Annotated in this window: 47 protein-coding genes, 1 tRNA gene and 1 pseudogene (2 of these 49 running past the window's edge); 20 read left to right on the top strand and 29 right to left on the bottom strand. The window is 69.3% G+C overall.

The annotated features are described in order from the left end of the window. Nucleotides 1–204: the final stretch of a DUF1003 domain-containing protein gene (locus V6U86_RS13335; protein WP_334502660.1), read on the top strand. Its footprint begins 447 nt before the window's first position; 204 of the gene's 651 nt are visible here — the last part of the coding sequence; its start codon lies off the left edge, out of view; its stop codon occupies nt 202–204. 76 nt (nt 205–280) lie between these two features. After that, on the top strand, nt 281–1429 hold the full coding sequence (locus tag V6U86_RS13340) for an Mrp/NBP35 family ATP-binding protein (RefSeq protein ID WP_334502662.1): 1149 nt from the start codon (nt 281–283) through the stop codon (nt 1427–1429). 267 nt (nt 1430–1696) lie between these two features. Here V6U86_RS13340 and V6U86_RS13345 read toward each other — a convergent pair whose 3' ends face one another. Together V6U86_RS13345 and V6U86_RS13350 are read right to left on the bottom strand one after the other, a co-directional pair. Then, nucleotides 1697–2119, bottom strand: a complete 423-nt coding sequence (locus V6U86_RS13345) for a preprotein translocase subunit TatB (RefSeq protein ID WP_334502665.1) — start codon at nt 2117–2119, stop codon at nt 1697–1699. Nucleotides 2120–2195: 76 nt separating this feature from the next. Then, nucleotides 2196–3650 (bottom strand): S1C family serine protease, encoded by a 1455-nt coding sequence (locus V6U86_RS13350; RefSeq protein ID WP_334502667.1) that lies wholly within the window; start codon nt 3648–3650, stop codon nt 2196–2198. A 314-nt stretch (nt 3651–3964) separates the two neighbouring features. On the opposite strand from V6U86_RS13350, the gene V6U86_RS13355 reads away from it, so the two are divergent. Further along, nucleotides 3965–4534: an O-methyltransferase gene (locus V6U86_RS13355; protein ID WP_145786483.1), complete on the top strand. Its 570-nt coding sequence runs from the start codon at nt 3965–3967 to the stop codon at nt 4532–4534. A 48-nt stretch (nt 4535–4582) separates the two neighbouring features. Here the strand turns inward: V6U86_RS13355 and V6U86_RS13360 are convergent, their stop codons facing one another. Beyond that, the gene (locus tag V6U86_RS13360) at nt 4583–6058 is read right to left on the bottom strand and encodes a leucyl aminopeptidase family protein (RefSeq protein WP_334502669.1); all 1476 of its coding nucleotides are present in this window, start codon (nt 6056–6058) and stop codon (nt 4583–4585) included. A 146-nt stretch (nt 6059–6204) separates the two neighbouring features. Next, entirely contained in the window at nt 6205–6372 is a 168-nt protein-coding gene (locus V6U86_RS13365) for a DUF3117 domain-containing protein (RefSeq protein WP_007455245.1), read from the bottom strand. A gap of 190 nt (nt 6373–6562) precedes the next feature. Between V6U86_RS13365 and V6U86_RS13370 the strand changes: the two genes are divergently transcribed. Together V6U86_RS13370 and V6U86_RS13375 are read left to right on the top strand one after the other, a co-directional pair. Further along, entirely contained in the window at nt 6563–7381 is an 819-nt protein-coding gene (locus V6U86_RS13370; RefSeq protein ID WP_334502671.1) for a PaaX family transcriptional regulator, read from the top strand. Between the two features lie 4 nt (nt 7382–7385). Further along, on the top strand, nt 7386–8177 hold the full coding sequence (locus V6U86_RS13375) for an enoyl-CoA hydratase-related protein (protein WP_334502674.1): 792 nt from the start codon (nt 7386–7388) through the stop codon (nt 8175–8177). Nucleotides 8178–8186: 9 nt separating this feature from the next. Here V6U86_RS13375 and V6U86_RS13380 read toward each other — a convergent pair whose 3' ends face one another. Both V6U86_RS13380 and V6U86_RS13385 read right to left on the bottom strand, forming a co-directional pair. Beyond that, nucleotides 8187–8810, bottom strand: coding sequence for a hypothetical protein (locus V6U86_RS13380; RefSeq protein WP_334502677.1), 624 nt, complete (start codon nt 8808–8810; stop codon nt 8187–8189). A 13-nt stretch (nt 8811–8823) separates the two neighbouring features. Beyond that, nucleotides 8824–9405 (bottom strand): DNA-3-methyladenine glycosylase I, encoded by a 582-nt coding sequence (locus V6U86_RS13385; protein WP_334502679.1) that lies wholly within the window; start codon nt 9403–9405, stop codon nt 8824–8826. Nucleotides 9406–9539: 134 nt separating this feature from the next. Here V6U86_RS13385 and V6U86_RS13390 point away from each other — a divergent pair, with 134 nt between their 5' ends. Then, nucleotides 9540–10436 (top strand): sterol desaturase family protein, encoded by an 897-nt coding sequence (locus tag V6U86_RS13390; protein ID WP_334502681.1) that lies wholly within the window; start codon nt 9540–9542, stop codon nt 10434–10436. Here V6U86_RS13390 and V6U86_RS13395 read toward each other — a convergent pair. Then, nucleotides 10381–10878: an SRPBCC family protein gene (locus V6U86_RS13395; protein ID WP_334502683.1), complete on the bottom strand. Its 498-nt coding sequence runs from the start codon at nt 10876–10878 to the stop codon at nt 10381–10383. The two genes, V6U86_RS13390 and V6U86_RS13395, sit on opposite strands and share 56 nt — an antisense overlap. Further along, nucleotides 10875–11546 carry a DivIVA domain-containing protein gene (locus V6U86_RS13400; RefSeq protein WP_334502685.1) on the bottom strand — a complete coding sequence of 224 codons (672 nt, stop codon included), beginning with the start codon at nt 11544–11546 and terminating at the stop codon, nt 10875–10877. The genes V6U86_RS13395 and V6U86_RS13400 overlap by 4 nt, the downstream gene beginning before the upstream one ends. 155 nt (nt 11547–11701) lie before the next feature. On the opposite strand from V6U86_RS13400, the gene folP reads away from it, so the two are divergent. Beyond that, nucleotides 11702–12571, top strand: coding sequence for a dihydropteroate synthase (folP, locus tag V6U86_RS13405; RefSeq protein WP_334502687.1), 870 nt, complete (start codon nt 11702–11704; stop codon nt 12569–12571). A gap of 83 nt (nt 12572–12654) precedes the next feature. Here the strand turns inward: folP and ndhC are convergent, their stop codons facing one another. Then, nucleotides 12655–13032, bottom strand: coding sequence for an NADH-quinone oxidoreductase subunit A (ndhC, locus tag V6U86_RS13410; protein WP_334502689.1), 378 nt, complete (start codon nt 13030–13032; stop codon nt 12655–12657). 129 nt (nt 13033–13161) lie between these two features. On the opposite strand from ndhC, the gene V6U86_RS13415 reads away from it, so the two are divergent. The 3 genes from V6U86_RS13415 (at nt 13162) to V6U86_RS13425 (ending at nt 17807) form a co-directional block, all read left to right on the top strand. Next, nucleotides 13162–14652: a hypothetical protein gene (locus tag V6U86_RS13415; protein WP_334502692.1), complete on the top strand. Its 1491-nt coding sequence runs from the start codon at nt 13162–13164 to the stop codon at nt 14650–14652. 280 nt (nt 14653–14932) lie between these two features. After that, nucleotides 14933–16780, top strand: coding sequence for a 2-oxoacid:acceptor oxidoreductase subunit alpha (locus tag V6U86_RS13420; protein ID WP_124777423.1), 1848 nt, complete (start codon nt 14933–14935; stop codon nt 16778–16780). Next, entirely contained in the window at nt 16773–17807 is a 1035-nt protein-coding gene (locus V6U86_RS13425) for a 2-oxoacid:ferredoxin oxidoreductase subunit beta (RefSeq protein WP_334502696.1), read from the top strand. Before V6U86_RS13420 ends, V6U86_RS13425 begins: the two co-directional genes overlap by 8 nt. A 75-nt stretch (nt 17808–17882) precedes the next feature. Here V6U86_RS13425 and V6U86_RS13430 read toward each other — a convergent pair whose 3' ends face one another. Beyond that, nucleotides 17883–19643, bottom strand: coding sequence for a trypsin-like serine protease (locus tag V6U86_RS13430; RefSeq protein ID WP_334502698.1), 1761 nt, complete (start codon nt 19641–19643; stop codon nt 17883–17885). A 432-nt stretch (nt 19644–20075) separates the two neighbouring features. Next, nucleotides 20076–21089, bottom strand: coding sequence for a potassium channel family protein (locus tag V6U86_RS13435; RefSeq protein WP_334502700.1), 1014 nt, complete (start codon nt 21087–21089; stop codon nt 20076–20078). Nucleotides 21090–21256: 167 nt separating this feature from the next. Between V6U86_RS13435 and V6U86_RS13440 the strand changes: the two genes are divergently transcribed. The 4 genes from V6U86_RS13440 (at nt 21257) to V6U86_RS13455 (ending at nt 24244) form a co-directional block, all read left to right on the top strand. Next, the gene (locus tag V6U86_RS13440) at nt 21257–21766 is read left to right on the top strand and encodes a SigE family RNA polymerase sigma factor (protein ID WP_334502702.1); all 510 of its coding nucleotides are present in this window, start codon (nt 21257–21259) and stop codon (nt 21764–21766) included. A gap of 11 nt (nt 21767–21777) precedes the next feature. Next, a complete protein-coding gene (locus tag V6U86_RS13445; protein ID WP_334502704.1) occupies nt 21778–22896 on the top strand; it encodes a hypothetical protein in 1119 nt (372 codons plus the stop codon). A gap of 113 nt (nt 22897–23009) precedes the next feature. Continuing rightward, nucleotides 23010–23507 (top strand): helix-turn-helix domain-containing protein, encoded by a 498-nt coding sequence (locus V6U86_RS13450; RefSeq protein WP_334502707.1) that lies wholly within the window; start codon nt 23010–23012, stop codon nt 23505–23507. Between the two features lie 137 nt (nt 23508–23644). Beyond that, the gene (locus V6U86_RS13455; RefSeq protein ID WP_334502709.1) at nt 23645–24244 is read left to right on the top strand and encodes an ATP-dependent Clp protease proteolytic subunit; all 600 of its coding nucleotides are present in this window, start codon (nt 23645–23647) and stop codon (nt 24242–24244) included. A gap of 49 nt (nt 24245–24293) precedes the next feature. Here V6U86_RS13455 and V6U86_RS13460 read toward each other — a convergent pair whose 3' ends face one another. Beyond that, complete coding sequence (locus tag V6U86_RS13460; protein WP_334502712.1) at nt 24294–25622, bottom strand: esterase/lipase family protein; 1329 nt, start codon at nt 25620–25622, stop codon at nt 24294–24296. A gap of 336 nt (nt 25623–25958) precedes the next feature. Between V6U86_RS13460 and V6U86_RS13465 the strand changes: the two genes are divergently transcribed. Then, nucleotides 25959–29249 carry a hypothetical protein gene (locus V6U86_RS13465; protein ID WP_334502714.1) on the top strand — a complete coding sequence of 1097 codons (3291 nt, stop codon included), beginning with the start codon at nt 25959–25961 and terminating at the stop codon, nt 29247–29249. A 52-nt stretch (nt 29250–29301) separates the two neighbouring features. Here the strand turns inward: V6U86_RS13465 and V6U86_RS13470 are convergent. The 4 genes and pseudogenes from V6U86_RS13470 to V6U86_RS13485 form a co-directional block, all read right to left on the bottom strand. Beyond that, nucleotides 29302–29377 (bottom strand) — tRNA-Arg (locus V6U86_RS13470). Nucleotides 29378–29577: 200 nt separating this feature from the next. Next, nucleotides 29578–30712, bottom strand: a pseudogene (locus V6U86_RS13475) (IS110 family transposase). A gap of 356 nt (nt 30713–31068) precedes the next feature. After that, entirely contained in the window at nt 31069–32220 is a 1152-nt protein-coding gene (locus tag V6U86_RS13480) for a hypothetical protein (RefSeq protein ID WP_334502716.1), read from the bottom strand. Between the two features lie 6 nt (nt 32221–32226). Next, nucleotides 32227–32538, bottom strand: coding sequence for a hypothetical protein (locus V6U86_RS13485; protein WP_334502718.1), 312 nt, complete (start codon nt 32536–32538; stop codon nt 32227–32229). Nucleotides 32539–32599: 61 nt separating this feature from the next. Between V6U86_RS13485 and V6U86_RS13490 the strand changes: the two genes are divergently transcribed. The 4 genes from V6U86_RS13490 to V6U86_RS13505 all read left to right on the top strand — a co-directional run bounded on the left by V6U86_RS13490 (nt 32600) and on the right by V6U86_RS13505 (nt 38285). Beyond that, the gene (locus V6U86_RS13490) at nt 32600–34948 is read left to right on the top strand and encodes a TOTE conflict system archaeo-eukaryotic primase domain-containing protein (RefSeq protein WP_334502721.1); all 2349 of its coding nucleotides are present in this window, start codon (nt 32600–32602) and stop codon (nt 34946–34948) included. Between the two features lie 94 nt (nt 34949–35042). Further along, nucleotides 35043–35609: a hypothetical protein gene (locus tag V6U86_RS13495; RefSeq protein ID WP_088986564.1), complete on the top strand. Its 567-nt coding sequence runs from the start codon at nt 35043–35045 to the stop codon at nt 35607–35609. A gap of 141 nt (nt 35610–35750) precedes the next feature. Next, nucleotides 35751–37013, top strand: coding sequence for an ATP-binding protein (locus tag V6U86_RS13500; protein ID WP_088986565.1), 1263 nt, complete (start codon nt 35751–35753; stop codon nt 37011–37013). Nucleotides 37014–37562: 549 nt separating this feature from the next. Further along, nucleotides 37563–38285 (top strand): ElyC/SanA/YdcF family protein, encoded by a 723-nt coding sequence (locus tag V6U86_RS13505; RefSeq protein WP_334502731.1) that lies wholly within the window; start codon nt 37563–37565, stop codon nt 38283–38285. A 51-nt stretch (nt 38286–38336) separates the two neighbouring features. On the opposite strand, the gene V6U86_RS13510 is transcribed toward V6U86_RS13505, so the two are convergent. The 11 genes from V6U86_RS13510 to V6U86_RS13560 all read right to left on the bottom strand — a co-directional run bounded on the left by V6U86_RS13510 (nt 38337) and on the right by V6U86_RS13560 (nt 52978). Beyond that, entirely contained in the window at nt 38337–39101 is a 765-nt protein-coding gene (locus tag V6U86_RS13510) for a CGNR zinc finger domain-containing protein (protein WP_334502734.1), read from the bottom strand. A gap of 5 nt (nt 39102–39106) precedes the next feature. Next, nucleotides 39107–40114 carry an aldo/keto reductase gene (locus V6U86_RS13515; protein WP_334502736.1) on the bottom strand — a complete coding sequence of 336 codons (1008 nt, stop codon included), beginning with the start codon at nt 40112–40114 and terminating at the stop codon, nt 39107–39109. A gap of 312 nt (nt 40115–40426) precedes the next feature. Beyond that, on the bottom strand, nt 40427–41752 hold the full coding sequence (locus V6U86_RS13520) for a UDP-glucose dehydrogenase family protein (protein WP_334502738.1): 1326 nt from the start codon (nt 41750–41752) through the stop codon (nt 40427–40429). Nucleotides 41753–41760: 8 nt separating this feature from the next. Next, a complete protein-coding gene (locus V6U86_RS13525) occupies nt 41761–42720 on the bottom strand; it encodes a GDP-mannose 4,6-dehydratase (RefSeq protein ID WP_334502740.1) in 960 nt (319 codons plus the stop codon). Between the two features lie 195 nt (nt 42721–42915). Beyond that, nucleotides 42916–45894, bottom strand: coding sequence for an AfsR/SARP family transcriptional regulator (locus V6U86_RS13530; protein ID WP_334502742.1), 2979 nt, complete (start codon nt 45892–45894; stop codon nt 42916–42918). Nucleotides 45895–46429: 535 nt separating this feature from the next. After that, on the bottom strand, nt 46430–46894 hold the full coding sequence (locus tag V6U86_RS13535; RefSeq protein WP_334502744.1) for a hydroxyisourate hydrolase: 465 nt from the start codon (nt 46892–46894) through the stop codon (nt 46430–46432). A 183-nt stretch (nt 46895–47077) separates the two neighbouring features. Further along, complete coding sequence (locus tag V6U86_RS13540; protein WP_334502746.1) at nt 47078–47425, bottom strand: SRPBCC family protein; 348 nt, start codon at nt 47423–47425, stop codon at nt 47078–47080. Then, a complete protein-coding gene (locus V6U86_RS13545) occupies nt 47422–48975 on the bottom strand; it encodes an aldehyde dehydrogenase family protein (protein WP_334502749.1) in 1554 nt (517 codons plus the stop codon). The genes V6U86_RS13540 and V6U86_RS13545 overlap by 4 nt, the downstream gene beginning before the upstream one ends. Next, nucleotides 48972–50123 carry an acyl-CoA dehydrogenase family protein gene (locus V6U86_RS13550; RefSeq protein WP_334502751.1) on the bottom strand — a complete coding sequence of 384 codons (1152 nt, stop codon included), beginning with the start codon at nt 50121–50123 and terminating at the stop codon, nt 48972–48974. Before V6U86_RS13550 ends, V6U86_RS13545 begins: the two co-directional genes overlap by 4 nt. After that, the gene (locus V6U86_RS13555) at nt 50123–51763 is read right to left on the bottom strand and encodes an AMP-binding protein (RefSeq protein WP_334502753.1); all 1641 of its coding nucleotides are present in this window, start codon (nt 51761–51763) and stop codon (nt 50123–50125) included. Before V6U86_RS13555 ends, V6U86_RS13550 begins: the two co-directional genes overlap by 1 nt. Nucleotides 51764–51778: 15 nt before the next feature. Continuing rightward, on the bottom strand, nt 51779–52978 hold the full coding sequence (locus tag V6U86_RS13560) for a glycosyltransferase (RefSeq protein ID WP_334502755.1): 1200 nt from the start codon (nt 52976–52978) through the stop codon (nt 51779–51781). A 255-nt stretch (nt 52979–53233) separates the two neighbouring features. Between V6U86_RS13560 and V6U86_RS13565 the strand changes: the two genes are divergently transcribed. Continuing rightward, a complete protein-coding gene (locus tag V6U86_RS13565) occupies nt 53234–55852 on the top strand; it encodes a helix-turn-helix transcriptional regulator (protein WP_334502757.1) in 2619 nt (872 codons plus the stop codon). A 103-nt stretch (nt 55853–55955) separates the two neighbouring features. Here the strand turns inward: V6U86_RS13565 and V6U86_RS13570 are convergent, their stop codons facing one another. Further along, on the bottom strand, nt 55956–57197 hold the full coding sequence (locus V6U86_RS13570) for a sulfate adenylyltransferase subunit 1 (RefSeq protein WP_334502759.1): 1242 nt from the start codon (nt 57195–57197) through the stop codon (nt 55956–55958). A 2-nt stretch (nt 57198–57199) separates the two neighbouring features. Next, nucleotides 57200–57671 carry the 3' portion of a sulfate adenylyltransferase subunit CysD gene (gene cysD, locus V6U86_RS13575; protein WP_334502761.1) on the bottom strand. Its footprint extends 419 nt past the window's final position, so 472 of the gene's 891 nt are visible here — the last part of the coding sequence; its start codon lies off the right edge, out of view; it ends in the stop codon at nt 57200–57202.

Consider the following 57671-nt stretch of genomic DNA (forward strand, 5'->3'; position numbering starts at 1 on the left):
CGGTTGGCCGAGGAGCTGGACGAGATGGGGCAACGCCGGCAGCGGCTGGAGCGCCGCCAGCAGGAGAAGGACAGCCGCCAGGAGCAACGAGGCCAGCGTCCGACCGATGGCGTCGGCCTGGACGAACCCCGCGACGACCTGGACGGTGACCACACCCGGGAGGCCCGACCGGACGGCACCGCCCCGCGTCGGTCAGACAGCTGACCGACGGGTCATCGATTGGCTCACACCGCCCCGGGCAGCGGCGGCAGCGGATGCCCCGCGACGTAGCATTGCGGGCATGTCAGCACCCGTGAGCACCGTCGAGGACGCGATCCAGGCCGCCCTGGCCACCGTCAACGACCCGGAGATCCGCCGGCCTATCACCGAGCTGGGCATGGTCCGCTCCGCCACGATCGGTGCCAGCGGTGTCGTCCGCGTCGAGCTGCTGCTCACCGTCGCCGGCTGCCCGCTGAAGGACAAGCTGCGGACGGACATCACCGCCGCGGTCGCCGCGGTGCCCGGCGTCACCGGCGTGGAGATCGACTTCGGTGTGATGACTCCGGAGCAGCGGCAGTCGTTGCAGTCGCAGCTGCGCGGTGGCGGCGCCACCGAAGAGCCGGTCATCCCGTTCGCCCAGCCCGGCTCGCGCACCCGGGTGTACGCGGTGGCCAGCGGCAAGGGCGGCGTCGGCAAGTCCAGCGTGACCGTCAACCTGGCGGCGGCGCTCGCCGCCCGGGGGCTCTCCGTCGGAGTGGTCGACGCGGACATCTACGGCCACTCGGTCCCCCGGATGCTCGGTGCGGACGGCCGACCCACCCGGGTCGAAGACATGATCATGCCGCCGCAGTCGCACGGCGTGAAGGTGATCTCCATCGGCATGTTCACGTCTGGCAACGCGGCCGTCGTGTGGCGCGGCCCGATGCTGCACCGGGCGTTGCAGCAGTTCCTGGCGGACGTCTACTGGGGCGACCTGGACGTGCTCCTGCTCGACCTGCCTCCGGGCACCGGTGACGTGGCCATCTCGCTGGCCCAACTGCTGCCCAACTCGGAGATCCTGATCGTCACCACCCCGCAGACCGCCGCCGCCGAGGTGGCGGAACGGGCGGGGGCGATCGCCCTGCAGACCCACCAGCGGGTGGTCGGCGTCATCGAGAACATGTCCTGGCTGGAGCTGCCGGACGGCTCCCGGATGGAGATCTTCGGCGCTGGCGGTGGTGTCGCGGTGGCCGAGTCGCTGAGCCGGACCATCGGCGCGCAGGTGCCGCTGCTCGGGCAGATTCCACTGGACACCCGGGTCCGCGAGGCCGGCGACGCCGGCAATCCCGTCGTGCTGGCCGAGCCGGAGTCGCCGGCCGCGCAGGCACTCGGCACCATCGCCGACCGGCTCGCCCTGCGCCGCGAGTCGCTGCTCGGCAAGCCACTCGGCCTCAAGCCCGCCGGCCGCTGACCAATCACGAACACCATCAGCCCGTCGGCCACTGTTGGCCGGCGGGCTGAGTCGTGTCGGTGGTGGGCCAGCCAGGCCGCCACGACGCGGCTGGCATGGCGCGGCGTGGCGTGGCGCGGCGTGGCGTGGCGCGGCGTGGCGTGGCGCGGCGTGGCGTGGCGTGGGCAACTCGGGTTTCCGGAAGTCGCGGCATTCCACGCCGGTTGAAGGGCCGACTTCCTGAAAACCGGGCCGGGCGGGCACCGGCCGGGTCAGGGTGCGGGTCGGTCAGGTGGCGTCGTCGTAGCTGACGCGGGGGGCCGGAGCTGGAGGGCTGCTGGTGGCCGTGCCGGAGCGGGCCTCATTCGACCGCAGGTCGGCGGCGTTGGCCACGTCCTTCAGGTCGTTGTGCACGCCGCCGACGTCCGCCCGCAGGTCGTCGTAGACGCCCTTCAACGGCTTGCGGATCGCCGCCTCGTCCTCCTCGCTGAGGAGGTGCTTGCGGATGAACGCCTTCGGGTGCAGGTCTTCCAGCTGAATGTCGGTGCCCAGCTCGCGGCTCAGGTCACCGGTGGCGTTGCGGGCCATGTTGCGCAGGTTGCGCACCAACCGCATCCCGTCGGTGATCACGGCGGGGAGCCGGTCACCGAAGATCAGCAGCGCCAGGAGCAGCAGCCCACCGATCTCCCACGCGTTCAGGTTGTCGAGCATCCCGCAGGCCTCCTCACGGCGTCAGCAGCAAGACTACGCACGCCGGACGGCTTTCGGGCAAGGGGTGAGCCGCTGTTCACTTCGCGTCCGCGGCGAGAGTTACCGAGGTGTTCTGCCGGGCGGAACCCCGCCGATACTCGACGGTCACGACCGAGCCCGGCGCGTACTTGCGGACCAGCGCGGTCAGGTCCGTCGGCTCGGTCATCGGCCGTCCGTTGATCTTGAGGATCACGTCGCCGACCTTCAAACCGGCACCGTCCGCGGGGCCGGACGGCTCCACCTCGGCCAGCCGCAGGCCACCCCCGACAACCCCGGTCGGGCCGTCCGCCCGGGCGCCGATCACCGTACGCCGAGCCTTGCCGGTGCCGATGATGTCCTGGGTCACCCGTTTGGCCTGGTTGATCGGGATGGCGAAGGCGAGCCCGATGTTGCCCGCCTCCTGCCCCTCGGCGACGAGCGACTTGATCGTGGAGTTCACCCCGACCACCCGGCCGGCGCCGTCGACAAGTGGGCCACCCGAGTTGCCGTGGTTGACCGCCGCATCGGTCTGGATAGCGGCGTAGTAACGCACCGGGCCGCCCGGCTCGCCGGCCTGCATCGTCCGGTCCAGAGCACTCACGATGCCGGCGGTCACCGTGTTGGCCAGCGACAACGGCGACCCGATGGCGAGCACGGGGTCGCCGACGGCCAGCGCGTCGGAGTCGCCGAACTCCACCGGTCGCAACCCGGGACGACTCACCTTGATCACCGCGATGTCCGACTCCGCGTCCTGCCCGACGATTGTCGCCGGCGCGGTGCTGCCGTCGTTGAAGACCACCGAGGCCTTGCCGCTGCCGCCGGCCACCACGTGGTCGTTCGTGATCACATGACCGTCGGCGGTGGCGATGAAACCGGAGCCCTCACTGGTGCCGCCGAGGCTGCTCACCCGTACGGTGACCACGCTGGGCAGGACCCGTTCGGCGACCCCGGCCAACGACTCTGGCTTTCGCTGGGCCAGCGCCGGCACCTCGGCAGGCGCACCACCGAGGACCGCAGCACCAGCTCCGCCGCGCACCGCGAACGCGTAGCCCAGCGCACCGCCGAGGGTGCCGGCCAGGAGCGCGGTGATCACGGGGATGAGCAGCAGCTGGCGCAGTGTCGGCCGGCCTGGCGCGTCGGGGTCGGTGACCGGCTCGGGCTCGGTGCCGGGGGCCACCACCCCGGGCACCACCACCGCGGTCGGTGCCGCCGGGTCGCGCCACGGGTCGGCGAGTGCGTCCGACCACCAGGGCGACCCGTCGGCCGAGTTGGGCCCAACCGCGGCCGGCGCCGGCCAGCTCGACGCCGATCCAACGGGCGACGCCGATGCAACGGGATGCCCCGGCCCAACGGGATGCCCCGGCCAACTCGATGCCGGCCCGCCACCCGGCGAGGCGAAGGGCGCGCGGTCAGCCCCCGGCATGGTCGGCCCCACCGACGGGGCTCCTGCCCCGGGCGGTCGCGCCGGATCCGGAGTCTCACCGCCCCGGCGCCAGTCCCAGCCGTCGGTCACGTCGGTGCCTCCCAGTCCGTCCCCGGATCCCGCGCCGCGTCGCCCGGCCACGGGCCGGTCTGGTCGCGGCTGACGGGATACCGCCTCCAGGATTGCACGGATGTACGCGGTGCAGTCAGCGGTTGCCCCGGTGATCGCTTCCGGCGGAGGCGCGGCTGCGTCCCACGACGGTCGCCTCTACGCTCACAGTGCCAACCCGCCCCCGCACCACGCACCGCCCCCGGAGGTGCCCCATCGCCACGGTCGCCGGTTCCGGCAGTTCGACGACGCAGGCTCAGCAGTTCGCCGAGTCGTACGTCACCGAGGATCTCGTCCTGCGTACCGCCCGTAGCCTGGCCCGGGAGGTCGGCCTCGACGCGGTCACTCCCGGCGCCGGAGCGGCGCTGCGGCTGCTGGCCGCCGCCGGTAATGCCCGTGCGGTGGTGGAGATCGGCACCGGCACCGGGGTGAGCGGCGTCTGGTTGCTGCGCGGCATGCGCGCCGACGGCGTGCTCACCACCATCGACGTGGAGGTGGAGCACCAGCGGATCGCCCGGCGGATCTTCGCCGAGGCGGGCTTCGCGGCCGGGCGCACGCGGATCATCACCGGCCGGGCGCTCGACGTGCTGCCCCGGCTCGCCGACGGTGCGTACGACCTGGTCTTCGTGGACGCGGAGGCGACCGGCTTCCATGCCTGCGTGGAGGCGGCGCTGCGGCTGTTGCGGCCGGGCGGCGTGCTGGCCCTCAACGGCGTGCTGGCCAGTGGCCGGATCGGCGACCCGGCCGCCCGGGACGCGGAGACGGTGACGGTTCGCGAGACGATCAAGGCGGTCCGGGAGTCGGAACACTGGATCCCCGCGCTGCTTCCGGTCGGGCACGGGCTGCTCGCCGCGGTGAAGTGCTGAGCCGGGCCCAGGACGGGTCAAAGCCCCGGTCGAGCCGGGGCTTTGACCCTAGTTGACGTCGGCCAGCCAGCGGAGCAACGACCGGACGCCCCAGCCGGTGGCGCCGCGGCTGACCTCGGCCTGGTCGCCGTCGGCCCAGGACGGGGCCGACATGTCCAGGTGCAGCCAGCGGTCGCGTAGGTCGCCGGTGAACTCGCGCAGGTAGAGCGCGGCCAGCACCGAGCCGGCACCCTGGGTCGGTGCGCTGTAGAGGTCGGCTATCTCGCTGCCGAGGTACTCGACGTAGTCGGTGTGCAGCGGCATCCGCCACGCCGACTCGCCGGCCGCCGCGACCGCCGCCAGCACGCCGGCGGCCAGTTCGTCGTTCTCGCTGTACAGGGCGGCGGTGCGCTTGCCCAACGCCACCGAGTTCGCGCCGGTGAGCGTTGCCAGGTCGAGCAGCAGGTCCGGTTTGAGCTGCTGCACCGCGTACGCCAGCGCGTCGGCGAGGACCAGCCGGCCCTCGGCGTCGGAGTTGGTCGTCTCGCTGGTGGTGCCGCCGTAGTGCCGGATGACGTCGCCGGGGCGGAACGCCGAGCCGCTGACCATGTTCTCGGCGAGCGGGGCCAACGTGGTGATCCGCACCGGCAGCCGCAGCGCGGCGGCGCCCAGGGTGGCGGCGACGACCGCGGCAGCGCCGGCCATGTCCTTGCGCATCAGCTTCATCGACGCCACCGGCTTGATCGATATGCCGCCGGTGTCGAAGGTGATGCCCTTGCCGATCAACACCACGTGGGTACGCGCGTCGGCGGGGTGCCAGTCCAGTTCGACGAGCCGAGGTCCGCTGGCGGAGCCACCGCCGACGGCGAGGATCCCGCCGAAGCCCTCGGTGGTCAACTCGGCCGGGCCACGGACCCGCAGCCGCAGGTCGGGAAGATCGGCTGCGGCGGAGGCCACCTGATCGGCGAACCACTGCGGGGTCTTCACCGAGGAGGGGGTGTTGGTCAGGTCCCGGGCGAGGTGGGTCATCGCGGCCGTGGTCCGGGCCGTGGCGACGGTGTCCTCGTACCCGGTTGGGTCGGCGAGCAGCAGGTCGACGTCGGTGAGCGCCGGTCGGTCGCCGGCCTCGGTGAGTCGGAACCGGTACGGAGCCAGCAGCAGACCCTCGGTCAGGCCGCGAACCTCGGCCGGGGTCACCTCGGCCGGCAGCGAGATGGTGATATGCGTCTCAGTCGCGGCGGAGCGGGCCAGGGCCGCGCCGGCCGTCCGCCAGGCCGCCTCGTCGCCGTCACCGATGCCGAGCAGCAGCAGCCGGCCGGGGGTACGCCCGGGGCGCAACTGGGTGTGGACCTCGCCGGCTCGGCCCGTCAGCCGGGCCGCTGACGCCAGCGCGGCTGCCTCGTCGGCAGTGCCGTCCGGGGGCGCCACGGCGGTCGACACGGCTTCGGCCGAGGTGTCACCGTCCGCCGTCGAGTCGGCAGGACGGACAGGCAGGACGAGGACGTCGAGCCGGTCGGGCTCGGCGATCAGACGGATGGCGAGCACGCGGAACCGTACCTCCAGGAAAGTGTCGCGGACGGAGGCGAACCCACCTGCCCGCAGCGTTGAAGACCCTGAGCCACCGGCGATTCCGGTGGCTCAGGGTCTGAAGAACGGTCCGGGCGGCTCACACCGCCCGGAGCACTCCTTACTCAGCCGGCCGCTGCCTTCAGTGCGTCACCGAGCGCGTTGGCCTCGTCGGGAGTCATCTCGACGACGAGCCGGCCACCGCCCTCCAGCGGGACCCGCATGACGATGCCCCGCCCCTCCTTGGTGACTTCCAGCGGACCGTCGCCCGTCCGCGGCTTCATCGCCGCCATGTTGTCTCCCCTCAGACCTACACCAGGGTCGGTGGGTTGCCCCACAGCCACTTCGTCACAACCACCCGCAACGGTCACGGGGGTGTCGACCAACGATTTTCCCTGATGAACACCGCCGGACCCAAACCGGAGCAGCATTGATGTAACAGCATCTAGCTTATCTTGAGAAGGCCTGTCACAATGTGCGGTCATGCAGGCACGGTCGGCACTCTTCGACCTGTACGGCGACCACCTCCGTCCCAGGGGTGGCCGGGCACCGGTTGCTGCCCTGGTCAAGCTGCTGGCGCCGCTGGGAATCGCGCCGCCGGCAGTTCGCACCGCCGTGTCCCGGATGGTGCGCCAAGGCTGGCTCGAGCCACTCCGGTTGGTCTCCGGACCGGGATATTCGATCACACCGAAAGCCGCCCGAAGACTCGACGAGGCAGCCGCCCGAATCTACCGGACCGGCCGGGTCACCTGGGACGGCCGGTTCGATCTGCTGGTGTTGGAGGCCCCCGGCTCCCGACGGGACCGCCAGCGGCTCGCCGCCAACCTGAGCTTCCTCGGCTACGGGACGCTCGACGAGCAGACCTGGGTCGCCACCCGCCCCGCCGAGGATGTCGATCTGCTCCTCGCCGAGACCGGCATCCGGTTCGAACGGTTCACCGCCTCGCACTTCTCCGGCACCCCCGGCGCGATGGGCGTGGTCCGACGAGCCTGGAACCTGACCGAGATCGGCCACGCCTACGAACGGTTCGTCGCGGACCAGCGCCCGCTGCTCGCCGCGGTCACCGTTCGCAGCACCGACGAGGAGGCGTACGCGGCGCGGTTCCGCCTCGTGCACGCGTGGCGTACGTTCCTCTTCCAGGATCCGCAGCTGCCCCCGGCGCTGCTGCCCGAGCGGTGGCCTGGCACCGCCGCGGCCAGTTTCTTCGACCGGCACGCGGCCCGGCTGCGTCCGGCCGCCGACCGGTACGTCGAACAGTGCCTCGACGCCGGCAACCGCATCGTCCGACAGAAGGGTCGTTAGACACGTGACCGAGCCGCTGCTGGTCGACCGGACCGATGCCGTCGTCACCCTCACGCTGAACCGGCCGAACGCGATGAACGCGTTCGACGTGGCGCTCAAGGAGGCGCTGCGGGACGCCCTGGCGGAGTTGGAGACCGACCGGTCCTGCCGTGCGGTCGTCCTGGCCGGGGCGGGCGGGTCGTTCAGCGCCGGTCAGGACCTGCGCGAGCACGTGTCCACCCTGGAAAACTCCGCCAGTGACCCGCTGGGCACCGTGCGGGCGCACTACAACCCGATCGCCGCCCGGCTCGCCAACCTGCCCAAGCCGGTGATCGCCGCGGTTCGTGGGATGGCCGCCGGGGCGGGCGCGTCGCTGGCGTTCCTGGCCGACATCCGCATCGGTGGTCCGACCACCAGCTTCCTGATGGCCTTCGCCAAGGTCGGTCTGGCCGCCGACACCGGCGCCTCCTGGACGTTGCCCCGACTGGTCGGCCACGCCAAGGCTGTGGAGTTGCTGATGCTGGCCGAGCCGGTCCGCGCCGAGGAGGCCTGCCGGTTGGGCCTGCTCAACCGGTTGACGGACGACGACGAGCAGGTGTTGCCCGTCGCCCAGGAACTGGCCGCCCGCCTCGCCGCCGGCCCGACTGTCGCGTACGGGGCGATCAAGCGGCAGCTCTCCATCGCCGATGCCGGCACCCTCGCCGACGCCCTCGCGGCCGAGGCGCAGGCCCAGTCGATCTGCGGCGCCACCGCCGACCACCGAGCGGCCACGCTCGCCTTCGTCGCCAAGCAGAAGCCGGTCTTCGAGGGGCGCTGACCCGCCTCGCTAGTCGTCCTCTTCTGGGTCCTGGTTGGCCTGCTCGCCCAGCACGAACGCCTGCATGGCCAGTTCGTCACCGGCCGGCGAGACGAAGGCGGGCAGTTCACGAGGCCCCAGCTCCTGCACGTAGGACCAGAACAGTCGAACCGCCTCGGCGGGCGTCCCTGCTTCGATCGGCAGGTCGAGGCTGACCAGCCAGGTGCGCCGTGCCGGGGCCGGGCCGAGCTGGTCGGCCAGCGCCCGGAAGGCCGCTGGCTCCAGTGCGGTGACCGGCCCGTCGAGGGTCAGCAGGTCGGCCGGCACCGGCTCGTCGAAGGCCCGTCGGGTGTACGCGACGACGAGCGTCCCCGGCTCGGTCGGGGACTGCGGGTCGTCCGGGTCTTCGCGGTGGCGTTGGCCCGGGGCGGTGACCCGGCCGAGGGCCACCAGCCGTGGCGGCGCGTCGACCAGCACCGCCACCTGGTCTTCCGGCCCCGGCCGGGCGACGTCGGTCAGCCCGGTCAGCTCCAGCGTGTCGTGGTGCACGAGCCGCTCGGCCTCGTACCGCTCGGCGGGCAGCAGCACGGCCCAGGTGCCCACCCTGTCGGCGTTGCCGGCCGCACCGGCCCGGTGCGCGGTCTCGGTCGTCATGTCTGCCATCTCATCACGCCGCCGGTGGCAGGGTGACGTGACAGCCGACGATGTGATCGTCGACCATCCCGGTGGCCTGCATCAGCGCGTACGCGGTGGTGGGGCCGACGAACCGGAAGCCGCGCTTCTTGAGTGCCTTGGCCATCGCCGTCGACTCCGGGGTGATCGGCGCGAGCTCGGCGAACGACGCGGGGCGGGCCGGCCGCTGCTCCGGCGCGAAGGACCAGAGCAGCGCGGACAGGCCCTCCGGCAGCTCCAGTGCGGCGCGGGCGTTGGCGATCGCCGCCTCGATCTTGGCCCGGTTGCGGACGATGCCGGCGTCGGCGAGCAGCCGGGTCACGTCGGTGTCGTCGTAGCGGGCGACGGTCGGGAGGTGGAACTCGTCGAAGGCCAGCCGGAACGCCGGCCGCTTGCGCAGGATGGTCAACCAGGACAACCCGGACTGGAACGCCTCCAGGGTCATCCGCTCGTAGAGCGCGTCGTCGCCGTGCAGCGGCCGCCCCCACTCGGTGTCGTGGTAGATGGCGTAGTCGGGGGTGCTCGACCCCCAGGCGCAGCGAGCCAGCCCATCAGCGCCGATCACCAGGTCAGTCACCTCGTACACGCTAGGGCATCGCACCGACACCCCATTGCCACCGGTCGCCCGGCTGCCTATGGTGCTTGTTACCGACCGGTAAGTCGGGGTCACCCAGCGGTGCACCCCGCCGGCGACGGCGAGCGGAGGCCACGGTGAAGGAGTTCCCGGACGTCATCGCCTGGTCGATCCCGGCCTTCGTGCTGCTCATCGTGCTGGAGCGGGTCTCCTACCTGCTGCACCGCGACGACGACGAGGTCGGTTACGGCGGCGCCGACACCGCGACCAGCCTCGCGATGGGGCTGGGCAGCATCTTCACCGACCTGCTCTGGAAGGTGCCGATCGCGGCCGCGTACGCGCTGCTCTACGCGCTCACCCCGCTGCGGGTGGCCGAGCTCTGGTGGACCTGGCCGCTGATCCTGCTCGCGCAGGACTTCTGTTACTACTGGTCGCACCGCAGCCACCACGTGATCCGCATCCTCTGGGCGTCGCACGTGGTGCACCACTCGTCGCAGCGGTTCAACCTCTCCACCGCACTGCGCCAGCCGTGGACCGGCCTGACCAGTTGGGTGTTCTACGTCCCGCTGATCGTGGCCGGCGTACACCCGGCGGTTGTCGCGTTCTGCGGCTCGGTCAACCTGCTCTACCAGTTCTGGATCCACACCGAGCGGATCGAGAAGATGCCGCGCTGGTACGAGGCGGTCTTCAACACCCCGTCGCACCACCGGGTGCACCACGCGTCGCAGGGCAGCTACCTGGACCGCAACTTCGGCGGCATCCTGATCGTCTGGGACCGGCTCTTCAGGTCGTTCGCGCCGGAACGGGAGCGCTGCGTGTACGGCCTGACCAAGAACGTCGGCAGCTACAACCCCGTCCGGGTGGCCTTCCACGAGTACGCCTCGATCGCTCGGGACCTGCGCGCCGCCGTGACCTGGCGGCATCGCGCCGGGCATCTCTTCCGCGCACCGGGCTGGCAGCCGGCACCGGATCACACAGTCAGGGCAGCCGGCCCTGCTCGACCAGACGGGCAAACCTCTTCAGTGCCTGGGTGAGGCCGAGCTTGGAGCCGGGCCAGAGCACCGGCCACGCCAGTCGACCAGCCCGGCCGCCCGGCAGGTGGAACCACTCGTGCCAGACAACCTGGGTGCGCGCCCGGCCCAGCTGGGTGCAGCGCAGCACCCCCGGGCCGCGCAGCAGCTGGCCGTGGTGCACAACGCCGATCTCGTACGGCTCGTCGACCCGGACCACCCGCATCTCGTCGCGCAGCGTCGCCCGGCCGAGCGCGGTCACCGCCTCGATCCGGCTGCCCTCGCGCCCATCGCCCTCGACCACCCGGACGCGGGTGAACGGGATCCAGTCCGACTGACGTTCCCAGGCGAGCAGCGCGGCGAAGACCCGCTCCGCCGGGGCGTCGACGATCACTGTGGCGGTCACCTCACCGGCACCGGGTCGGGCCGCCTCCCGAAGATCGTCGGCGCCCTCCGGCTCGGTCACGCCGACTCCGACCGAACCACCGCGTCGCGCTGCTCGGTGCCGTCGGCGGGTGCCGCGGCGGTCTGCTCAGCATCGGCCGAGTCGCCCAGGGCGGGCGCCACGCCATCGGAGTCCGCCGCGGACGAGGTGGCGACGGGCACCTGGCCGGGGGCCGTCGAGCCGACCGGGGCCGAGCCGGCCTCGTCGGTCAGCGGCGCGTCCTTACCCGGCTCCACTGCGTTGTCCGACTCGGCTGCCTCGTCCGACCCGGCTGCGTTGTCCGACTCGGCTGCGTCGTCCGGCTTCGCCGCGTCCGCAGTCGTCGCCTTGCTGGCCGACTGCTCACGGGCCTGGCGCAGCACGTCCGCGTCGTCGGTGCGCCCCTCACGCAACGCGATGACCTCCGACTCCAGTACGCCGATCAGCTCGGACTTGTAACCGATGTCGTAGGCGGCACGGCGCATCGCCTGATCGACCTGGTCCATCCGGTACCCGCGCAGCCCGGTGTCGAAACGGACCGCCCCCACATCGGATTCGCGTAACGGGCGGGTGCCCGGCAACGCCACGGCCTGCGAATCCGGCTCGGCCGGCACCAGGCCGGGATCACGGCCGCTGACCAGCACCGTCACGCCGAATATCACCGCCGCGACGGTCAACGCCACGACCAGGAGGAGCAGAAGCTGACCCATGTACTGATCGTGGCATGGCAGCCGGTTCGGAGCGACCCCGCCACCCACCCCGATCACGATCGGCGCGACGCCCGCCCGGAATCACGGACGGGCGACCGACTAGCGTCGGGACCGGCCGACGCGGCGGCGACGGCGCGAACTTCCAGGAGGCGGGCATGGCCGGGGCGCTTCGACTGGGTGGGCACACGTTCGCCCCCGGCGAGCTGGTGGTGATGGCGATCATCAACCGCACACCGGATTCGTTCTTCGACCGGGGTGCCACCTACGCCGCCGACAGCGCGCTGCGCGCTGTGGAACGGGCGGTGGACGAGGGCGCGGCCATCATCGACATCGGCGGGGTCAAGGCCGGCCCCGGCGCGGAGGTGGGCGTCGCCGAGGAGATCCGACGCACGGTGGACACCATCGCCGCCGTCCGGGCCGCGTTTCCGCAGGTGGTGATCTCCATCGACACCTGGCGTGCCGAGGTGGCGACGGAGGCCGTGGCGGCCGGCGCCGACCTCCTCAACGACACCTGGTCGGGCGCCGACCCGACCTTGATGGCGGTGGCCGCGCAGACCGGCGCCGGGCTGGTCTGTTCGCACGCCGGCGGCCTGACGCCGCGGACCAGGCCGCACCGGGCCGCCTTCACCGACGTGGTCGCCGACGTGGTCGCGACGGTGACCGGGCTCGCCGAGCGCGCGGTGGCGGCAGGGGTACGCCCCGACGGCATCCTCATCGACCCGGCGCACGACTTCGGTAAGAACACCCGGCACTCGTTGGAGATCACCCGCCGACTGGACGAGCTGACCGGAACTGGCTGGCCGGTGCTGGTGGCGCTCTCCAACAAGGACTTCATCGGCGAGACGTTGGGTCTGCCGGTGGCCGAACGGCTGGAGGGGACGCTCGCCGCCACGGCGGTCTCGGCCTGGTTGGGTGCCCGGGTCTTCCGGGCCCACCAGGTCGGCCCGACCCGCCGGGTGCTGGACATGGTGGCCTCGATCCGAGGCGACCGCCCGCCCACGGCGACCCGCCGAGGGCTCGCCTGACCAGTTGGTGCGGTAACCGGTTGTTGCCGTAACCGACCTCGATCGGCCGGACAGACCGACACGATCGCCGGAGGCCGGAGCGCTCAGGTCCAGCGGAGGATGTTCCTACGCCAGGCGTAGAGGATGCCGAGGGCGAGCACCGCCACGAAAACCGCCATCTCCACCACCGTCACCAGACCGAAGCCCGGCCGGTCGAAGACCACCGCCCAGGGGAAGAGGAACACCGCCTCGACCGCGAAGAGCACATACAGGTACGCGTACACGTAGTAGCGGATCTGCATCTGCGCCCAGTCGGCACCGACCGGATCGAGCCCGCACTCGTAGCTGGCCCGCTTGCCCGGCGGGTCGGCCGGACGCGCCGGGCGTAACACCCGGTTGGCGGAGAACGCCGTAACGAAGAAGAGAACGCTGACGAGCAGCAGGAGCCCAAGCGTCGCGTACGAGCCCAGGTATCCGGTCACAGTCGGCAGCCTACCGTCCGCCCGGACGGGCCGGTCCCAACACGTTACGGATTTGTTTCCAGATGGGACTAGTGCACCGAGGCAACTGTTACCGAATATGGGACACCCACCCATGGCACCGGAGGACAGATGGCCCGCGTGAAGGCATCGCCCGGTAACCGGGCGGAGGGGCGGCGTTCCGCGCCCCTGCTGGCGCTCACGCTCGGCCTGCTCGCGGCGCTCGCCCTGGCACCGGCCGGGGCCGGTGCGGCCACACCGGTCGCGGATCCGGTCGCGACCTCGGCCGACCCGATCAACGAGCCGGGAGGCGAGGGCCCCCCGACCACCCCGGCGGAGGAGCCCACCCCGACCGAGGTGCCGGGCGGCGAACCGGAGCCGACCGAGCCGGCACCGGAGACCACCGCTCCACCACCGGAAACGACGCCACCGGCACCGGTGACCACCGCCCCGGAGGTCCCGCCGGTGCCGACCACCGTCGCCCCCGCGCCGGGCGGCACCACCCGACCGCCCAGCCCGGCTCCCCCGACGCCGTCGACGGTCCCCCCGGCCCCGTCCACACCTCCGGCTCCCCCCACACCGCCGGCTCCGCCGGTGCGCCCGTCCGCGCCGGGTTCAGCGGCACCGCCGCAGAGCCCGCTGGGCGTGCAGGTGACCACCGGCGACGTCACCCTCACCGAGGCGTACTGGAATCTGCCGAGCACGGCGGCCACCCTGCAGGTCACTGTGCACAACACGGGTACCGCCACCCAACGGATCCGCCTCTCGTACACGCTGCCCGTCGGGCTGACCGACGACGGCACGAAGGGCTGCGCCGCAGCCGGTGGTGGTGCGTACCGCTGTGGGGCCTGGACCGCGGCGGCGGGCGTCCGGTTCAGCACCGTCCTGCGCCTACAGGTCGCTGGCACGGCGTGGAAGCAGATGCCGCTCAGCGGCTCCGTCCAGGTCATCGCGGACGCGCCGGGAGTGGCCGGGGAGGCCACCGACGACCAGGGCTTCGCGGTGCTCTTCCCACCCGGACCGCCGGTGCCCGGGGTCGCGCTCGCCGCCGACGAGGTGGCCTTCGACATCAGTGGCAGCCCAGGCACCCTCACGCTCCGGCTGGGCAACACCGGCTCGGTGGACGCCGCCGGCCGGGTCGAGGTCGCCCTGCCGGCCGGGGTGACCGTGCCGAGCCCACCGCTCGGCTGCGTGGCGGTCGACGCGACACGTACCCGCTGTGACGCCGGCCTGGTGCTGGCGGGTACGACCGCCGAGTTGCGGCTGCCGGTGGAGGCGACGCCGCAGGCCCAGCGGGAAGCGCCGTTGTCCGGTGCCGTGATCGGTCAACTCGATCCACGCAGCGGACCGACCCGTCGGGTGCAGATGAGCTTCCGGATCACCGCGGCGGCCGCCCTGGCCACGCCGGTGGTCTCGCCGCCCGCGCCGACCGGCTCGCAGGGCGTACTCCCTGCCGGTGCCGCGACCGGAGACGGCGGGTTGACCTCGGTGCAGCGCACCGCGGTCATCCTGATCGTGGTCTCCACGCTGCTGGTGGTGCTGGCCCTCACGCTGGCCACGACCTCGCTGCGCCGCCGGTTCGCCGGCCCGCCGCCCGAGCCCGCGCCCAGTCCCGCCGATTGATCGACGGACGACCCCGGCACCGCCCGGCCGGGGTCGTCGGTGCGACCGGGTGGTGATCTGAATTACGGCGGGCGGGGCGTAGTATCGCAAACGTGGGCATTTTTCACCGTTGCCTGGTCCCAGTCGGCGGACCTCCGGGGATAGTTAGGGCTCCCTTAGACGTAGGCTCTCAGGTGAGGAACGACAGCGGCCGGACCAGCCTGGAGCGGTGCGGTGAAGCGTTGCGTCAAGGAGGTTCCGTGGCCGGGCAAGCCCCGCAGTCGCGAACGAAGGTGGCACAGTGACCAAGCAGATCCGTCAACTCGACCGGGTCGTCATCCGGTTCGCCGGTGACTCCGGCGACGGCATGCAGCTGACCGGCGACCGGTTCACCTCGGAGACGGCGCAGCTCGGCAACGACATCTCCACATTGCCAAACTTCCCCGCCGAGATCCGGGCGCCCGCCGGCACCCTGCCCGGCGTGTCGAGCTTCCAGGTGCACTTCGCCGACTACGACATCCTCACGCCGGGCGACGCGCCCAACGTGCTGGTGGCGATGAACCCGGCGGCGCTCAAGGCCAACCTGGCCGACCTGCCGCGCGGCGCGGACATCATCGTCAACACCGACGAGTTCACCAAGCGCAACCTCGCCAAGGTCGGTTACCAGACCAGCCCACTGGACGACGACTCGCTGGCCGGCTACGTCGTGCACCCGGTGGCGCTGACCTCGATGACGGTCGGCGCGCTCGCCGCCCACCAGGTGTCCAAGAAGGACGCCGAGCGGTCGAAGAACATGTTCGCGCTCGGCCTGCTCTCGTGGATGTACTCCCGGCCGTTCGAGTCGACGCTGCGCTTCCTGGAGCGCAAGTTCGCGGCCCGCCCGGAGCTGGTCGCCGCGAACGTCGCCGCCTTCAAGGCCGGCTGGAACTTCGGCGAGACCACCGAGGACTTCGCGGTCCGCTACGAGGTCAAGCCGGCGAAGATGCAGCCGGGCACGTACCGCAACATCACCGGCAACGCGGCGCTCTCGCTGGGGCTGGTCGCGGCTGGGGTCCGCTCCGGGCTGCCGGTCTTCCTCGGCGCGTACCCGATCACACCCGCGTCGGACATCCTGCACGAGCTGAGCAAGCACAAGCGCTTCGGCGTGCTCACCGTGCAGGCCGAGGACGAGATCGCCGCCGTCGGCGCCGCGCTGGGCGCCTCCTACGGCGGGTCGCTCGGTGTGACAACCACCAGCGGGCCCGGCGTGGCGCTCAAGAGCGAGACGATCTCGCTCGCTGTGGCGCTGGAGCTGCCGCTGGTGATCGTGGACGTGCAGCGCGCCGGTCCGTCGACCGGCATGCCGACCAAGACCGAGCAGGCCGACCTCAACATGGCGCTCTACGGTCGGCACGGCGAGGCGCCGGTCGCGGTGATCGCGCCCCGGTCACCGTCGGACTGCTTCTTCGCGGCGCTGGAGGCGGCCCGGATCGCGCTGACCTACCGCACCCCGGTGATCCTGCTGTCCGACAACTACGTCGCCAACGGCTCGGAGCCGTGGCTGCTGCCCGACGTGGAGTCGCTGCCCGACCTGCGGGTCGAGTTCGCCACCAAGCCCAACGGTGAGGACGGCACCACCTTCCTGCCCTACCTGCGTGACCCGGAGACCCTGGCCCGACCGTGGGCGATCCCCGGCACGGCGGGCCTGGAGCACCGGATCGGCGGTCTGGAGAAGGCCGACAAGACCGGCGACATCTCCTACGACCCGGCCAACCACGACTTCATGGTCCGCACCCGCGCGGCCCGGATCGAGACGATCCCGGTGCCGGACATCGAGGTGGAGGACCCGGACGGCGACGCTCGGGTGCTGGTCCTCGGCTGGGGCTCGACGTACGGGCCGATCGGCGCGGCGTGCCGCGGCGTCCGTCAGCGCGGCCTCTCCATCGCCCAGGCGCACCTGCGGCACCTGGCGCCGATGCCGGCCAACCTCGGTGAGGTGCTGCGCTCGTACGACAAGGTGGTCATCCCGGAGATGAACCTGGGCCAGCTCGCCCATGTCATCCGGGCCCGCTACCTGGTCGACGCGATCAGCTACAACCAGGTCCGCGGCCTTCCGTTCACGGCCGCCGAGCTGGAGACGACGCTGGAAGAGGTGCTGAAGAATGTCTGAGCCCGTGGCCGTCAAGCTCACCGCGAAGGACTTCAAATCCGACCAGGAGGTGCGCTGGTGCCCCGGCTGCGGTGACTACGCGATCCTGGCGGCCATCCAGCAGTTCATGCCGGAGCTGAACATCCCCCGGGAACGCACCGTCTTCGTCTCCGGAATCGGCTGCTCGTCCCGCTTCCCGTACTACATGAACACGTACGGGATGCACTCGATCCACGGTCGGGCCCCGGCGATCGCGACCGGCCTGTCGGTGTCCCGGCCGGACCTGTCGGTCTGGGTGGTCACCGGCGACGGCGACGCGCTCTCCATCGGTGGCAACCACCTGATCCACGCGCTGCGGCGCAACGTCAACCTCAAGATCCTGCTGTTCAACAACCGGATCTACGGCCTGACCAAGGGCCAGTATTCTCCGACGTCCGAGGTCGGCAAGATCACCAAGTCGACGCCGGCCGGCTCGGCGGACGCCCCGTTCAACCCGCTCTCGCTCGCTCTCGGCGCGGAGGCCAGCTTCGTCGGGCGGACCATCGACTCCGACCGCAAGCACCTGCAGTCGGTGCTGCGGGCCGCCGCGGAGCACGAGGGTTCGGCGTTCGTGGAGATCTACCAGAACTGCAACATCTTCAACGATGGGGCGTTCGACCAGCTCAAGGACCCGTCCACCCGGGACGACTACCTGATCCGCCTGGAGCACGGGCAGCCGATCACCTTCGGTGCCGACGGGCGGTTCTGCGTGGTGCACCCGCCGGGCGGCTTCGGCCTGGAGGTCCGGGACACCAGTTCGGTCCGCCCGGAGGAGATCGTCGTGCACGACGCGACGGTGACCGACCCGGCGTACGCCTTCGCGCTGTCCCGGCTGCCCGGTCTGGACCTGCGCAACACGCCGATCGGGGTGTTCCGCTCGGTGGACCGACCGTCCTACGACAGCGTGGTGCAGGCTCAGCTCGCGGCCGCCAAGGCGACCGTCACCGAGACCCCCGAGCAGCAGCTCGCCGGCCTGCTGAACAGCGGCGACACCTGGACGATCATCTGACCGTACGACAACGGGAAGGGCCCGCAACCGGTTGGTTGCGGGCCCTTCCGTTTCGTTACCGCTGGAACAACCGGATCAGAAGACCAGGTTGAAGCCGCCCCAGCCGGTGCCGACGACCTTGCCGCTCGAGTCGATCCACTGGCCGTAGCCGTTGGTCGTGTAGAGCCGCATGTCGCCCTTGCTGTTGACGCCCAGCATGTCGACCATGTTGTCGCCGCTCCAGTCGCCCGGAACGATGATGTTCTTGAAGCCCTGCCAGCCGCTACCGATCTTGGTGCCGAGCGGGTTGGTCCAGCCGCCCTTGCTGTCGGACTGGTACAGCTTCAGGTCGCCGGTCGAGGTGCGACCGATCAGCACCTCACGCCCGTCGCCCTTCCAGGCCCCAGGGGTGAGGAACAGGTTGAAGCCGTTCCAGCCGTTGCCGATCTTGGTGCCGAGCGGGTTCTCCCAGCCACCAGCACCATTGCTGGTGTAGCGGATCAGGTCGCCGTTGGACTTGCGCACCAGAAGGCTCGGCCGGTTGTTGCCCAGCCAGTTGTTCGTCACCATGAGCGCGGTGAAGCCCTGCCACCCGGTGCCGATCTTCTTTGCCCCCCCGACGAATTCGCCCTTGCCATCGGTGTCGTAGATGAACAGATCACCGTTGGGCTTCATCGCCATGATGGACGGCTTCTTGTCGCCCTTCCAGTTGTAGACCCGGAAGACCCGGCTGTAGATGCCCCAACCGTTGCCGATCTTCTTGCTCAGGTAGAAGCCACCGATCCCGTTGTTGGCGAACCCACTGCCCATGTACAGCTTCAGGTTGCCGGCGCTGTCACGCGTCAACAGGTCCGAGTGACCATCGCCGGTCCAGTCCGCGTTGATCAGCGGCGGACGGGTCAGGTCCGCCTTGATCGAGTTGGCGTAGTAGCTCAGCCGCTCGTAGTAGCCGGCGGACGAGCCACACGGCTGGAAGCCCCAGTCGGTGATGCCGACCTGGACCCCGTTGACGAGCAGCGGACCACCCGAGTCGCCCGGGCAGGTGTCACTGCTCGGCAGGGAGGGCGTGCCCGACCCCGCGCAGATCATCCGGTTGGCGTCGTAGAGCCCCGGCGCGGCGCAGTCGGCGTTCGACCGCATCGCCACAGTGGCCTTGCGCAGCCGACTGTCGGGGAGTTGTTCATCCGACGAGGTGATGCCGAAGCCGGCGATCTGGGCCGAGGTGCCGGCCGCGTACGGCTTCTGGTCGCCCTGGGCGCTCAGCGACACCGGGGTGTATTCGGTGGGCAGCGCCTGCTTGAGCGTGAGGACCGAGACGTCGTCCAGGATCGGCGGGTCCGGTTCCGCGTACTGCTGGGCGATGTTCCAGCCCGGGTGGGTCCAGGTCGAGCCGACCTCGGCGACGAAACCGCTGCCGCCAACGATCTGGCCGTTGTTGTCGACCAGCCGGTCGTTGCCGGCGATGACCCGGGTGGTGCCGGGACCGTCGGCGGTGCAGTGTGCGGCCGTCAGCACCTTGTTGCGAGCGATGATCGTGCCGGTGCACCAGTACCAGTAGAAGACGCCGTCGAACTCGAGCGTGGTGACGACGCCAACGATGTACGGGAACTCCGAGGCGCTCGCGAGGTTACCCCCGAAGATCTTCGGAGTGGCGCCGGTGCCGGACTGGAACCGTCGGCCCTTGGCACCCGGCTCGGGAAGCGTGAGCTTTCCCTTGTGGAGGTTGCGCAGCTTGCTCTTTTGGCCGGTGGGTGAATCACCGGTCACCGCGTTGAACACGCCGTCCCCCGCGGGGGCGGCCTGAGCTGCCGTCGCGGGCACGAACGCCGCCACGCCGAGGAGAGCGAGGCTCGCCACGGCCCCGGCGGCCCATCGCCGTCGGGCTCCTGCGGATGTTGCCACTTCAGCCACTGATTGTTTCCCGTCGTTCGACTACGAGGCGCTCGGGGCTGCCCGGGATGACCTGCGGGGGACGCGACGGGTGAACGACAAGCCACACAAGGGCGGATCCGCCCGGATCTGAAGATTTCCCCGTCGTGCCTGCGCCAACGACGCTGCGCCGACAAGCCCCGGCAGCGACACCCATTGACAGCTCTAAGCGGGGACACCGTAGCAAGGGTTCGTTCAGGAAGCTGCCCGGTAACGAGTTTTCTCCATGATCCGCAACCGGACCGCGACGAACCGATGGGGTCAGTGCAGCCACGACCCATCCGGACGGGTTGGGACCTCCAACCGCCCGGCGGTCAAAACTGGATGTCCGGCAACGTCAGCGGCGGAGCGGTCACCCAGTCAGGCGGTGGTGGCCGACTGGGGACGATCGTCGCGTACGTGCACCAACATGTCGCCGGTCTCGATCACCGCGCCGGCCCGGTCGGCCAGGGTGACCACCTTGCCCCGCCGCACCAGGGCGATCACCAACGAGTCCAGCTCACGCGGCGAGCGACCCACCTCGTGCCGCTCCGCAGACCGCATCGCCAGCGCCATGCCCTGGCCGGGAGTGAGCAGATCCTCCACGACGTCGATCAGCGGCGGCGCGGAGGTGGACAGGCCGAGCAGCCGGCCCGCCGTGGCCGAGGAGACGATCACATGATGGGCGCCGCTCTGCTTGAGTAGCGGGGCGTTCTCCGCCTCCCGCGCCGCCGCGATGATCCGGACCTGCCCAGCGGTGAGCTGCCGGACGGTCAACGCGACCAGCACCGACGCGTCGTCGCTGTCGGTCGCGATGATCACGGCCTTCGCGTTCTTGACGTGCGCCTCGTTCAGCACCGACGACCGGGTCGCCGAGCCCTCGATGGCCACCAGCCCGGCGGAGGTGGCCTGCCGCAGGGCGGCGGCGCTGCGCTCCACGACCACGATCCGCGAGCGGTCCAGACCGTTCTCCATCAGAGCGGAGACCGCGCTGCGCCCCTTGGTGCCGTAGCCGCAGATGATGACGTGGTCCTTCACGGCTCTCCTCCACCGCGACAGGCGACGGCCGGTCCGGTACTGCTCGGTCAAGACTTCCAGGGTGGTGCCGACCAGGATGATCAGGAAGATCACCCGGGCCGGGGTGATGAAGAGGACGTTGACCAGCCGGGCCGACGGCGTGGCCGGCGTGATGTCCCCGTAGCCGGTGGTCGAGAGCGACACCACCGCGTAGTAGAAGCAGTCGAGCAGGGTGAGGCCGTCCTCGTTGACATCGCGGTAGCCGTCCCGGCCCAGGTAGACCGCGGCTACCACGGCGAAGACCAGGCCCAGGGCGGCGGCGAGCCGTAGGCTCAGCGCGCTCAGTGGGCCCCGACGCTGCGCGGGGAAATGGATCACTGTCGAACCTGCTCCCCCGCCGTCGCCTGCACGACCACAACATAGCGGGTACACCGGGCATCGCACCTCCGGGCCGCCCGCGGGCAACCGGCACCGGTCTCGGACCCGACTACTGGACGACAACAACGAACCGGTGCGGGCCGGCAGACGGAGGGGGTACCACCCTCGTGACGACGAGCGGCAGACGACGAGCCGAGGCGGACGAATACACCGAGTACGTCCGGTCCCGGATGGTCCAGTGGCGGCGCACCGCCTACCTGATGTGCGGGGACTGGGACCGGGGCGACGACATCCTGCAACGGGTGCTCACCGAGCTGTACCGAAACTGGGCACGGGCGCGGCAGGCCGACAACCCGGACGCGCTGGTACGCACCATGCTGCTGCGGCGGCTGATCGACGAGCGGCGGTTGCGCTGGACCGGGGTCCGCCTCGGCACCGCACTGCCCGACGTGCCGACGGCCGCGACCGACCCGACCGACCGGATCACCCTGGTCGGGGCGCTGCGTCAGGTGCCGCCGCGGCAGCGGGCGGCGTTGGTGCTGCGCTACTTCCAGGACCTCAGCGTCGAGGAGACCGCCCAGGCCATGGGCTGCTCGGCCGGGACCGTCAAGAGCCAGACCGCCAAGGGCCTGGCCACGTTGCGCACCCTGCTCACCCCCAGTCTGACCGGCAACTGAGAGGAGCGACGATGCTGGACGAACGCCAGATCGGCGACCTGATGCTGATCGAGATCGAAGCCGCCGAGCGACCCTCCGCCGTGCTGGACGTGGAGCGCGCGATGAGCACCGCACGGCGGCAACGCCGCCGCGCCCACGGAGCCGGTGCCGCGTTGCTGGCGGTGGCGCTGACCGTCGGCGGGCTCACCGTCCCCGAGCTGCTGACCTCGGATCGCCCGCCGACCCCCGCCCCGATCGACGCGGCGCCCGCCGATGGCCCGACCGGCCTGCCGGTCGCGCTCACCACGGTCGACCCGCAGCGGGTGTACGTCCGGTTCGGCTGGCTGCCGGACGGGCTGCGCAATCTGCAGTACCAGGCCGGACTGCTCCTCTCCGGTCCGGGCGTGTACCTCAGCGCGTCCAACGCCCCCGGCGGTGACCGGTGGAAGGGAGTCGCGGTCACCCTCTATCCGAAGGGGGTGCAACCTCCGGCCCCACAGCGGGACAGCGGCGAACCGGCCCGGCCCGGCAAGATCACACCCGGCCCGGAACTGAACGGCGGCACCAGCAGCTTCGCCTCCTACAGCGGGGCCGAGCAGCCGGAGGCAATCCTGCGCTGGCGGTACGCCCCGGACGGCTGGGCACAGCTCAAGGTGGTTGGCGGCGAAGCCGACGTCCGGAGCACCGCGGCCCGGGTGGCCAGGGCGCTGCGGTTCGGCGACGAGCCGACCCCGATGCCGGCCACGGTGGCGGGTGTACCGGCATCGCTACGCGTGATCACCGTCGACGTGCAGGAGTCGCTGGACGAGCCGCACGACTGGTACGCGTCGACCACCTGGTCACCGCAGTCGATCACCGGCGATCCTGGTCAGCGGCGGGCTCGCACGATGACGGTGAGCATCTCCCGCTACCGGAACATCACCGATCCCACCGACAACAAGTACGTCGAACCCAACACCACTGTCGCCGGACACCCGGCACGGTTCGGCGGGCAGAACGGCAACGAGTCGCTGACCGTCTACGACGTGAACGGGGCGGACGTGACGATCGACGACAGCGCCCTCCTCCCCGCCGGTGGCACCCGGGCGCTGTTCCCGAGGGTCACGCTGGTGCCCCAACCGACCGCCTGGCACACCCACCTGTACCGGTGAGAGCCCCGGGCCTGCGCCGTCGGAGCGGCGCGGGCCCGGGCGGGTCTGCCCGAACGGCCGGGGACGGGCATGATGAGGGTGTTCCCGACGACGACCGCGAAAGTGAGGCCGGCATGTCGTTGCTGCGACGAGTCATCGGCGGAGTGCTCCGCCGCCACCGCCAGCGTCAGGGCCGCACGCTGCGCGAGGTGGCCGCGTCGGCCGACGTCTCCGTGCCCTACCTCTCAGAGGTCGAGCGGGGCCGCAAGGAGGCCTCGTCGGAGGTGCTGGCGGCGATCTGCCGAGCGCTCGGCATCAGCCTCGCCGACCTGCTCGGCGAGGCCCGCGACGACATGCGCCGGGTCGAGCCGCGCCTTCCGGCCGCGCCGCGCGCCGCGCTCACCCACCTTGAGCGGGTCGATGCGACTCGGCGGGAGATCGGCAACGCCACCCTGCTGGTGGGTCCACGTGTCAGTGGGTTCGTGCTGCATCGCGGGTCGATCGCGAGCGATCCGACCCTCAGCGTTCACGAAAAAGCCTCCGCTGGTGGCTCCCGCCCCGGTCCGCGTACCGTCGCCCTGGCTGAATGCGCACAGACCCGGCTGGGCCTGCGGCGGCTGACCGTCGCGTAGGCCGCGCGGGTTCTGCCGTCGGCGGATCTGCCGGCGGCAGAATTACTGGGCTCGCCACCGTCGTGCCCCGCACGCTGGAAGGGCCGGTCCACCGGGCGGTCCCCGCCGCCCGCCGGCGCGGCGGAAGGCGGCGGCACATGGTCGGGTACGGCGCACGAATGCTGGACGGCGGGCAGCCATCCTTCGGTGATCATGTTTTCGAGCGGCTGCTGCGCGAACGGATCGTCTTCCTCGGCACCGAGGTGACCGAGGAGTCGGCCAACCAGATCTGCGCGCAGATCCTGCTGCTCACCGCCGAGGACGCCGACCGGGACATCTACCTGTACATCAACTCGCCGGGCGGTTCGGTGAGCGCGGGGATGGCGGTCTACGACACGATGCGCTACGTCCGCAACGACGTGGCGACGCTGGCGCTCGGCTTCGCCGGCTCGATGGGGCAGTTCCTGCTCTGTGCGGGTGCGGCCGGCAAACGGTACGCGCTGCCGCACTCGCGGATCATGATGCACCAGCCGTCCGGTGGGATGGGCGGAACCGCCTCGGACATCACCATCCAGGCGGAGAACATGCTGCACGTGAAGCGGACGATGCAGGAGTTGACTGCCCAACACAGTGGACGGACGCTCGACGAGATTCAGCGGGACTGGGATCGGGACCGTTGGTTCACGGCAGAGCAGGCCCGCGAGTACGGCCTCATCGACCAGGTTGTCACCCGAGCCGAACAGCTGCCGACGCTCTGATCAGTGTCTGGCGGCTGCCGCATCCCCACCTCCTTCCGGCTGCGACACCTCAACGCACCCGGTTCAACTCGTAGACCCGGGACTCGACGCTCTCACCGTTGAAGAAGACGTTCGCACTGTCCCGGAATGCCCGCACCGACCCGTCCGTGCTGCGGTCAAGGGCCTCCGCGGCCGGCAGATACGCCGATCCGATGGCGTGATTCTGCCCGATGGAGCCGAACTGGCTGTCGAACGTGACGGTTGTGTGGTTGGGCCGGTCCGGGTTGTCGCTGGCATCAAGGTGCGGCACGATGTCGTGCGCGTTCTCCAACGCCAGGACCTGCACACCCGGCGGAATATCGGTGTTCCCGATCGGGGAGCCGAGAGCAACGACGTGGGTGACGTTGTACGGAAAGACGCCGCCGGTGGTGTCGTGCGCGGCCTGCGCGGCGACCATCCCACCCTGGCTGTGCCCGACCAGCATCACCGGATCGGACGCGCCCGCCCCGGCCAGCTCCAGTGCCCGGCCGATCGCGTGCTGCCGGGCCGTGGTGTCTCCGCCAAGCACGTGCACGCTGGTACCCATGTCGTTGAGAAACGGGCTGAACTGACCGCCGGGGATGTTCATCTCCTTGGTCCCCGGAATGTCGGCGACATAGACCTTGGTGCCGTCCGGGGTCGTGATCACCCGGACGTCGATCTCGTCGGGCTTACCCTGGTTCGCCTCACCGTTGCGGTAGTCGAGGCCGCTGATCAGGTCGCCAAACCCGCGCGGCGGTACGGTCATCGACCCGTCCGAGGTGTCGATGTTGTTCCCGGTGCCGTTGACGTCGGGCGCGGTGGTGGTGAAGGTGCCGTCCTCGTACCAGTCGCCGAGCAGGTCAGCCGCCCCTGGCACGTCCCCGACCATCGGTGCCCCCGGCACGCTGCTGATCAGACCCGGCGCCATTCCGACCAGGAAGTCGATGATGCCGGGATGCTCGGTGATCAGCTGCTCCCAGTCGACGTGATCGCCGACGAGCGCCCCGGTGGCCACGATGGTCGACGCGAGGGCCAGCACCATGAGCGGGTTCGGGGCCGCCGCCCGGAGCCCGATGCCGAGTCCGAAGCCCAGGCTCCAGCGAAGGGTGTCCATCGTCCGGGCCTGCGTCTCGTCGACCGCCTGGTGGCAGGCGACGATCCCGCCCCCCTGGACGCTCATCACCGCCGGGGCGATGTGCGACGAGCTTGCCCCGCACGCCATGGGTAGGACCAGCACGCTCGTGGCAACGAACGCGGCGGCCACCTTCCGCCCCCGCTTGCTCATCAGACGCGCCTGAGACCGTCGCCCCTTCTGCTCCTGGGAACGCTGACGGTCCTCAACCGTACGAATAAATTGGGCGCATCGGTTCCCGGACATGATTCGGCCCTCCTTGTCATCGCGCAGGCGACGGGGTTGAATTGCGACGCAGGGCAATTCGCTGCGTCGTAATTCAAAATAGGTGGGCCGATGTTCGAGTGACAGAAGCTAGTTCCAGAGTTCGTTACAAATGACCCCGCCTCTCGGCGTTGCCAACTCCGTAACGAACTTCTTGACAGTTTTTCCTCGGTGCGGCTACGTGTGCGCGCGCGACAGGAAATGGTGACGAATCAAGAATGACGGACGCCTGGGGGCTCCACAGCAATTGATTTCGGCTGGTTGATCCGCGCCGTCTGGGCGATGCCGCCGGAGGAAAGGTGCCGCATACTGTGGGACGTGAACGCCGCGCGAGGCTCGGCCCAGGCAAGACCGGTTGAAGATCAAATCGCCGATGAGCTGGGCGCTGTCGCCCAACGACTCGTCGGGGGGGTCTTCACTCCAGGCGACGAGCGGTCGGTGCCCGCACTTAGCGCACTGGCCCAGCGCCACTTCTCGGATCGATGGCCCGAAGCTGTGGGGCCCGAGGACGAACGCGCCGTCGAGGTCGCGCAGGCAAAGAGTGCAGTGCTGGCCGACATGCTGCGCATAGCGGCGGACCGGCTGGAAAAGCACTTCGGCAACATCACGGCAGAGGAAGCTGCGCTTCGTCTGTTCAACCTGGACGGCGGCGGGACGTCCCGACCCGACATCACGCCCGTGGTGGTCTATGGAATCTCTGGACGGCGTTTCTCGGAGGTACGGGATGATTTGCTGGCGCGAGCAGGGTTCACCGAGAAGCGGCACCGCCCTTCCGACAAGATCAGGGCACTGAGGCAGAGTCTTGCCCGAGTTCTGACCGACCCGGCGTTCCCGTTCAAGCCGGTAGACAATATTCGAACGGCGACCGCCTTGGCAGTACGGTCGACGCTCGAGGACAAGTACGTGCCCCGCTCCGAATACGAGGAGTTGATCCGGCGGCATCGTGATTCGGGTTCGACGTGCATTTGGCTGTGGGGAGACGCTGGTACCGGAAAGACCAGGCTGGCCCGGGCCGTCAACCGGGATCGACTGGTTGAGCGGGCAGTCCCGGTCCTGACGCCCGCAGATCAGAAAAGCTTCGACGACCAGATGGCGCAGCTCGTTCTTCAGTCGGGCGTCAACGGTGGCGAAATAAATGCAGTCACCGTGAAAGGGCTGTTCATCGCCCAACTCGGCAAGGGAAAGCTGCCGAAAGCCCTTGTCTTCGATGAGATGCCCGACGATGGCCTCGCCGACACCCTCGGGTCCGTGGCACACGGATCCTTTCTGATCTTCACGAGTATCAGACGACCAGCGCGGTTCAAGGGGTCAACCCTCGAGCTGCGGAGCATGGCGATCGCGGAGTCAGAGCAGATGGTCCGGTCCCGGCTGCCAGGCGCACAGGACAGCGACGTCGAGCGTCTCGTGGCCATGCTCGCGGGGCGACCGCTGGCGATCGAACACTCCTGTTCCTTCCTGCGCTCAACCGGGATGTCCGTCCCGGAGTACTGCCTCGCGCTGACTGACCAGCCGGCGCGCATCCTCGACCTCGCCGGCAACCCCACCGGTCGAACCCTCACCAAGGTCTACGAGCTGACTCTCAGTGGGCTCGCTGGCTCACCCGACACGCTTCGCGCCCTCGACTACATCCTGTTCACCGAGCCAGGCGTCCTTACCGTCGACATGCTGGCCTTCCTCTGGGCAGACAGCGTCACGATCCGCTCGCCTGAGATGGCGCAGGCAGCGTTGCGCTCGATGAACAGCCATGTCAGGTCGACGCTCGACGCGCACCACTGGCCGGGGGTCGAGCTCCAGAAACCCGCGCAGATCGCCTACGTCGACCCTGCCTCGACGGCGATCCTGCGCGGCGCGCTCCTTGAACTCGCCGATTTCGGAATAATCCGGTCGGAGCGCGACCAGATCGTCGTGCATCAGCTCACCCGGACGATCCTGCGCGAGTTGCGGCGTGATCAGGCAACGAACGTGTACGAACGGATACGCAGCACGGTGGACGAACTACTCAGCATCGACCAGTGGGAGCCGGGCGAGCCGCTCATGGCCGACATGCTGCCCTGGGCACCCCACGTTGTTCGTGCTGTCTCACCGTTCGACGTCGAGGCCGCAAACGCGGTCGAATCAATGTCCGTCAACGAGGTCAAGCGCGTGGCTCGGCTCGGGGCAATGCTCGTTCGCGCCTACTGGCAGACCGGCATCTCAATCAACGTGGCCATGAACTCCGTCAAGCACCTGTACGCCATCGTCGCGACTCGCACCCTCTGGACGGGGTACAACGATGAGGAACGCAAGCAACTGTTCTCGCGGTTCTTCGGGTTCTACAACGAGATGATGACCGTGGCCATCATCGATGCCGGTTTCAGCCGCAAGATGGACGGCGCCTTCACCCTGACCGAGGTATCAGCCGAGCAGCGGCGGCAGGCTAGCGGCATCCGTCTGAGGTACGACACCGAATGGGAGTTGTCACACAGCCTCGTCCGCTTCGAGGACAGCGACAAGCCGTACCGGGCTCCAGCCCTCGACGGCTTCGACCTGGAGCGCACCAAGGGCAGCGCGGACAACGCCATGTTGAGGTCACGGGCCTACTACGACCAGTGTCGGTGGCGGGACACTATCGCCGCCCTTGAGCACGCCTTCACCTGCTACATCCGTATTGGCGGAGACCTCGGGGCAGTCCGGGGTGCGATCGATGCCGCGCGTCGGCTCGCTCGTACTCACCTGCGGGCAGGGCCGGCAGCAGTTGAATCGGCAGCCACGCGAATGGCACATCTTGACCAGGCTGACAAGTGGTTGGACGAAGGGCTGGAGGTGATGCGCCGGCGGTCGTTGGCGCTGGTGAACGACAAGCCCTCACGCTTCCTCTTGTACGACAAGTTGCTCGAGGCGCAGTTCGTGCAGGTGAGAACGGAAATCGCACTCACCCGGCAGCTCATGGCCTGGGACGACGACCCCGACCTCGACGAAGAGCGCCTGCCCGAGACGGTAGCGGCGTTCGTGACCGAGCCGTACCGTCTCGCAAACGGCAATCTCAGCGACTATTCACGCTTGCAGGAGGCGGAGCAGGCATTCGAGCTGTTGCAGCGGATTCGCGGGCTGCGCCTGGTTCCTGAGCTTCGGATGCACCTCGTCCGACTGCATATGATGGCGGCGGACCCGCGCGCCGAGCAACACATCGGCAACCTCCGAGACTGGTTCGCGCGCGACCAGCTAAATTATCAAGCTGACCTACTTGCCACGCAGGTGTTGACTCTCTCGACGTCAGCGACAGCTCTTCTGCTCATGCCCGACGGCCTGGACCTTCTGTCACAGACCGAACATCTGAGCGACCAGGCACACGAAGAGATTCGAGCGGTACGCGAAAACTCCGCCGCAGTCGCAGATCACTACTATGCGGCCGCCCACGGGATGCGCACTCACCGGAACCCGTATTGGCATGCCCGCGGTCTGGCCGCGGCGCTCATCATCGGCATGGTGTCCGGGCGTGAACGAACCTGGATCGACGGCGTGCGCGCCGAGCTGGAACGGGCCGCGACAGCTATCGGGCGAACTGACTGGGTTGAGCGAGCCAATGCCTACGGCGAGGCCAATGGCGGGCTGTGGCTGCTCGGCTACTGACGCCACGAACCTACGCACCGGACGTGACTGGAGAGATCTCAGAGCCTTGCGCTGGTGCCCCCGGCAGGATTCGAACCTGCGACACACGGTTTAGGAAACCGATGCTCTATCCCCTGAGCTACGGGGGCGCGAGGGCCCAGTCTAGCGACCTGAGGGTTCACCTGGGGTGGCAGGGAGTGGCCCACGTTCACCCGCGTCACCCTGACCTGGGTTCACCCAGCCCAGGACCACAACCGGAGCACACGAACCCCGGGTTGCGACCGGCGGTCGGCCGGGGTGACCCGCGTTGGCACCGGTTCACCCAGGTTGGCATCCGCTAGAGGAGTCTCTACGCGAGTTCGCATGGCGCCAGCTCTGCTGATCTTGGTCGTTTGGGCTGGTAAGGGGTCTTGTCGCGGATACAGGCCCAGAGGACGTTGAGGCGTTGTCTGGACAGGGCGGCGGTGGCTTGGCGGTGGGTCTTTCCTTCGGCTCGTTTCTTGTCGTAGTAGGCGCGGGATCGTGGGCAGTGGGTCAGGGCGGTGAAGCTGGACATGCTGAACACCCGGCGTAGGCCCCGGTGGTAGCGGTGCGGCCGAACCTGATGACCCTGCCTGCGGCCTGAGTCGCGGGAGATCGGCGCGAGTCCGGCGTGGGCGGCGAGGGCGGCGGCGCTGGGGTAGGTGGTGAGAGTGCCGGCGTGGGCGAGGAACTCGGCGGCGAGGGTGGTGCCGATGCCGGGGAGGCTGGTGACGATCTCTCCCAGCTCGTGCTCGGCGACGATGCCGGCGATGGTTTCCTCGATGGCGGTGATCCGGTCGTTGACCGCTTCCAGGTCGGTGGCCATCTGCGCCACGATCCCGGCCGCGGTGGCCTCTCCGGCGACCGCGACGGTCTGCGTCCGTGCGGCGGTGAGGACGTTGGCGGTGAGTGCCCTGGCGGCCCGCACGCCGTGCTGGCGCAGGTAGTCCAGGATGCGGGCCTCACCGGCATGGCGCAGCCCGCCAGGGGTCTGCCACTGCGTGAGGAGCTGGAGCGCACCCTTGCTGCGCAGGTTGAGCGCCTTCTCCAGGGCGGGGCTGATCATGGCCAGGAGGTCCTGGATGCGGGCGGTGATGCGGACTCGGTCGGCGACTAGGTCGAGGCGGCGGGAGACAAGCAGCTTCAACTGCTGCTGCACCCCGTCCGCGAGGGTGAGGGTCGGTAGATCGCCGCGCATGCGCAGGGTCTGAGCGATGGCGTAGGCGTCGTGAGCGTCGGTCTTGCGTTCGCCGTGGAACGCCTCCGCCATCCGCGAGGCGACCGCGCAGGTCGACCGCCCAGCGGATCGGCTTGCGGCGTTTACCGAGCCGCCCGACGATGCCGGAGATCGCGTGCTGGTCGTTGGGGATCTTCTCGGACATCACCACGGTGCCGTCGTCGTCGATGACGTACATGTGGTGGTGGGTCTTGCCGACGTCGACGCCGGCCCACAGGCTGCCCATCGGGCATCACCCTTTTCGCTCGTGCTGGTCAAGGGGCGTGGACCCGCCGCGGTTCAGTAGCCACAACTTCGGAAAGGGCGATCGGTCGCAAGTCTCCATCCAGTGCTGATACAGCGGTCATCAGCGAGGGTCGGGGCGTCCTACTCCAAGCTGGCCATGACTTCGGCAGCACACACCCAGACAGTCACCCGGCCCTCCGGGTCCACCCTTTAAACGAAGCTGTTCGATTTCCGGTTGCGGGTCCCAACGGACACCAGAAGCCCAAGCCGCCGCTATCAGGGGCGTCGCGCCGGGGACGCCGGGCTGTCCACGATCTTGCGCGCCACGGTGATGGTCACTGGGCGGCGAACCACGCCTTAGGTGTGGAGGCCTGCGACGTCGAGGCGTTCGAGCAGGCTGGGCTTGCGGGCGTGCGCCGCCCGTAGCTCGGCCAGCCGGTGCTGGAACGACGAACTGTCCTCGTCGCGTTCGCTGAGTTCGCGCAGGTCGACGAGGAGTTGTACGGCGGTGTCGTACTCGCGGGGTTTCTTCGTGGCGATGAGTTCATCGACCTGCTGCCAGGCGGCGGGTTGGTCGACCGCGAGGGTGTCGAGGTGCCGTTGCCGGGCGGCTGCGGCGGACCATTCGCGGCGAATCCGGTCGCGTTCGCGCTGCTCGGCGTCCCGTCGTTCCCGCACGGCGCGCAACTCCGCGGCGGTGGCGAGCAGTTCCCCGGCAGTGCGGGTGGCCGTCGGGGTGGACACGTCGGCGGAATGTGCATCGCGGTAGCGGCGCAGCAGTCGGCTGCGCAGGTGGCTTTCGCCGCCGGTGATCAGGTCGGTCATGATGGCGTCCTTGTCCGGGGCGGGTAGACCGACGACCCAGGTGCGTAGTTGCGCAGCGGTCGGTTCGCCGGAGGTGGCCGGCGCCGACCCGGCCGCCGCAGCCGCGATCAGGTCGGGGTCGATGCGCAAGAACTCGGCGATGGCGGTGAGAGGCGCGTCGAGGGTGCCCAGTCCGGCGGGGACGGGCGGCTCGGGCTCGTCGTCGGCGATGTCCTCGGACTGTACGCAGCGCAGCCACGCCAGATAGAGCAGGCGCAGGTCGCCGGCGGCGAGGCCGGCCCGGACCGGGATGATGGAGGTGAGCAGACCGCGGCCGTCGAGGTCCCACTCGTCGGTGCCGTCCTCGTCCTCGTCGTGGAGGTCGATGATGACGTGCTCGCCGGCGGTCCACGTGGACGCGCTGTCACCCCGGCAATACTGGGCCACCGCGCCGGGGTCGAGCACGTGTTTCGGCAGCCGCAGCATGAGCCGCCGGGTGCCCCAGTTCGCCAGGTACAGGTGCGCGTCGAAGTACCGCTCCATCAGCGTGCGCGGGTCGCCCTTGAAATCGCCCCACTCGTAGGTGTTGACGAAGCTGGTGGCGGTGATGTCGGCCCGGGTGGACAGCGACCGCAGCTCGGCCCGCTCGCGGCCGGTGAGGGGTCGGTCGACGGCGGTGAATTCGTAGTACTGGTACTCGCTCATCGTGGCCTACCTTCCGGCCCAGTGCCGGTAGGCGTCGATCCACGCGGCACCGTCCGGCATAGGGGTGGGTAGCGGCAGGTCGAGAAGGCCGACCCGTTGCCGGTGGCGGCCTCGGGCGCAGACCGCGACGATGCTGTCCGCGGTCAGCTCGACCTTCCGCACGGTGACCTCGACGCCGAGGACGGTGGTGGTGAACGGCACCGCCAGATGCTCCTTGATCATGGCGAATAGGCCGGCGCGCTCGTCCTCGTGACCGTCCGTGTCGACGGTGGCTTCCTCGATCATCGTCTCCAGTGCGGCGGTCCCCTTCGATGCCATCGGCGGAGGATAGCGGACCGGTGCCGGGTTGTTCGGAGCCCGATGCGCGAGGATGGTCGGCATGGGTTCGGTGGCCGAGTTCGTCGATCTTCGGCGGGAGGTGGAGCGGTTACGGGCGGAGAACGCCCGGCTGGGGCGTCTGCTGGAGCTGCGCGGCCAGGACACGACTGCGGCGCCGGAGCAGTTGTCCGCTCCGGTTGAGCCGCCAGGGCTGGTCACCATGGCTTCGCCGACCCGGGACAAGCTGACATTGTTCACCGACCGGTTCCGGGCCCGAGCCGACGTGTACGCCGTGCGGTGGGACAACGCCCGTACCGGCGCTGCCGGGTGGATGCCCGCGGTCGCCGGCGGTTGGCGTAAGGGTATGGACCGGCGGGGTGCCACCTACCTGCCCCGCACGACGGAGGTCGTCGCGGCGCATCTGGTCGGCGACGTGTTCATGGGCCTGTACCCGCTGATGCCCGGCAACACCTGCCACTTCGTGGTGGCCGACTTCGACGGGCCGACGGCGATGCTCGACGCCCTCGCGTACGTGAAGGCGGCACGGGCCAGCGCGGTGCCCGCCGCGTTGGAGATCTCCCAGTCGGGCCGCGGCGCCCACGTGTGGGTCTTCTTCACCGGCGCTGTTGCCGCCGCCACCGCACGGGCCGTCGGCACCGTTCTTCTCCGTGAGGCGATGGTGCTGCGTGGGTCGATGGACCTGCGGTCGTACGACCGGCTGTTCCCCAACCAGGACGTCCTGCCCGAGGGTGGCTTCGGCAACCTCATCGCCGCGCCCCTGCAGGGACGCCGCCGCAAGGACGGGCTGACCACCTTCCTCGACCTCGGCACCCTCGAGCCGTACGCCGACCAGTGGGCGTTCCTGTCGACGCTGGACCGGCTCAGCCCCGGCGACGCCGAACAGGTCGCCCGGCAGGCCAAGCAAGCCGCAACCGGTGCCGACATCGCCACGATGAGCCGGTCCGCCGCGACCCAGGTTCATCCACCGCTACCTCCGGTGGTCCACGCGGAGGCAGGTGCCGGGCTGAACATCGACGCCAGACAGCTCACCCCCGCCGCACTGGCGACGTTCAAGCACGCCGCCGCCATGGCCAACCCGAAGTTCTACGAGCTGCAGCGACTCCGCAAGTCCACCTGGGACACCCCACGCTTCATCCAGGGCTACGACCTCACCCTTGATGACCGCCTGGTCCTCCCGCGGGGCCTGCGGCACACCATCACCACGATCGTCGAGCGCGTCGGATCCCGGCTGGCAGTCACGGACGCACGAAACTCCGGGACGGAGATCGACACCGCGTTCACCGCCGAACTCACCAGCAGGCAGGCCACTGCGGTCGGCGCACTTCTTGCCCACGACGACGGGATCCTGGTCGCCCCACCCGGCTCCGGCAAGACCGTCATGGCCTGCGCCGTGATCGCCGAACGCAACACCTCCACCCTCGTCCTCGTCGACCGTAAAGCCCTCGCCGACCAGTGGCGCACCCGCATCCAACAGTTCCTCGACATCAAGCCCGGCCAACTCGGCGGCGGCCGACGCAAGCTCACCGGCACCGTGGACATCGCGCTGCTGCCCTCCCTCGCCCGGCGCGACGACGTCGCCACCCTGACCCAGGGGTACGGGCACGTCATCGTCGACGAATGCCACCACCTCGGCGCCGCAGCCTACGAGCACTCGGTCAAACGGATCGCCGCGCAGTTCTGGCTCGGCCTCACCGCCACACCCACCCGACGTGACGGCCTCGGCCAACTCGTCACCTGGCAACTCGGACCCGTCCGCCACACCCTGACCGACGAGGAACAAGGCACCCTCGCAGCCGCGATGCACGCCGACGCCGGACCCCGTCGAGCGCTGTTCATCCACGAGACCACCTTCCAGCCCGGCGACGTCGACCTGGACGCGCCCGGCGCACTCGCCGAGGTGCACCGACGGCTGGCCCTCGACGAGCCCCGCAACACTCAAATCGCCGATGACGTCGCTGCGGCCCTGGCGCGCGGCCGCAACTGTCTCGTCCTGACCCGACGGGTCGCCCAGGTCGAGGCACTCACCGCTCTACTCGCCGCACGCGGACACCAGTCGCTGGTGCTCCAAGGCGCGATGAGCACACGCGAACGACGGGCCGTCGTTGACCGGCTCGACGGCGCCAAGGCCGGTGAGGGCCTGCTCGTCGTCGGCACCACACCGTTCATCGGTGAAGGTTTCGACGCCCCCGCCCTCGACACCCTCTTCCTCGCCGGCCCGATCTCCTACGACGGCCTACTCGTCCAATGCGCCGGCCGCGTCATCCGCGCCGCACCCAGCAAGGACCTCGCCGAGGTTCACGACTACCACGACCCGGCCGCACCCATCCTCGCCGCCTCACTCCCCCGCCGCATGCCCGGATACCGGGCCCTCGGCTTCACCAGAACATGAGTGCATCCCATCGCGATCACCATGACTGGTCCGCCGGCTCCAGAGATATGACGAAAGCCAAGCGTGCTGGGCCAAGCCTAGTAGGCTAACGACCGTGGGCCGGTTCTCCGAGGATGAGCTGCACGCGGTTGTCTCCCGGTACGAGGCGACGCGGGCGCAGGCGTTGACCGAGCGGGACGAGCAGCTGCGGGCGTTTCACGCGGCCGGCTGGCGGCCGGTGGATCTGCAGCGGGTCACCGGATACAGCCGGGAGACGATCCGTCAGGCGTTACGGCCGGAGGTCCGGCGGGCGACCAACATCAGCCGACGCCGGACATCACCCCAACCGCCGGCGGACTACCGCCCCTACGGCGACCGGAAGCCCTACGTGGTGGCCGAAACCCTTACCGCGCTGCGCGGCCCGACCGAGGGCACGGTGACGCTTCCGCGTCATCTCGACTGGTCCGGGCACGCCGAGTACGACCTTGACCGGCCCGCGCGCCTGGCCAGCATGTACAAGGTGGTCCTCACCGGAGCCAGTACCGTCGAGGACCTGAACACCTGGCTCGACGCCGACCTCCTCCGGCGACTCTGGCCCACCCTCTGGCTGCCACCCCTACTCCGCCAACGCTGGGAAGAAACCTTCCCCGAACTCGCCGCGACCGGCAGCAACGCGGCATAGCGGTGGACCCCTTCCACGAACGTCCCCGCCCATGTGGTCCGCATATCGAACACCAGATCACCGCATAGCGAACGCAGCTAACGCCGCAAATCGAAAGACCGAGCCCTCGCAGATCGAAAATGCGTCCGCTATCATGACACCGTGCCCACCTCGCACCTGATTCCCCGCCGCGCCGCCGCGCAGGTCAATGCTGCTCTGGCGGACACCCGCGTCGTCTTGATCAACGGGCCACGGCAAGCAGGCAAGAGCACCCTGGTACGCCTCGTTGCCGGCGATCGTCTAGCCGAACGCCGCGATCTTGATCGGGCTCAGGACCGGGCAGCGGCTATCGCCGATCCAGTCGGGTTCGTGGACTCCTCCGAGCTCCTGGTCATCGACGAGATCCAACGCGCTCCGGAACTCCTGTTGGCCATCAAGGCTGCGGTCGACGAGGACCCCCGTCCGGGCCGGTACCTGCTCACCGGATCGTCACGGCTGTTCGGCATGGTGGCTGCACCGGACGCGTTACCCGGCCGGATGGAGACCGTGGAGCTCTGGCCGTTCTCCCAAGGCGAACTCGACGCAGCGCCGGACGGATTCGTCGACGCCGTCTTCGCGCTCGGCGCGGACCTGCGCCACGAGTCGGACGTGACCCGCTCCGACTACGCGGCCAGAATCGTACGCGGCGGTCTGCCCGAGGCCACCACCCGCACCGACCCACGCCGCCGCCAACGATTCCTCGACGCCTACGTCCAGGCGCTCATCGACCGCGACGTCCGGCAACTGTCCGACATCCAGCACAAGGGCGAGCTCCGCAAGCTGGTCCGCCTCCTCTCGGCCAGATCCGCGAACATCATCGCCGCCAACTCCCTCGAATCCGCCCTCGGACTGAGCCGGCCCACGATCGCCCGCTACCTCCAAGCCCTGGAAGAGATCTTCCTGGTCAAACGGATCCCCGGCTGGTCCCGCAACCTGGGCACCCGCACCACCGCCGCACCCAAACTGATCTTCGTCGACTCGGGCATCGCCGCCAACGAGACCGCGACCGACGCCCGGGCACTGCTCCGGCCGGGCGCACCGTTCGGCCCACTCCTCGAGTCATTCGTCCTGTCCGAACTCTCCCGCCAGCTCACCTGGTCCGAGCAGCCCGTCGACCTCTCCCACTACCGCGACCAGAGCAGGTACGAAGTCGACGCGGTGCTCGAGAACAGATCTGGCCAGGTGGTCGGAATCGAAGTCAAGGCAGCCACCACCGTCCGGCCCGACGACTTCCGCGGGCTACGCCGCCTCGCCGACCGGCTCGGCGAGGACTTCATCGCCGGCATCGTCCTCTACACCGGAACCTCCACGCTGCCGTTCGGCGACAGGCTCCGCGCAATGCCGGTCAGCGCCCTCTGGCAGGTTTCCGCCTCGACAACAGACTGAGCCCGCTCACCAAGTCGCTCCTCAGCCCCTCAGGGCTACCGAAGACCGAAAGGCGTGGCCTGCTGATCTTCAGCAAGCGATCGCAGCGAGCCCGCGAAGCGACCGGCACGCAACGGGGGACGATAGGGAAGCCGCAGGTCATCGGCCTGCGGACACCGGCGGAGCATCGTCTTAGGAAACCGATGCTCTATCCCCTGAGCTACGGGGGCGCGAGGGCCCAGTCTAGCGACCTGAGGGTTCACCTGGGGTGGCAGGGAGTGACCCGCGTCCACCCACGTTCCCCGGACCCCTGTTCGCCCAGGCCAGGACCACAATCAGAGCGCACGAAACCTGGTCTTGCGACCGGCGCTCGACAGCAGCGGCCCGCGCTGGCACCGGCCGACCCGGCCTGGGAGCGCCGCTTCGCGGGCATCGAAGATCGACGGCGTGTCCCGTCCCCCTACTATCGTGGGCACCGCCACGGCCAGCACGACATACGTGCTGAAATGGAACTACTCAATACCGAGTAGAGTCCATGGTTCGAACTACAGGATGAGGCCGAAGGATTTGATGAGCCCGAGCAGCACGACTCCTCGGATCGCGAGGGAAGACGACCTCGCGGGCTTCACCGCCGGCCAGTTCCTGGCCGTGACAAAAGCACTCACGATGATTCTGGCTCTTCCGCCGACGGCCGCCGACCACGTCGATGCGCTCGTCATCGCCAGCGGCCAGGGCGAGGAATGGCGCTTCACCCACGCGATCCGCAGCTGGGAGGCGAACCTCGATCTCCGCTACCTCCTGGTGGCCAACGGCAACCCGACCGAGAAGACCTACGTCGAGATCACGCTCAGCTATCTGCGCAGCCTCGGTCTCCGGCGCGTCGGAGGGGTCCACGTCCAGGCCGAGCCGGCTCCCAACACTGCCCTGCAGGCCGCGTGGATCGTCAACCAGGTCAAAGCCCACGGCATCACGAGCCTCGCACTCGCCGTCTCTCCCTACCACCTGCCCCGGGCCTACCTCACGCTCCTCAAAGCGTTCAACGTGGTCGGCGTTCGCATCCCCATCATTCCGGTTCCCGTGGCCGTTCCCCCGGACAGACTGGTCCCGGAGACCGGAGCCACCGCCTACGATCTCGTGCCCGGGGAAGTGAAGCGCATGCTCACCTACGCGGACGAGGGGTGGATCGCAACACTCGAGGAGCTGCAGCAATACCTGCAGTGGCTGTGGAGTCATCACGAGCCGCTCCTCAGAGGAGGGTCGCGAAGGTCTGTCGGAGATGGCGTGACGGCCTGACGTCCATCGAAGGGGAGGGCAGGGCGGCTCGGGTGCAGCAGCGCCGACTGCCTACGAGCGCGGGGGCCGGGCGGCGCGGCGACGTTCGGTGAGCCGTCGCGCCTTTACCGCGTTGCCGCAGTCCGCCATGCGACACCAGCGGCGGGAACCGTTGCGGCTCTGATCGAGGAACAGCCAGCCACAGCCACCTTCGAGCACCGGGCAGCGGCGCACCCTTGTCAGGTCGGCCGTCAGCATGACGTCGAAGGCGGCCTCGGCTATCCGGTCGGGCACCAACATGGCCGGCACCGTGCCGTAGGCCAGCCGCACTCGCGACGAGCCGAGCACGAATCTTGCTCGGGCGGCCGCCCCGGACCAGTGCTGGTGTAAGGCGACCAGTGCGGCGCCGGCCGCGATAGGGTCACCCGCCGTACCACCGTCGGCGTCAACGATCGCCGCAAGCATTACGAGGTGCAGCCCTTCACGGATGTCCCGCACGGCGGCCAGACCGGCGTGCGCCGCCGCGGGCTCGTCGCGCCACGCAGCGCCAACCTGGTCTGCCTCGGCGTCGTTGATGACGCCCGCCTGGACCGACCAGCGCAGCAAGGCGGAGCTGTCGGACAGGAAGTCGTGCGGTGAATCGCCCCCTCGCTCGAGTGTGTTGACCAGGTCGAGCACGGGGTGCCCGCCGACCATCGGTAGCTGACACACGTCGAGTGGCATGGCGACAAGGCTACCACCTAAACCGCCGAAGGCGGTTATCCTCTGGCTCAAACCAGGGCTGGGCAGCCAAGTCCGCCGCTTGGCCATTGCAATGACGATCGCGTAGGCCAGCACCCTGATCACGAGGCATGGGCGCCGGCGACGTCCAGTCGCTCGACGTGTTCGGCGTCGAGCATGACGTCGAGCGCCGACATGGCGGCCGCGTACTGGTCCAGGGTGCGCGGCCCGATCAGCGGCACGATGCTCGGCGACGTCTGCTGCAACAGCCACGCGAGCACCAGCTGGTTCGGCTTGACCCCCAGTTCGGCGGCGACCGCGGCGAGCCCCGCGAGGCGTGCCTCGGCATCCGGGCCCTGGTACGGATCCATGACGTCGTGATTTCGCCGCTTCTCCGGGTCGTCGTAGACCCCTTTGAGGATCGGCGAGTACGCGACCAACGTCAGGTCATCGTGCGTCCGCAGGTAGTCGAACTGCTCGTCGTCCACGATGGACTTGTGACTGAGCCCGGCACGACGGCGGAGGTAACTGTGTTGTTGCTGTACCGCGACCGGTGCCGGCCAGCCGTGCCGGTCACAGAGCTGCCGGATGCGCTCCAGCCGCCAGGTGCGCACGTTGCTCCAGCCGACGTACCGTGCCTTGCCGGCGCGCACGATCTCCGCGAGGGCGGAGAGCGTCTCCTCCAGTGGCGTCGACCGGTCGTCGACGTGCACGTAGTACAGGTCGACATGGTCGGTGCCGAGCCGCCGCAGGCTGTCGTCGATGCCCCGGCGCACCGTTTCGGGGCTCGCACCTTCGAATCGTGCCTGGACCTCTTCCCACGTCTTGCCCCGCGCCTCTTCCGGATCGGATAACCGCGCACCGCACTTGGTAGCGAGAAAGATCTTGTCGCGCCGACCGCCATGGGCGAGCCAGCGGCCCAGCAGTTCCTCACTCTCGCCACCGGTGTTGCCGGGGGACGGCCACCACGCATAGCAGTTGGCCGTATCGACAAAATTTCCCCCGGCGTCGAGGTAATGGTTGAGCATTTCGAACGACGACGCTTCGTCGGTCAAGGTCCCCATCAACATGCACCCGAGAGCGATCTGACTGACCTGCTCTCCCGTCCGCCCCAATTCCACAGTTCGCATAGCCAAAAAGCTATCTTCTCAATTCTGCTCTACGTCAACCCGTTGGGTTACTCGAAAGCAGTTTCGTTCATACATTCCTGTGGGGCAGTGAAGAACGGCAAACAGCACCGCTGCTGGAGCGTGACGATTGGCCGGCGGCCCACACGGGGGCACATCGCGGTTGCCGCCGGCGGTTACCACGCTGACTCAGGTGACCAGCGCCCGCGTCGATGGCACGGTGGAACATGCCGACGGCGACGCGTGGCTGGGTCAGCAACTCGACGCCGTCAGGCACGTCCGCGACGCGGGGTGACGCAGGCTGGTGCGAAACACTCAGCTCTGGAGCACCGGGCGGCCAGGCGCGAAGTACTGCCACCCTGCCCCCTGCCACTCCCCGGCGTTGAGCAGGTGCCGCCCGTCCACAACGTTGCGGCTCTTGACTTCCTTGCCCAGGACCCGCGGATCGAGAGTGGCGAACTCCTGCCAGTCGGTCAACAGGGCCACCGCGTCGGCGCCGCGTGCCGCGTCCAGCGGGCTGGTCGCGTAGGTCAGGTGGGGGAAGGCCCGCCGCGCGTTCCCCATCGCGCGCGGGTCGTAGACGGCGGCCACACCGCCCTCACGGCTGATCAGCTCGGCCACGTGCAGCGCGGGCGAGTCGCGGACGTCGTCGGTGTTGGGCTTGAAGGCGGCGCCCAGCACTGCCACTCGCCGCCCGGCGAACCCTCCACCGCACTGCTTGCGGAGCAACTCCACCACCCGGTCGCGGCAACGCAGGTTCACCGCATCGACCTCAGCCAGGAAGGCCAGGGCGTGGCCGACGCCGAGGTCGTGGGCGCGGGCCTGGAAGGCGCGGATGTCCTTGGAGATGCAGCCGCCGCCGAAGCCGAGCCCGGCCTTGAGGAACTGCTCGCCGATGCGCGGGTCGCGTCCGAGCGCTTCGGCGACGACGGTGACGTCGGCGCCGCTCGCGTCGCAGAACTCTGCGATCGCGTTGATGAAGGAGATCTTCGTGGCCATGAAGGAGTTGGCCGCCGTCTTGATCACTTCGGCGGTGGGCAGGTCGGCCACCACCACCGGAACGCCCGCATCGATCAGTGGCGCGTAGACCTCGCGGAGCACCTTCTCGGCGGACGTGTCCGCCACGCCGAGCACGAGGCGATCCGGGCGCAGGGTGTCGGCCACTGCCGTGCCCTCGCGCAGGAACTCCGGGTTCCAGGCGACCGACACCTTTTCGCCGTCGGGCACGAGAACGCGGAGCATCTCGGCCAGGTGGGCCGCGGTGCCGACCGGCACGGTGGACTTGCCGACGACGAGGCAATCATCCGCCAGCGACGGTGCCAGCCCCTCGATGGCCGCGTGTAGATGGCTGAGGTCGGCGGCGCTGGCGTCGCTGCGCTGCGGCGTGCCGACGCAGATGAAGTGCACGTCGGCCGTCGCGGCGTCCTCGTACGACGTGCTGAACCGCAATCGCCCAGCAGCGAGATTGCGGGTGATCAGCTCGTCCAGCCCAGGCTCGAAGAAGGGCACCCGGCCGTCTGCCAGCGCGGCGATCTTTTCCGGGTCGATGTCGATTCCGATGACCTGGTGCCCCAACTCGGCCATACCGGCGGCGTGTGTGACGCCGAGATACCCGCAGCCCAGCACGGAGATCGTAAGCACTGTGCCTCCTATTTCCAGTCCGCTGATGGTTTGCTGGCGGCCGCTACCGTCCGCCGTAGACCTTCTTCGAGGGCGACCTGTGGCCGCCAACCCAGTTCCCGTTCTGCTCGACTGATGTCGGGGCAGCGCTGCCGAGGGTCGTCCGCGTCGGCCTCGATGAACTTCAGAGGTGACCGGCTGCCGGTCACCTCGAGGATCATCTGAGCCAGGTCGCGGATGGTGACCTCGTGGACGTTGCCGATGTTGACCGGCCGCCCGTAGTCGCTCTCCGCGATCGCCAAGAGGCCCCGCGCGGTGTCCTCGACGTAGCAGGGCGAACGCGTCTGGTTGCCGTCGCCGTGGATCGTCAGGGGGACGCCGTCGAGGGCCTGGGCGATGAAGCCGCAGATCACCCGACCATCCGGCCGCATCCGCGGCCCGTAGCTGTTGAAGATGCGCGCGATGCCCACGCTCACACCGTGCTTCGTGCCGTAGGCCGTGGTGAGAGCCTCGGCGTACCGCTTCGCCTCGTCGTAGACCGATCGGGCCCCGATCGGGTTGACGTTGCCCCAGTACTCTTCGTCCTGCGGATGCTTCAGCGGATCGCCGTACACCTCCGACGTGGAGGCCAGCACGAAGCGGGCTCCACACCGGTGTGCGATGCGCAGCGCGTTATGTGTGCCTTGGCTGCCGACGAGCAGGGTCTCGATCGGCAACCGATAGAATTCGGGAATCGACGCCGGCGACGCCAGATGCATCACGAGATCGACTGATCCCGGCGTGTCGAATTCCTCGGTGACATCCGCCTCCACGAGTGTGAAGCCCGGCCGGCCCATCAGGTGCTCGACATAGCTGCGGTGTCCGGTGGAAAAGTTGTCGACGCCAATCACCTCCACGCCGGAGGAGAGGAGCTGCTCGCAGACGTACGAGCCGAGAAACCCTCCACCGCCGGTGACCAAGGCTCGTCGGAATCTGCTGGTTTGCGGCACGGGAACCTCCTGTCCGGGTCGAAAGTGGGTTGGACCTCGGCCACGCAAGGCCTTATCGCACCGTCGCGTCAATGCTGTGACGGCTGAACCCACTCTCCGGTGGGATGAACGTACTGTCGGCCGGGTACTCTGCACGCGGCTCGACCGGCACTCAATGGGCCCCTGTGCCTACGGCTGCGACCGACGGGCGCTACTTCAGACAGCGGGCGGTAGGGCAGCCTGTTCACGCAAGCCATGCCGCCCAGCCGCCTCATCGCGGATCTGCCCGAGCAGCTCGTCGGCCTCCAGTCGGCCCAGCAGTGCGTGGAACTGGTCGAAGATCCCGAGGGCCTGGGAGGCCCACTCCAGCGCGGAGGAGTAGTCCCGTCGCGCCCGGTGCACCCGCGCGAGCGCCAGGCAGAATCGCGCGGTGGCGAGCCGGTCGCCATTGCGACGGGCGATGGCGTACCCGTGGTTCAGCGTCACCGCCGCCTGGTGATGTTGGTGCTGCCGCAGCTTCACCAGACCGAGCCCGTGCAGCACGTGCGCCTCGCCTGCCCGGTCGTGGCCTACGCGCACCAGTTTCAGGGCCTTGGTCAGCTCTTCCTCGGCCCGGGTGAGGTCGCCGTCCTCGAAGTGCAGTTCGCCGAGCCGGTGCAGCACCATCGCCTGGACGCGCGTGCTGTTGACCTCCGTCACCTTCCGCAGCGCCTCGGCCAGCAGTTCGGCGGCGGAGCCGCGCTCGCCCCATTCGAGCTTGATGCGCGCCATGCCGCTGAGGACGTGAGCGGCGCCCGCTGCGTCGCCGAGCGGATGCAGCGCGGCAAGGGCCTCGCTGTAGCGCGCCCAGGCTTGATCGAGATCGCCGTGCACCCGGTCGAGGAAGGCCAGGTGCCGCAGGGCGAGCGCCCGGCCGCGGGCCTGGCCGATTTCGTCGAACACCTCAAGCGCCTGGGCCAGCCGGGCGCGAGCGTCGTCGAAGCGCTGCTCGACGATGTCCACCGCGCCCAGCGAGTACAGCATCGCGGCAGTGCCGAGCCGGTCGTCAGCCTGCCGCGCGGTGAGCAGGGCGATCTCGTGTGTGGCCCGCCAATCGTCGAGGTAGCTGCCGGTCTCGAAGAACGCCACCATGGTGATCGCAAGATCCCAGCAGTAGTCCGGGGCACCAGCTTGGGATGCCTGGCCCACCGCGGCCACCGCAGCGGCGCGCTCGCCCTCGAACCACATCAGCGGATCCCGCAGCAGGTCGTGAACGAGGTGTCGAGGCAACTCCCAACGCTCGGCCCGGCTGTGGATGACGGTGTAGTCGCCGCCGTAGAGGATGCGGTGCGCCTCGTCGGCGAGGAACAGCCACGCGCCGAGAAGACGCCGAGCGGCCTCGAGCCTTGCCGGCGCGGTTTCCTCGGCCGCCAGCCGCTCACGGGCGTACACCCGGACCAGGTCGTGCAGCCGGTAGCGGGTGTCGACGCCGAATCCACCCACGACTTCCAACAGCTGTGCGTCCACCAGCGCATCGAGTGTGTCCGACGCGGTGGTCACGTCGATGTCGAGCAGCGGCGCTGCGGTCCAGCTTGGGAAATCATGCGTCTCGAGCAGGCCGAGGCGCCGCAACAGCCGCTGCGCCTGCTCGTCGAGACCCTCGTAACTGATCGCGATGTTGGTCCGCACATCGAGGCCACCGTGCGCCAACTCGTCCAGGCGCCGGCCCTCGTCCTCAAGTCGCTCGGTCAGCTGCGCCATTCGCCAATGCGGACGAGCGATCAGTCTCGCCGCCGCGATCCGCAGCGCCAGCGGTAACCGACCGCACAGGTCGACCAGGCGTAGCGCCTCGCGCGGTTCGGCGGAGGCTCGCTCCGTGCCGACCATCCGCGTCAGCAGTTCGACGGCGTCGCGCTGTTCGAGCGCACTCACCTCGACCAGCCGGGAGCCGGGGATGCCGGCCAGGCGGCGCCGACTGGTCACGATCACACCGCAGCTGGGGCTGCCCGGCAGGAGTGGGTAGACCTGCCGCTCGTCGACGACGTCGTCCAGGACGATCAGCACCCGGGATGCGGCGATCTGGCTTCGGAAGGTCGCCGCGCGCGCCTCCAGCCCCTCTGGTATCGATGACCCGGGCATGCCGAGCGCGCGGAGAAAGCCGTCGAGGATCTGGGAGAGACCGCCGCTGTGCGACCGCTCCGGGCCCAACCGACTGAACAGTTGGCCGTCCGAAAATTCGGCGGCCAGCTCATGGGCCAGATGCACGGCGAGGGTCGTCTTTCCAGCACCGCCGCGGCCGGTGATCGCCAGGACCGGCACGGAGTCACGGTCGGAATGCCCGCTGCCACGGCGCAGGAAGTCGGCCAGCTCCGTCACGAGCTCGCCGTACCCGGTGAAGTCCGGTATGTCGGCGGGCGTCATCCGGGGCACCGAGGGTACCGGCTCGATCGGATTCGGCCACTCCGGCTCCACGGCCGGGCCGGGCTCGAGGTCCCCGTTCAGGATGGCCCGTTCCAGCAGCCGGAGCGGCTCACTCGGCTCCAACCCGAGGTCGTCGATCGAGGCTTGCCGCGCCGACCGGTACGCCGCCAGGGCCTCCGCTTGCCGACCGGCCCGGTACAGCGCGGTGATCAGCTGTTGCCATAGCCGTTCCCTCAGCGGGTGCTCGCTGACGAGCGCCATCAGTTCATCGATGGTCTCCCGATGCCGGCCGAGGTGCAGCTCCAACTCGAGGCAGTCCTCGACGACGGCGAGCCGCCGTTCGGCGAGCCGGGTTGCCGCCGCCTCGACCAGCCGGCTGTCCACGCCGCTGAGCGGAAACCCGCGGTACAGCGCCAGTGCCTGCCGAAAACCCGAGGCAGCGTCCTCCAGCCGTTGCTCGCGTAGCGCCGCGCGGGCTTCGGTGAGGAGATCGTTGAAGATGTGCAGGTCCAGCTCACCCTCGGCGATTCTGATCTGGTAGCCCGCCGGGTTGGTGATGATCCGATCGTCGAGACCGGTGTCTCGCAGCGCACGTCGTACCGCCGATATGCAGATCTGAATCTGACTTTTGGCCGTCGATGGAGGCGATTCCTCCCATACCGCATCGATTAGCCGCCCCAGCGGGACCACATTATTGGCCTCCAGTAGCAGCATGGCGAGCACTGTCTGCTGTCGGGAGGCGGTGATGCTGGCGTTGAGAACGTGCAGGGGTCCAAGGATGCGGAAAACCAGCAACTTTCCTCCCCGTCGCCCAAGCTTCCCCCCGTCGACAACGACACATCGCCGGCCCAACAGCGCCCCCGGAGCTGGCCGGAATGATCGTTTGACGCCCCGCATAGGAGAACGTTTTCCATCGTAGCGAAGCATGCAGGCGGGCACCAGGCGAGATTCGGATCGGCCGATGTTTTAGCGCGAGTATGAGATGGCGTGTTGACCAGGTGCAGGTGAACGTGCGGTGGAGTGATTCGGCGGGTCACGCCGGCGAGGGCAGCCCAGCAGGTGATGGCTTCGAAGCGCACAGATGGCGCTCACAGTCCCGTATGAGCCGATGACAGAGGGTGCATGCCGACGAGGGTTCGCTCGACGACCCGCAGACGCGGGCGGGCAGCAAAGCCGCAGGACCGCACAGGCCCTGCCGCATCCGCGCCTTGGCCCGCGGGGGCGGCGTGCCCACGGCGAGCAGACATTGTGCACTCGGCCCGATTCTTCGATGGACGACCACCACGCAATCCACGAACGACCCGCTCAAACACGCTCGCCGACCGGCAAGCTATCCACGTTCTCCGTAGACGGCGAAGCCCGCCGTGTTGAGGTAGACGGCCATCCGTAGGTCGAGTTCGATCTCGCGCACCTGGATGGACACCGTGAACTCGCGATACTCGGCGACCGTGCCGAGCCCGGCGAAGTAGCTGGAGGGGTCGAAGGTGAGCTGATGCGCGCCGCGCCTCACCTGAACTTCCTCCAGTGCCGGCAGCCGGCCGTCATTGGCCGTGAACCCGGACATCAGTGGCGCCCAGCCTCGGTCGTCGCGGCCGTCCAGCCGTACCAGCACGCCCGGAACAGGCCGGCCCGACGCGCAGTCAATAATGCGAACACCAATCATTTGACATCCAGGTCCTTCTATTCCGGCGGTGCCTCGCGTGAGCGTACCCCTGGCCGCTTTCACCTCGCTATCGGATCGCCATGCGCCTCCTCCTGGTGGGACTAAGCGCAACGAGGACGGATCGACAGCCATCAGATATCAGGTCGACAGCGGGCGCTGGTGAACTCGGTTCGTAGCCGAGATCGAAGGGGGAGCGAGATCATGAGCCGTGACACCAACTGGGGCTGAAAAATTGGGCGAAGCGTCCACGACAAAGGTGGTCCCTCGAATCAGAAGACGATTCGAGGGACCACCTTCATGCTGTGCGAGAAGCGCCTAGAAACCAGCCACTGCCGTCCGGACAGCCCTCGCCAACACCCGCTCGACCAACGGATCGAGAATCCGGTCGTATATCGGCACCCCGACGTCGTACGTCAACTCGACCAGCACCTCGCACCCCTGCGGCGTGGGCGTCGCCCGCCAGACGCCGGACAGGCTCCGAAAATCACCCACGGTCTGGGTAAACGAGACGCGACGCTCGCTCGGTGCGGGTTCACACCGCTGCCGCCAGTTGATTGACCTACCCCGGAACGGCACAGTCCACTCATCTTCGAACTGCCTGATCCGATCGAACGCGGCGTCCGCCGACAGCGCGGATCGGGCTGCTACCTGAATCGTCCTCATGAGTTGCTCCTCAGTGAGACCGCCTGCAGATGCGTCGTCCGGATCATCATGTAGCTGGCTTCGCCGAAGACCCCGCCGGTAAGGCCGGTGCCGCCGTGGGAAGGCAGGTAAGGAAAGAAGCCGGAGTGCGATTCGTCGTTCACCTTGACGACGCCGCCGTTGGTCACCGCAGCCACGAAGCGATCCACTACCGCTTCATCCTCCGACCAGAACGAGTTACGGAGGCCGTAGGCGTTGGTGTTGACGAAGTCGAGCACGTCCTCGAGCAGCGCGTCGTCGCTGCGGCCCGACTCGGGAACCACCACCGGCAGCAGCGGGAAGAAGGTCTCCGCGCGTACCACCGCCAGCTCGCGGCTGCGCGCCAGGCCGTCGATACGGACCACTGTCGGTTCCACGAAGTAGCCGGTGTCGGACGGTGACCCGTCCACCTCCAGCTGGCGTCCGCCGCACACCAACTGGGCTCCCTCGGCCAGCGCCTCGTCGAGCACCGCGAAGAAGCTCTCCTGGGCCAGGACCGGAGTGAGCTCCACGCCCTCGTCGTCGGGGTAGCCGGGTCGGATCTGCCCGGCGGCGATCCGGAGCCGATCGAGCAGCTCATCGGCGATCGCGGGATGCGCCACGACCTGGTTGGGGACGTTGCAGATCTGCCCGGAGGCGTTGAACGCCTCGGTCAGCGCGCGGACCGCCACGTCGAGATCAGCATCCCGCCAGACCACGGCGCAGTCGTTGCCGGCCAGCTCCAGGATGGGCTTCTTGCCTGCGGCGATGCACTCACTCTGGAAGATCAACCCCTTGTCGCTGCCCCCGAAGTAGATGATGTCGTTGACGTGCGGGCTGGCCAGCCAGTCGGCGAGCATCGGTGGTCCGCACACGACATTGACGGTGCCCGGTGGCGCACCCACCTCGTCGAGGGCGGGTGCGATGATCTCCCGGATCGCGTACATCACGCCGAGCGGAAGACTGCGCGGCGCCCGGATCACGACGGTGTTGCCGGAGAGCAGGGCGGCCGCGCCGTAGATGGCGTTGGAGTGCGGCGCGTTCTGCGGCGGCGCCACGCAGACGACCCCGTCCGGACGGCGGCGCAGGACGATTCGCCTGCCGTCGTGCGCGAACTCGCGGTGCAGCAGTTCGCCGCACCAGGAGAGGGTCTGCTCGCTGAAGATGTGCAGCAACCCGTCGATTTCGGCGTACGACGGGGTGCGCGGCCGACCCTCGGCGACCATGAGCTCCACGAACTCGTCGCGGGTCGCGACGAGCCGCCGGCGGATCGCCTCGCCCAGGCGCAGCCGGGTACGCAGGGGCGTTCTGCCCCACTCCGGCTGGGCGGCGGCGGCCGCGGCCAGCGCCTGCTGGACAGTCTGCGGGTCGGCCAACGCGCACCGTCCGACAATGCGCGGGTCGTCCTCGTCGGCGAGCTCACCGGCCTCCAGCCGCCGCTTCAGGCTCAGCGCACCGAAGGTGTCCTCCAGCGCCGCGCGTGCCGAGATGCCGTAGACGTACCGGTCGGAATCGACGTCCTTGCCGGCCACATAAGACGGGAAGGTTCTCATGGCGCGTACTCCCGCCCGAGCAGTTCCCGTGCCACCACCAGTTTGGTGGCGTTGGCGGTGCCGTCGGCGAGCTGAGTGCCGATCAGGTCGCGTAGCCGTTGCGCGATCGGCTGCTCCTCGCTGTAGCCGAAGTGACCGAGCGTCAGCAGCGCCTGGTGCGCCGCCTCGACGGCCGCCTTCGGCGCCCACCACTTCGCCATGTTCGCCGCCAGGCGGTGCTCCAGCCCGGCGTCGTTGCGCCACAGCGCCTCGTACGCGAGGAGCCGGGCCGCATGCAGATAGGTGGCGCACTCCGCGAGCGGAAAGGCGACACCCTGGAAGTGGCCGAGCGGCTGTTCGAACGCCCGCCGATGCTGAGCGTGCGAGATCGCGTCGTCCAGCGCGGCCTGTGCCGCGCTGACGGCCATGAGCGCGATGAGCGCCCGTGAGTAGTCGAAGCCGCGCATGCCCTGGGCGAAGCCGAGCCCGGTGTCGCCGACCACGTCCGACACCCGGACCGGCAGGCCGTCGAAGACCAGGGTCGATCGGCCGCCGGACCGGCTGCCGAGGTCACGCAGGGGTGAGCGCATCACGTACTGGTCGTCGAGCCGGGCGTAGAAGGCGGTGACTCCGCGGGCACGTGGCGCGTCGCTGGTGCGAGCGAAGATCATCCCGTGGGTGGCGTACGCGCCCAGCATGATCGAGGTCTTCTCGCCGATGAGCCGCCAGTCGTGCGGCCCGTTCGGCTCGGCTCGAAGCTTGACGGCGGCGGCGTCGGTCCCGTGGCTGGGCTCGGTCATGCAGAACGCCACCACCGCCTCCCCGCGAGCGATCGCCGGCAGCCAGCGCGCGCGTTGCTCGGCGGTCCCGTTGGCGGTGATGATGCCGGCCACCAGGGCGGCGTTCAGCACCGGATAGCAAGCGGTGAGATCGCCCCGGGCCAGTTCCTCCAGGGCGACGCCGGTGCTGACCGCATCCAACCCCAGCCCGCCGTACTCGACCGGGACCCGCAGCGAGAACAGGCCCTCGGCGGCCAACTCGGGCAGCAGATCGGCACGGAACTGTCCCTGCCGGTCGCTGTCTTGATAGAACGGCACGATTCGCTTTTCGGTGAAGGTACGCACCCGATCGGCCAGCGCGCGTTGCTCAGCAGTAAGAGAGAATTCCATCACGTAGCCTTCAATCGTTCCCGCAGAACAAACTTCTGGACCTTTCCCGACGGCGTTTTCGGCAGCTCGTCAACGGCGCTGATCCGCTCCGGCCAATACGGCTTGGCCATGCCCAGCTTGGTGAGATGGGCACGCAATTCGTCGAGCGAGGGCGGCTCGCCGTCCGGCACGATCACCGCGCAGGCCCGTTCGCCGAGCCGCGCGTCCGGATATCCGACGACGGCCGCCTCCCGGATCGCCGGGTGGCGCAGCAGCGCCGCCTCCACCTCGACCACAGGCACCTTCTCGGCTCCCCGGACGATGACGTCCTTCACGCGGCCGACCACGCGCACGCCGCCGTACCCGTCGTCGCGCGCGAGATCGCCGGTGTCGAACCACCCGTCGGGCGTCAGCGACTGGCGGTACAGGTCCGGGCGGCGGTAATAGCCCAGGCACTGGTTGTCGCCCCGTACCTGGAGCCGCCCGACGGCACCCTTGTCGACCGGTTCGCCGGACTTCTCGTCGACGATGCGGATCTCCATGCCGGGTACCGCTGTGCCGTCGCTCTCCGCCGCCCGCATCGGCGGGTCTTCCGGGCGGGTGACCGTGACACAGCCGTTCTCCGTCATGCCCCAGACGGCGTAGACGCGGCAGCCGAGGACCTCCTGCGCCTCCTCGACGAGGATCGGTGGCACCGGCGCGCTTCCCGTGCCGAACGCCGTGAGGGCGTCGACGTCCCGCCCACTGCGCCGCTGCTCGTGGATCAGGTCACTGAGAAACGTCGGCGCGCCGTAGAAGAACGTCACCCGCTCCGCCTCGAAGATGCGCAGCATCAACGCCGGATCCCACGAGTCCAGTTGCACTGCGGTCGCGCCCAGCAACAGGGGCATGACGAAGTTCCAGGTGTATCCACCTTGAAGGGTGGTGGGCGAACCCATCGCCGTCACCTCGTCACCGGTCAGCCCCAGCACCTCGATCTGCCGCCGGTTGATGGCGTAGAGCGTCCGGTGGCTGTGCATGACGCCCTTCGGCTCACCTGTGGTGCCGGAGGTGAACATGACCTGGGCAAGGTCGTCGGGGCCGGCTTCGCGGCCGTCCAACTCACCGCGAGGCACCTCGTCCTCCCAGGCCCGATCGAGCAGGTCGGCCTCGAAGTCGAGCGCGCCCGGAGTGCTCGGCTTGCCGAGGAGGATGCGATGGCCGAGGGAGGGCACCGCAGCGGCCACCTCTGCGCTCATCTCGTCGTACGAGAAGCCCCGGTAGGACGTCGCCCCCACGTACACCGGGCTCTTCGTGAGCCGGGTCATGAATTCCAGCTCCCGCCGGCGCATGATCGGCGCCACCGGCCCGGCGACGGCGCCGATCCGCGCGCAGGCGAGAGCGAGCGCGACAAGCTGCCACGAGTTGGGCAGTTGCAGGGTCACCACCTCACCCCGCCGGACGCCGAGGCTCGCCAACCCTGCCGCCAGCCGCTCGACCGTCGCAGCCAACTGGGCGTAGGTCAGCCGCTCGGTCGCCCGGCCGTCGGCGTGCCAGCAGATCACCGCCGACCGCTGCGGATGCCGGGCCACGGCCTCCCGGAGATGGTCGAGCATGGTCTTGTCGTCGTGCGGCCCGGCGGGTTGGAGTCGCCGGACCGCCGTACTTGTCTCTGTGGTCACGCCGTCCTCCGAACGTTAGACGTTGGCCGGGGTGAACTGGTCGAGCTGCCCGATCGGCCGGGTCGGCTGCCAACTCCCGGGCACGAGGTGCGCGTTGATCAGCTTGCCGTCGCCGCGAAGCTCGGAGTAGGACGGGTGCCGCATGTGCAGCAGCGGCTCGTCGTAGGCGTCGTACGCCGCGTCGAACCCGAAGCGGTAGTTGAACTCGATGTCCTCGCCGCCCCAGCCCTGGAAGCGCTCGTCCATGCCACCGGTCCGGTAGTACAGCTCGGCGCGGGCGAAGAAGCACAGCCCTGGCCCACGGCGCAGCGTGAAGGCGCGCAGACGCTTCGGGTCGGGCGCTGCGGCGCCGCCGTGCAACCGCTCGCGGATCGCCCGCCAGGTGGCGGGGTAGTCCATCGCCACCATGTCCCGGTACGGCAGGTGCCCCATCGTGCCGGGTTCGCGCATGCGCTCGACGTTGCGGGCCAGGAAGTCACGGTCGGCCAGCACGTCGGCGTCCATGTGGCAGATGATCTCGGTGTTTCCGGGCGTGTTCGCGACGCCGACGTTCATCGCCCAGGACTTGTTGAACACGCCGCTCTTGGGGGCGAAGATGTAGTTGTCGGCGAATCGGCTGATTATGTCGCGCCAGCGGGACTGCTCGTCGCTCTCCACGACCGTCACCTGATACTGCTCGCGCGGCAACGACTGGTCACGCAGCGAGCGCAGGCACGCCAGGAGGTTGCGCAGCCGTTCGCCGCCGCCCTCCAACCGGCTGTGGAACGGGATCACCACGAGGACCTCCGGGGCCGCGCCCTCGGGCAGCCGCGGCCCCGGGTCGAACGCGGCCATCTCCTCCACGGTCACCGGAATGGAATCACTTGTGTAGTCCTCGTTCAGCACGTGACCGAGGCGCGAGTTGCACTCCGCCCGCCAGCCGAGGTGCATGAGGTTGTCGACTGCGGCGTCGCGGCCGTGCCGCTCCACCAGCGCCGCGTGCAGCGCCCAGTACCGCCGGTGATCCGTCGGGTCGGCCAGCAGGCTCTCACCCAACGTACGGATCGTCTCGGCGTCACACGTCCGTACCGCGTCAACGACCTTGTCCCGCCAGGGCCGGGAGATCTCCCAGTAGTAGAGACCCGAGGCGGGCGCGTCGGGGTCGGCCGCGACGACGAGGTTGTCAGCGACGGCCTTCGCCAGTACGGCAGGATCGGTCGGCTTCAGATACGACATTATCGCCCCAATTCACGAGAGCTGATTCTGGTCGGGATTGCCGGCAGTGGCGACGATACTGTGAACCCGTTGCGGGAAAGGCTTGGTCGTGACTACCGGGTTATCCCGGCGAAGTACTCAACCGGTCCGGCTCTCGATACACAGGGCGCGCGTCGGATACTCAGGACCGCGCCGGGTTCGCGCAACGGCGATAGGCCGACTCGAGCAATGGTTTGACGAAAGCCGATCGATAGCAACTAATAAGACAGTGGGCCGGTGGAATCCACCGACGTAACGATCAGGGACCGCCTCCGAGACGTTTTCGCTGGCCGACACTCAGAGCTGCGGCGCATCTGCGCAGCGACCGACCGGCGCGGTTCCGCCGGCATTGCGCTGATCGGCGCGGAAGGCGTGGGCAAGAGCCGGCTGCAGACCGAGATCGCCCATCGGGCGGATCCTGCGCGGCACCACGTCATCCGGGCCGTCACCACCGTGGCAACCGCCAACGTTCCGTTCGGCGCCCTCGCCGAACACCTGCCGTCCGGGCTGCTCCGCGCACCGTTCACGGGCGACGCGCTCCGGGCCGGGGCCGAGGCGTTGCTCAAGCCCGCCGGCAAGCGCCGCCTGACGCTCGTCGTGGACGACGCTCCCCTGCTGGACGAGGCGTCCGCCGCGTTGGCGGTTCAGCTCGCCCGGCGAGGCGAACTCTTCCTCTTCGCCGCGGTGCGTCCCGACCGGCGACTGCCGCGCCCGATCGCGGACCTGTGGACCGATGGGCTGGCCGAGTGGATCGAGGTTGGTCCGCTCAGCCGCTGCGACGTCCACCAGATCCTCGAGGAGGCGCTCTGCGGTCAGGTGGAAGGCGCTCTGGTCCAGCGGTTCTGGGAGGCCACCGCGGGCAACGCATTGCTGGTGCGCGAGCTGCTGACCGCGCAGTTGGAGACGAACCGGCTGGTAGCCGAAGACGGCATGTGGACGCTACGCGGCCCGTTCGCCATCCCGTCCTGGCTCACCGGGCTGATCGACGAACGGCTCGCTACGGTGTCGCCGGAATGCCGCTCCGCCATGGAGCTGCTCGCCGTCACCGAGCCGATCTGCCCGGCCGTGCTCGGCGAGCTCGTGTCCGCCGACGTGCTCGAATCAGCGGAAGCGCACGGTCTCATCAAGATCGAACGCAGCGGTGGCCGAGACCTCACACGCCTGGCGTACCCGATATATGGAGACGTCCTGCGCGCGGTCACGCCACGGCTGCGCGCGCGGCGCTGGCTCAGTCAGTGCGCCAGCCTCATCGAGGCGACCAGCCACGATGAGGCCGACCTCGCGCGTGCCGTGCGGTGGCAGCTGGCCTCCGGCCAGCGGCCGTCGGCGGAGAACACGGCGATCGCCGCCCGGGTCGCGAGTGCCGGTTTGGACTTCGAGCTCGCCGGGCAGCTCGCCCGGCGCGAGCTGGCCGCCGGCCGGGGAACGGCGGTGATCGAGCCGCTCGGGTACGGTCTGCTGTTCGCCGGCCGGCCGACGGAGGCCGAATCCACACTGTCCGGTCTCGGTCGGTTGGACTGCGACGTCGACCGCGCCCGAGTTGCCATGGTGCGCGCGTTCAACCTCTACTTCGGCCTCGACCGACAGGCACCCGCCGAGGCGCTGCTGGCCACGGCGGTCGACGAGACGGTCGACCCGGTTGCCCGTCGGCGGCTGGTCGCGCGGCAGGCGCTGCTTCGTGCTTTATCGGACGCGCCGAAGGACGCACTGGAGTTCGCCGCCGACGCGCCGGACGAGCCGGAAGCCCAGGTCGCCGCCGGCCTGGCCATGGTCTTCTCCGGCCGCCCGCACGAGGGGCTCGATCTGCTGGCCGGCAAGTGGCCGGACGAGGCGCCGTGGCTTGCCGTCTTCGCCGACCTCGGCACGGTCCACGGCCTGCTGTGGACCGCGCAGTTCGCCGCAGCGGAGGAGCGGGCCCGCACCGGCTACGAGCGGGCGCTCGCCAACCGGTGGCAGTTCGCGACCCTCGTGTCGTGCCTGCTGCGCGGCCTGGTCGCTCGGATGCGGGGCCAGCTGCGGGACCAGGCGTCCTGGTGCCGTGAGGGCATTTCGATCGCCCGTGAGCAGGGCTCCAACAATGTGCTGTCCGTGCTGCTGGGGCTGCTCGCGCACAGCTACGCGTTGACCGGCGACCCCGATGCGGCGGTCCGCACGTTGGCCGAGGCCGACCGATTGGACGCAGTGTCCCTGCGGCTGCTGACCCCGTGGACGGAACTGGCCCGCGCCTGGGTCATCGGCGCCCGACACGGCGACGCCGCCGCGCACGCGCAGTGGACCGCGCGGTTGGCCCGGGACCGGGGCGCGGCCGGTTTCGAGACGCTTGCCCTGCACGACGCGGCGCGCCTGGGCGCACCGAGGCACGCCGCCGACCGGCTACGGACGCTCGCCGGTCAGTCGGGTCGACTCCTCGGGAAGTCCTACGCCCTGCACGCCCGAGCGATGGCGGAGGGGGACGCTGCGGCGCTCGCGGCGGCCTCCGCCGACTTCGCCGAGATGGGTAGCCCGCTGCTGGCCGCGGAGGCCGCCGCCGAGGAGTCCGAGCGGCACCGTTCAAATGGCCGCCTGGCCATGGCGTCCACAGCTGCCGCCCGCGCCCTCATGTTCATGGGCCATTGCGACGAGATCCCCCGCTCGCCCGCGTTGTCCGCGCTGGCGCCGCCGCGCCTCACGCCCCGGGAGGGCGAGATCGCCGAGCTTGCCGCCGGCGGGCTGTCCAGTCGCGAGATCGCCCGAACCCTCGTGCTGTCGGTGCGGACCGTGGAGAACCACCTGCACCGGGTCTACCGCAAGCTCGGCATCACCAACCGCGGGGAGCTCGGCGCCCTGAGCGTTCTGCTTACCCGGCCGCAGACCTGAGCCCTGTTCCGGTCTGTCGGCCCGGTCACTGCGCGAGCCCGCGGCCATCCCCACCAGGAGTTTCCGGTGGGGATGGCCGCGGGCTCGGACGGTGTGCCGGGCGTCAGTTGATGACGCCGGCACCCACGGTGTGGTTCGTCTCCTCGTCGATGAGGATGAAGGAGCCGGTGAGCCGATTGCGCGAGTACGGGTCACACAACAGCGGCTGGGTCACTCGCAACTCGAGCCGGCTGATCTCGTTGCACCGCAACTCGCTGGCGCTCGGGTCCCGACGCAGTGTGTTGACGTCGAGCCGGTAACGCATTTCCCGGACGACCGCGCGGACGGTCCGGGTGGTGTGCTTGAGCAGCAACCGAGCCGGCGGTCGGAGCGGGCGTTCGCTCATCCACACCACCATGGCGTCGATGTCCTGAGCCACGGCCGGCGCGTTGTGTGGCCGGCAGATCATGTCCCCCCGGGACACATCGAGGTTGTCGGCGAGCCGCAGCACCACAGACATCGGCGGCGTGGCCTCGTCGAGTGGCCCGTCCGGACCGTCGATGGCGGCGACCCGGGTGGTCAGCCCGGAGGGCAGGTGCATGACCTCATCACCGGGGCGCAGCACCCCACCGGCTACCTGACCGGCGTAACCGCGGTAGTCGGGGCACGCGCTGGACTGCGGACGGATCACGTACTGCACCGGAAAGCGGACGTCCACCAGATTGCGGTCCGACGAGATGTGCACGTTCTCCAGGTGATGCAGCAGCGAGGCGCCCTCGTACCAGGGCATCTCGGCCGAGCGACTGACGACATTGTCGCCGTGCAGCGCGCTGATCGGCACGAAGGTGACGTCCCGGGTGGCCATCCTCGTGGTGAACGCCGAGAACTCCGCCCGGACCCGATCGAACACGCCCTGGTCGTACCCGACCAGGTCCATCTTGTTGACGCAGACCACCAGGTGCGGAACGCCCAGCAGACCGAGCAGGAACGTGTGCCGACGGCTCTGCTCGACCATGCCCTTTGTCGCGTCCACCAGGACGATGGCCAGATCCGCCGTCGAGGCGCCGGTCACCATGTTCCGGGTGTACTGGGCGTGGCCGGGAGTGTCGGCGAGGATGAACTTGCGCTTGGGCGTGGCGAAGTAGCCGTACGCCACGTCGATGGTGATGCCCTGCTCACGCTCCGCCCGCAGGCCGTCCATCAGCAGCGCGAGGTTGGTGTACTCGTCGCCGCGCCGACGGCTGACGTCCTCGACCGCCTCTAGCCGATCCGTGAACGTGGACTTGGAGTCGTAGAGCAGCCGTCCGATCAGTGTGCTCTTGCCGTCGTCCACCGACCCGGCGGTGGCGAACCGGAGGATGTCCATGATCAGAAATACCCTTCCCGCTTGCGGTCCTCCATGGCGGCCTCGCTGGTCCGGTCGTCCGCGCGGGTAGCGCCGCGCTCGGTGATCCGGGTCGTTGCCACTTCCTGGATGATGTCGGCGACCGTCCGCGCGCCGGAGAGGACCGCTCCCGTGCAGGTCATGTCACCCACCGTCCGGTACCGTACGGTCGCCTCGGACACCACTTCCGCAGGGTCCGGTGACTGGTACGGGTTCTCGGCCAGCAGCATGCCGTCGCGCTCGAACACACGGCGCCGGTGCGCGAAATAGATCGGCGGCACGTCAAGCTCGTCCCGGGCGATGTAGCGCCAGACATCGAGTTCCGTCCAGTTGGACAGGGGAAAGACCCGGATGTGCTCGCCCGGCCGGATTCGGGTGTTGAACAGGTTCCACAGCTCCGGGCGCTGGTTCCTCGGGTCCCACTGGCCGATCTCGTCCCGGAAGGAGAAGATGCGC

Origin of the sequence: Micromonospora sp. CPCC 205558, from assembly GCF_036902955.1 — a bacterium.
GTDB lineage: Bacteria > Actinomycetota > Actinomycetes > Mycobacteriales > Micromonosporaceae > Micromonospora.

Coding starts and splice junctions, on each gene's coding strand:
- V6U86_RS13340 (WP_334502662.1), top strand. CDS start 281: ATGTCAGCACCCGTGAGCACCGTCGAGGACGCGATCCAGGCCGCCCTG.
- V6U86_RS13345 (WP_334502665.1), bottom strand. CDS start 2,119: ATGCTCGACAACCTGAACGCGTGGGAGATCGGTGGGCTGCTGCTCCTG.
- V6U86_RS13365 (WP_007455245.1), bottom strand. CDS start 6,372: ATGGCGGCGATGAAGCCGCGGACGGGCGACGGTCCGCTGGAAGTCACC.
- V6U86_RS13370 (WP_334502671.1), top strand. CDS start 6,563: ATGCAGGCACGGTCGGCACTCTTCGACCTGTACGGCGACCACCTCCGT.
- V6U86_RS13380 (WP_334502677.1), bottom strand. CDS start 8,810: ATGACGACCGAGACCGCGCACCGGGCCGGTGCGGCCGGCAACGCCGAC.
- V6U86_RS13400 (WP_334502685.1), bottom strand. CDS start 11,546: ATGGGTCAGCTTCTGCTCCTCCTGGTCGTGGCGTTGACCGTCGCGGCG.
- folP (WP_334502687.1), top strand. CDS start 11,702: ATGGCCGGGGCGCTTCGACTGGGTGGGCACACGTTCGCCCCCGGCGAG.
- V6U86_RS13415 (WP_334502692.1), top strand. CDS start 13,162: ATGGCCCGCGTGAAGGCATCGCCCGGTAACCGGGCGGAGGGGCGGCGT.
- V6U86_RS13425 (WP_334502696.1), top strand. CDS start 16,773: ATGTCTGAGCCCGTGGCCGTCAAGCTCACCGCGAAGGACTTCAAATCC.
- V6U86_RS13445 (WP_334502704.1), top strand. CDS start 21,778: ATGCTGGACGAACGCCAGATCGGCGACCTGATGCTGATCGAGATCGAA.
- V6U86_RS13450 (WP_334502707.1), top strand. CDS start 23,010: ATGTCGTTGCTGCGACGAGTCATCGGCGGAGTGCTCCGCCGCCACCGC.
- V6U86_RS13455 (WP_334502709.1), top strand. CDS start 23,645: ATGGTCGGGTACGGCGCACGAATGCTGGACGGCGGGCAGCCATCCTTC.
- V6U86_RS13460 (WP_334502712.1), bottom strand. CDS start 25,622: ATGTCCGGGAACCGATGCGCCCAATTTATTCGTACGGTTGAGGACCGT.
- V6U86_RS13480 (WP_334502716.1), bottom strand. CDS start 32,220: ATGAGCGAGTACCAGTACTACGAATTCACCGCCGTCGACCGACCCCTC.
- V6U86_RS13485 (WP_334502718.1), bottom strand. CDS start 32,538: ATGGCATCGAAGGGGACCGCCGCACTGGAGACGATGATCGAGGAAGCC.
- V6U86_RS13490 (WP_334502721.1), top strand. CDS start 32,600: ATGGGTTCGGTGGCCGAGTTCGTCGATCTTCGGCGGGAGGTGGAGCGG.
- V6U86_RS13505 (WP_334502731.1), top strand. CDS start 37,563: ATGAGCCCGAGCAGCACGACTCCTCGGATCGCGAGGGAAGACGACCTC.
- V6U86_RS13515 (WP_334502736.1), bottom strand. CDS start 40,114: ATGCGAACTGTGGAATTGGGGCGGACGGGAGAGCAGGTCAGTCAGATC.
- V6U86_RS13535 (WP_334502744.1), bottom strand. CDS start 46,894: ATGGCTGTCGATCCGTCCTCGTTGCGCTTAGTCCCACCAGGAGGAGGC.
- V6U86_RS13540 (WP_334502746.1), bottom strand. CDS start 47,425: ATGAGGACGATTCAGGTAGCAGCCCGATCCGCGCTGTCGGCGGACGCC.
- V6U86_RS13545 (WP_334502749.1), bottom strand. CDS start 48,975: ATGAGAACCTTCCCGTCTTATGTGGCCGGCAAGGACGTCGATTCCGAC.
- V6U86_RS13550 (WP_334502751.1), bottom strand. CDS start 50,123: ATGGAATTCTCTCTTACTGCTGAGCAACGCGCGCTGGCCGATCGGGTG.
- V6U86_RS13560 (WP_334502755.1), bottom strand. CDS start 52,978: ATGTCGTATCTGAAGCCGACCGATCCTGCCGTACTGGCGAAGGCCGTC.
- V6U86_RS13570 (WP_334502759.1), bottom strand. CDS start 57,197: ATGGACATCCTCCGGTTCGCCACCGCCGGGTCGGTGGACGACGGCAAG.